Below are 57,671 nucleotides of genomic sequence, written 5' to 3' on the forward strand. Positions count from 1 at the left end.
CTCCCCGAGGAGCGGCAGCGGGTCGCTCGGCCGGTAGCCGGTGGCGTAGACGACCACGTCCGCGTCGATGACCCGGGACGAGTCGCCCGCGAGCGAGTCGACGGTCACGCGCACGCCGCCCGGGTGTTCCTCCACGGCGGTGGCCCGCGCGGTGTTGATCATGTTGAACCGGCGGGTCCCCAGGACCTTCTCCTGGTAGACGCGGCGGTAGAGCTCCTGCGACAGGTCGAGGTCGACCACCGAGTAGTTGGTGTTGCCGTGGTAGTCGATCAGCGTCTGCTTCACGTCCTGGGGCGCGGAGTAGAACTGGCCCACGGCGTCCGGGTCGAAGATGCCGTTCACGAACGGACTGTCGTCGGCGACGCTGTACCCGTAGCGCGAGAGCACGGCGTTGACCTCGGCCTCGGGGAAGGTGCGGTGCAGGTAGTCGGCGGCTTCGGCGGCGCTCTGCCCGGAGCCGACGACCACGAAGGTGCGGGGCGTACGGGTCAGGGCGGCCGCGCGGTGCAGCAGTCGGGAGCTGTGCCAGATGCGGTCGCTCTCCACGACTCCTGCCGGCATCCTGGGCGAGAGCCCGGCACCGATCACCACGTTGCGGGCGCGGCTCACGACGGTCGGAGCGGCGTCGGGCGACGTACGGGCGAGGATGTCGAGGTATTCCACCGCACCGTTCTCGACCACCGGGCGGATGCCGGTGATGTCGGATGCGTACGACACCACCGAGGTGAACTGTTCGGCGACCCATTCCAGATAGTCGTGGAACTCGACGCGGAGCGGGAACAGCGTCTTGCCGTTGATGAATTCGGCCATCCGGCCCTTCGCCTTGAGGTAGGAGACGAAGGTGTAGGCGCTGACGGGATTGCGCATCGTCGCAAGGTCCTTCAGGAAGGAGACCTGCATGGTCGCACCTTCCATCAGCATGCCACGGTGCCAGCCGAACTCCTGCTGCCGCTCGAAGAAGCGCATACCGATGCCGGGGTTTCCCGAACCCGAGCCGGCCGATTCCTCCAGGGCGATCGCGAGGGCGAGGTTCGAAGGGCCGAAGCCGACCCCGACCACATCCTCCGTGCGCGGTCCTGACCGTGCAGTCATGCTGTGGACTTCCTTCCAGTGTTCATATCGCCCGATCGGCGAAGTAGGTGTACCGGCGCCATATCTTCCCGCCGCGGAAGAGGTGGAAGTCCGCCCAGTTGACGGACACTTCCTCGGAACTCTTCAGCTGACCGGTGAACACTCCGCGGGCGGCCACCCAGTCCCCGCTCTCCACGATCGAGGCCACCTCGTGCCGACCGGAATCGATGATCCTGTCGGCCAGGTAGAAGCGTTTGAATTCGTCCATTCCGACGATCGCTTCGGTGCCGCCGCGCTCGTAGACCAGGTCTTCGCAGAACATGTCGAATACCGCTTCGTAGTCGGCCGCGTCCACACGTTCGTAGTAGGCGCGGACCGCACTCTCACGACTCGTTGCCATGTTCCCGCTACTTCTCGTGGAGGGCCATCGCGTGGATCAGCGACGTGGGGCGCAGATCGGTCCAGTGTTCGTTGACGTAGTCGAGGCACGCCGCCCGGTCGGCCTCGCCGAAGACGGTCGTCCAGCCGGGCGGGATGTCCGCGAAGGCCGGCCAGAGGGAGTGCTGGCCCTCGTCGTTGGTCAGCACGACGTACACGCCGTCTTCCTTCTCGAACGGGTTGCTCATGGTGTTCTCGCCTTCCGGTCGTTCTTGTCAGTTCGTTTCGCCGCGCAGGGTGGCGGCGACGATTTTTCCGATGCGCGCGATCATGCGCGGCTGGGTCATTCCACCGTGATCGCAGTCGAGATCGTGATTGATGATGCGGCCGTCGACGTGCGGGCCCCAGGCGTCGTATCCGAATGACTTCTCGGTTCGCCCTTGCAGTGCGGTGAAGAAGAGCAGGTCACCACGGAACCGGTCGGGTTCGAAGATGCGGAGCTGCCTCATGCTGTTCAGGCAGATTTCCTTTACCGCTTCCAGGTGGGATTCTTGCAGCTCACCCAGGACGCCACCTTCCCGGCGGATCGTCTCCATCAGCAGATTACCCTGGAGCAATTCACCCTTGGTGTGGTCGAGCTCCCGCAACACGACCTGAAACAATGCCGGGAGCACTTCGTCCTCGGGGACCTGGAACATCGCCTCGTCCTGGACCGGGAATGCGTCCATGAGGGCCAGGAGTGCGACTTCTTCGCCCTGTCGCTGCAATTCGGTGGCCATGGCGTAGGCCAGATGCCCGCCGAATGACCAGCCCAGCAGATGATAGGGGCCGTTCGGCTGGACCTTTCGGATCCTATCCACGTACTCGGCGGCGGATTCCGCTATGTCCTCGGGAAGCCGGCCGTCATCGGTCAGCCGCGGGGACTGGAGACCGTATATCGGTCGATCCTTTCCCACATGCGGAACGAGCCCAGAATAGCACCAGCTCAAACCACCGGCCGGATGCATGCAGAAAAGGGGCGGGAGTTCGCCGCTGTTGCGCAAAGGAAGAAGGACGTCAAAGGCATCGTGATGCGCGACCTCGTCCAGCTGTCCGGCCAGAGCGGCGACCGTGGGGTTCTCGAAGAGGTGGCGCAGCGAGAGGTCCACACCGAGCGCCACACGCACCTTGCCCATGAGGCGGGTCGCGGCGAACGAGTGGCCTCCGAGTTCGAAGAAGTCGTCCTCCAGACCAACTCGGTCCACTCCGAGCACCTCGGCGAACAGCTCGCACAGGATCTGCTCCCGCGCCGTTCGGGGCGTGCGGTCGCTTCGGCCGCTGCCGGAGTCGGGTACCGGCAACACCGCCCGGTCCAGGGCGCCTTCCTCGTCGAGGGGAAGGCGGTCCACGACCATGAGGAGCTCCGGCACGAGGTACTCCGGCAGGAGGCCGCGCGCCGTCTCCCGGACGGTGCTCACGAGACCGTCCGCTCCGCCCGCGCCGTCCTCCGGGACCACGTACCCGACGAGTCGCCGGACTCCGGCCGCGTCCGTCCGTGCGGCCACTGCCGCACCGGCGACCCCCGGGGTGCGGGCGAGCACCGATTCGACCTCGGCGGGCTCGACCCGCAAGCCCCGGACGCGCGTCCGGTCGTCCGTACGCCCGATGAACTCGAGCACGTTCCCGCTCCCCCAGCGGACCAGGTCACCGGTGCGGTGCATCCGCGCGCCCGGAGGGCCCGAGGGATCGGCCACGAAGCGCTCGGCGGTCTCGCCCGGCAAGCCGTGATAGCCGCGGGCCACTCCGGGGCCCGCCACGTAGAGCTCTCCGGGAACGCCCCGCGGGACGGGGCGCAGCCGCGCATCCAGCACGTGCACCCGACGCCCGGCGATCGGACGGCCCATCGGCACCGACGGGCCGGACCCCGGGCCGTCGACCGACACCGGGCCGTCGTTCGGCACGTGGTGCGTGACGGGGCCCGCGGCCTCCGCCAGGCCGTAGCCGTGGGCGACCGTCGTCCCCGGGCAGGCGGCAGCGACCTTCTGCACGGTTTCCGCCGGGAGCACATCGCCGCCCACCGATACGTACGGGACGTCCGCGAGCAGGTCGGGCCGCCGCTCCGCGACGAGCTCGAACTCCTCCACCGACAGCACCAGCCGCTCGACCGGCGCGCCGACCGGCAGGGCCGTCAGCGACTCGACGGCCGTGTCACCGGCGGGCGCCACCGTCAGCCGTCCGCCGGAGAGCAGGGGTGCCCACCATTGCGCCGTCGGTCCCGCTTGCACGTGCGCGGGGAGGAGGACCGTCCGGCCCCCGTGCGTCACCGGGCCCCCGTCCGTGACGGGGCCCGCCATGTCGCGGTGGGTGAGGGCGATGCCCTTGGGCCCCGCCGTCCCCGACACGTATCGCAGGCAGGCGAGCCGGTCCGGCTCGACCACGAGCCCGAGGTCGTCCGTACGGCCGCCGTCCGCCTCGTCGTCGATGAGCAGCTCCGGCGCGTTCGTCGTGCCTTCCGCGCCGGTCCCGGCCCGGTCGGCGAGTACCAGCCGGGCGTCCGCCGCCGTGACGACGGCCTGCCATCGGGGCGTCGGTGCGCCCAAGGCCAGGGTCACGTACGCGCCCCCCGCCTTGGCCACCGCCACCGCGGCCGCCATCAGGTCCAGGGGCCGCTCCAGGCGCAGGGCGACCCGGGCTTCCGCCGTCACGCCGGCCTCGACGAGCCTGTGGGCCAGGCGATTGGCCCGTGCGTTCAGCTCCGCGTACGTCAGGGTCGCGCCGTCGGTCTCCACGGCCACCGCCGAGGGGGTCAGCGACACCTGTCGCTCGAAGAGCGCGGCCAGGCCGTCGGCCGGGGCCGTCGCCTGCGTGCCGCTGCCGCTGGCCGTGCCGCTGCCCGTGCCGGCCGCGAGGAGTTCCTCGCGCTCGCCCGGTACCAGCACCTCGTACCGGCCGATCGGCAGCGTCGGGTCCGCCACCGCCGCCCCCAGCAGCCGCTCCAGGCGCGTGGCCAGCGTGGCCACGTCCTCGCGGTCGAAGAGGTCCGTGGCGAACTCGACGAATCCGGCCACTCCTTCGAGGGTTCCGTCGGCGGAGAGCTGCTCCCGGAAGAAGAAGGAGAGGTCGAACTTGGCGGTGTGCGTCCCCATGGGCTCCACCGCCATGCCCAGGCCGCCGAGCGCGAAGTCGGGGGTGACCATGTTCTGCAGTACCAACAGCACCTGGAACAGCGGCTGATGGGCCTGCGAGCGGGTGGGATTGAGCGCTTCCACGAGCCGCTCGAAGGGCACGTCCTGATGTGCGTGCGCGGCCAGATCCGTGTCGCGGACCCGCTCCAGCAGCTCCAGGAAGCCGGGATCACCCGAGGTGTCCGTGCGCAGCACCAGAGTGTTCGCGAAGAACCCCACCAGGTCGTGCAGCGCCTCGTCGGTCCGGCCGGCGACGGGGGTGCCGATCGGGATGTCGGTTCCGGCCCCCATCCGGGTCAGCAGTGCGGCGAGTGCGGCCTGCAGGATCATGAACAGGCTGGTGCCGGTCTCCCGCGCCAGCCCGAGCAGCCCCGCGTGCAGTTCGGGCGACAGGCTCAGGTCCAGCATGTCGCCCCGGTAGCTCGCCACGGGGGGCCTGGGGCGTGTAGCCGGCAGCCGCAGGCTCTCGGGCACACCGGCCAGCGCATCCCTCCAGTACGCGAGTTGGCGCGCGGCACGGCTGCCGGGGTCGCTCTCATCGCCGAGGAACTCGTCCTGCCAGAGGGTGTAGTCCGCGTACTGCACGGGGAGCGGGTCCCAGTGCGGCGCCTCGCCGGCCGTCCGGGCCCGGTAGGCCTCGGCCAGGTCGCGGGCCAGCGGCGCGAGGGAGGATCCGTCGCCGGCGATGTGATGGATGAGGATGGTCAGGACGTGGTCGTCCGGCGCGAGTGCGAACAGGCTGGTCCGCACGGGCGGGGTGGAGGCGAGGTCGAAGGAGTGGGACACCGCGTCCGCGAGCAGGCCCGGCAGGGCGTCGGCGGTCGTGTGCACCGTGTGCAGCCCGCCCCAGGCGTCGGAGGCGTCCAGGACCTGCTGGAAGGGGACGCCGTCGATCTCGGGGAAGACGGTGCGCAGGCTCTCGTGCCTCTCGGTCACGGCGCGCAGGGCGGCTGCCAGGGCCTCGCGGTCCAGTGCCCCGGACAGCCGCAGCACCAGCGGGATGTTGTAGGTGGGGCTGGGGCCTTCGATCCGGTGCAGCAGCCACATGCGGCGCTGCGCGAAGGAGAGCGGGACGGTCTCCGGGCGCCGTACGGGACGCAGCGCGGGCGGTGCTTCGTCCGCCTCGTCCAGCCGCGCCACCAGTCCGGCGACGGTGGGGGCGTCGAAGAGGAGCCGGATCGCCAGGTCCACACCGAAGGTGGCGCGGATCCGTGCCATCAGACGGGTCGCGAGCAGCGAGTGCCCGCCCAGGAGGAAGAAGTCGTCGTCGATGCCGACGCCCTCCCGGCCGAGGACCTCGGCGAACAGGGCGCAGAGGACCTCCTCGCGGGGTGTGCGGGCCTGGCGGCCGGCCGGCCGCTCCTGCGGGGCGGGGACCGGAAGGGCCTTGCGGTCGAGTTTGCCGCTGGCGGTCGACGGGAGCGCGTCCAGGACGACGAACGCGGCCGGCACCATGTGGCCGGGAAGGCCGTCGGCCGCCCGGGCGCGCAGTTCCGCCGGGTCGGGCGCCTGCGACGCGGAGCGGCGGGCCACGTACGCCACGAGACGCTGGTCGCCCGGCTGGTCCTCGCGGAGGACCACCACGGCTTGGGCGACCCGCGGGTCCTCCTCCAGCACGGCTTCGATCTCGCCGGGCTCGATGCGGAATCCCCTGAGCTTCAGCTGGTGGTCGGCGCGCCCGGCGAACTCCAGCTGTCCGTCGGCCGTCCAGCGCGCCATGTCTCCCGTGCGGTACATGCGGGAGCCGGCCGGGCCGAAGGGGTCGGCGACGAAGCGTTCGGCGGTCAGTGCGGGGCGGTGCAGGTAGCCGCGGGCGAGACCGGCGCCGGCGATGTACAGCTCGCCCACCACGTTGGCGGGCACCGGCCGGAGTGCGGAGTCCAGGACGTAGACGCGGCTGCCCGGAACGGGGCGGCCGATCGGGGGCGCTCCGGCGCCGTCCAGCGGCTCGCTCATCGTGGCGGCCACGGTGGACTCGGTGGGTCCGTAGGCGTTGATCATCCTGCGGCCCCGCGACCACCTCGCCACGAGGGCCGGGGAGCACGCGTCACCGCCGACCACGAGGGTGGCGAGCGACGGCAGTTCGTACTCCGGCATGCTCGCCAGCGCGGCCGGGGAGATGAACGCGTGACTGACGGCCTGTTCGGCCAGCAGTTCGGCCAGTTCGCGGCCCGCCAGCGGACCGTGCGGCGCCACGACGAGGGTCGCCCCCGCGGCGAAGGCCATGCAGATCTCCAGGACCGACGCGTCGAAACTGGGCGACGCGAGCTGGAGGACCCGGCTCGCCGGCTCGACGCGGAATCGTTCCACCTCGGCGGCGGCGAAGGCGGCGATGCCCGAGTGGGTGACCAGGACTCCCTTCGGCCGGCCCGTGGAGCCCGAGGTGTAGATCACGTAGGCCGGGGCGCCCGGCCCGGTCTCCACGGCCGGGTCCTGCCCGGGGTACCCGGCCAGGGCCTGACGGCACTCGGCGAGGTCGAGCAGCCCCGGGAACCCGAGCACGGCGGGGGGCACGTCACCGGTGCCGGTGTCCGCGACGACGTGGGCGGGAGCGGCGTCGGACAGCATGAAGGCGATCCGGTCGTCCGGGTAGTCGGGGTCGACGGGCAGGTAGGACGCTCCGGTCTTGAGCACGGCCAGTACGGCCACGATGAGCTCGGCGGAGCGGGGCAGCGCGAGGGCGACGATCCGCTCCGGACCCACGCCCCGTGCGAGCAGCAGGTGCGCCATGCGGTTGGCGGCGGCGTTCAGTTCCGCGTACGAGTAGGCGTCCTCGCCGCACACCAGGGCGGTCGCGGTGGGCGTCGCGGCGACGTGCCGTTCGAAGATCGTGTGCAGGCGGGTGACCGGCACCGGCTCGCCGGTTTCGTTCCACTCCCCCAGGATCTGCAGGCGTTCGGCCGGGGCGATCACCTCGACCTGGCTGATGGGCAGGTCCGGCTCGTCCGTGACGGCGGTGAGCAGCCGCACGAAACGCTCGCCGATGCGCCGCGCGGTCTCCTCGTCGAACAGGTCGGTGCTGTACTGGATCCAGCCCTCGACGCCTGCGGCCTTGCCCTCCTCGGTCCGGTTCTCGCTGAGGTGCACCGAGAGTTCGAACTGGGAGAGTCCCAGGTCGACCGGTTCCAGGCGGGCGTCGGCACCGGGCAGCCGGAAGACCGGCCGGGTGTTGTTCTGGAAGGCCAGCATGACCTGGACGAGGGGCTGGTACGAGGACGTGCGCGCCGGGTTGAGCGCTTCCACGAGCCGCTCGAAGGGCAGGTCCTGGTGCGCGTAGGCGGCCAGATCGGCAGCCCGTACACGCTTGATCAACTCACGGAAGCCGGGGTCGCCGGAGGTGTCCGTACGCAGGACGAGCGTGTTGACGAAGAGCCCCACCAGGTCGTCCAGGGCGTCGTCGGTGCGGCCGGCGATCGGGCTGCCGACGGGGATGTCCGTACCCGCTCCCAGTCGGGTCAGCAGCGCCGCCAGACCGGCCTGGACCACCATGAACAGGCTGGCCCGGTTGCTGCGCGCCAGGTCCCACAGCTTCTGGTGGAGTCCGGCGTCGACCCGGAAGGGCACCGCGTCCGCCCGGAAGCTCGCGACGGCGGGGCGCGGCCGGTCGGCGGGCAGGTTCAGGTTCTCCGGGAGGCCGGCCAGGGCCGTGGTCCAGAAGTCCAGTTGGCGGGCGAGCGGGCTGTCCGGGTCCGCCTCGTCCCCGAGCGTCCGGCGCTGCCACAGGGCGTAGTCGGCGTACTGCACCGGCAGGGGCGACCAGGACGGCGCGCGGCCGTCGCACCGGGCGGCGTACGCCTCGGCGAGGTCGTGCGCGAGGGGCGCGAGGGACCATCCGTCACCTGCGATGTGGTGCAGGAGGAAGAGCAGGACGTGCTCCTGCGGGCCGGTCCGGAAGAGCGTGGGCAGCACCGGGGGCTCGGTGGCGAGGTCAAAGGTGTGCCGTGCGGCCTCGGCGAGGGCCCGCGGCAGTTCGGCTTCCGGGACGTCGGTGACGCGCAGGCGCGCGGGCAGGGCCTCGCGGCCCAGGACGACCTGATGGGGTCCGTCGGCCGTCTCGGGGAAGACCGTGCGCAGGCTCTCGTGGCGCTCCATGACGTCGAGGAGCGCCAGTTGCAGCGCCTCCGGGTCCAGGTGCCCGGACACCCTGAGGGCCGGCGCGATGTTGAGGGCGGGGTTGGCCCCGTCGAAGTGGTTGAGGAACCACAGGCGGCGCTGGGCGAAGGACAGCGGTACGCGTTCGGGCCTCGTCGACGCCGTGAGGGGGTCGGCGGCCGACGGGCCGCTGCGGAGCACGTGCGCGAGGGCCGCCACCGTCGGTGCGTCGAACAGCGCCCGGACGTTGAGGTCCACGCCGAGGGTGGAACGGATGCGGCTGGTGAGCCGGGTGGCCAGGAGGGAGTGGCCGCCGAGGTCGAAGAAGTCCTCGTCGACACCGACCCGCGGCAGGCCGAGCACCTCGGCGAACAGGCCGCACAGGACCTCCTCCTGGGGGGTCCGCGGCGCGCGGCCCTCCCGGGGGACGACGGGCTCCGGCGCTGCGGGCGCCGTCGTGTCCGTCGTGTCCGTCGTGGGTGCGGCCGCCGGACCGCCGGAGCGGCGTACGGGCTCCAGGGCTCCCGCGGACGTGCGGCGAACGAGCTCGCCGGTCCGGTACATCCGCCCGCCGGGGGCTCCGAAGGGGTCGCAGACGAAGCGTTCGGCCGTCAGACCGGCCCGGTGCGCGTAGCCCCGTGCCAGTCGGGTTCCGCTCAGGTACACCTCGCCCACCGCACCGGGCGGCACCGGCTGGAGGGCGTGGTCCAGCACGTGCGTCCGGATGTTCGGTGTGCGCCGTGCGGTCGGGGCGGCCCCGGTGGCCTCCGGCCGTCCCGCGGTATCCGGTGCCGGCAGGCCGGGCCGGGCCTCGATCGTTCCGCCGCTCAGCAGCGCGGGGAAGAGCGCCAGCGGCGAGACGCCGGAGGTGAAGAGGTCGGGGACGCCGACGCTGGACCGGCGGGGTGCGTCCTGTACGAGGTCCACGACGTTGGTGTGGGGCAGCAGGACGCAGGAGCCGTCGGCGGAGGGCAGGATGCAGGCGGTGTTCGACGGCAGGAGGGGCCGCCGGCGATCGGCGTCCGCGAGGTCCGTTTCCGGGCCGGTCCGCAGCGCCGCGGCATTCTCCGGGGAGTCCAGCACCACGGTCGGCAGCTCCGCGGGGAGCGTCAGCGCGGTGGTGGAGTCGACGAGGGCGCAGACGGGCCGGGCCTCGGCGAGGATCCGGGCGAGCCGGTCCTGCGGGGTGTCCGCCGCCAGGGGAAGGCAGGCCGCTCCCGCCTTCAGCACGGCCAGCAGGGCCACGACGGTGTCGGCGGTCTTCGGCAGGGCGAGGGCCACGACGTCCTCCGGGCCGGCGCCGCGCCGGACGAGGAGGCGGGCGAGCCGGTTGGCCCGTACGTTCAGCTCGTCGAAGTCGATCCGTGCGTCATCGCATGCGAGGGCCACCGCCTCCGACGTGAGCCCGGCCTGCGTCTCGAACATCGTGGGAAGGGTGACCGGCTCGGTCTCGCGCGCCGTGTCCTCGTCCCCGCCGGGCTCCGCGGCGATTTCCCGGGGAGCGGGCAGGCCGACCCGCCCGATCGCCTGGTGCGGGTCGCGGGCCATGCGTTCCAGCATCGCCAGGAGACGGTGGGCGAGTTGCTCGGCCGTGTCCCGGTCGATGAGGTGGGGCTGGAAGTCCAGGCGTATGAGGAGGCTCTCGGCCGGGACCACGAGAAGGGTGAGCGGGTAGTGGGTCCCGTCGTGGGTCTCCACGCCCGCGATGCGCACCCCGCCGGTGTCGGCCTGGAGCGCGTCGGGGTCGCTGGGGTAGCTCTCGAAGGCGACGAGCGTGTCGAAGAGCTCCCCGTGGCCCGCGAGCTGCTGGATCTCCGCGAGCCCGACGTGCTGGTGGTCCATGAGGGCGCTCTGCCGCTCCTGGAGGCGGGACAGCGCGCTCAGCACCGTCTCGTGCGCGCTGAAACCGACGCGCACCGGCAGGGTGTTGACGAAGAGGCCGATCATGCTCTCGACGTCGGGGACCTCCGGCGGACGGCCCGAGACGGTGGCTCCGAAGACCACGTCCTCCCGGCCGGTCATGCGGCCGATCAGGAGGCCCCAGGCACCCTGGAAGACCGTGTTCAGCGTCAGGCCGTTCCCCCGCGTCATGGCCGTCAGGGCGGAGGCGAGCGCCGTCGGCACCTCCAGCGTGACGCGCTCCGCGGCCACGGGCACCGCGTCCCGGGCCTGGGGGGCGACCAGCGTCGGCCCCGTGAGCCCGCGGAAGGCCTCGCGCCAGGCGGTCGCGGCGCCGTCCCGGTCCCGCGCGGCCAGCCAGCTCACGAAGTCCCGGTAGGGGGCTGCCGGGCGCAGGGCCTTCTCGTCGCCGCCGTTGCCGTACAGGGCCAGCAGGTCGGCCATGAGCAGCGGCACCGACCAGCCGTCGATGAGGATGTGGTGGACGCTCAGGACGAGGCTGTACTTCTCCTCGTCGAGGCGGACCAGGGTGCAGCGCATCAGCGGCGGACGGGCGAGGTCGAACCGGCGGGCCCGGTCGGCCGCCCGTACGGCCGCGAGGGCCTCGGGGCGAGCGTCTTCGGGCGTGTCGCGCAGGTCGACCTCGGCCCACGGCAGCTCGCACCGGCGGGGGATCACCTGGACGGCCTGGCCGCGGCCGGTGATCCGGAAGCCGGCGCTCAGGTTGGGGTGCCGGCGCAGGAGCGCCTCGGCCGAGGTCCGCAGCGTGGACGCGTCGAGCGGCCCGTGCAGTTCGAAGGCGAACTGCACGAGGTAGAGGTCCGCGGCCTGGTCGTCGTAGAGGGCGTGGAAGAGGAAGCCCTCCTGCATGGGTGACAGCGGGAGAACGTCCTTCAGCCCTGACTGCTTCACGTTAAAGCTCCCACTCGGAGTCGAGATCGTCGAGGTCGTCTAGGTCGTCGATGTCTTCCTGGCTCAGCGAGACCAGGGGCAGGTCGGACGGGGTGTGGCCGCCCGCCCGGTAGGTGTCGATGCGCCCGGGCAGGGCCCGGAGCGTGGCCACGAGGGTGTCGGCCAGGTCGTGCACGGCGCTCTCCGCGAGGAGGGCCTCGGGCCACATGAGGCTGATGTCGAGCCGGGGGCCGTCCGCCTCGTCGCGGGTGAGCATGGCGACTTCCAGCGCGTGGGCCACCGGCATGTCCGCGTCCGAGCCGCTGCCGAGCAAGTCCTCGGCCGGGGCGGGGGCCCAGTCGCCGGCGGTCGGGGCCGAGAAGCGCCCCAGGTAGTTGAAGCCGATCTGCGGCGCGGCCGGCTTCTCGAGCTCCTGCGCCGACCGCGGGTTGAGGTAGCGCAGCAGTCCGTATCCGATGCCGTGGTCGGGCAGGGCCCGGCGCTGCTCCTTGACCCGCTTGAGGCCTTCGACGAGGGAAGGGCTCGTGCGCCAGTTCGCCACCTTGGGGTCCACGCGCACCGGGTGCATGCTGGTGAACCAGCCGACGGTCCGGGAGAGGTCGACGCCCTCGCCCAGCTCCTCCCGCCCGTGCCCCTCGACGTCGACGAGCACGGCGGTGCCGTCGCCCGCGCCCCGGCGCCGGCGCCAGTCGGCGGTCGCGAGCGCGAGGCCCGTGAGCAGGACGTCGTCGACGCCGCCGTTGACGGCCGCGGGCACCTTGGTCAGAAGGCTCTCGGTGACGTCGGCCGGCAGCTCGCGGCGGACGTAGCGCACGGTGTGCGCGAGGTCCCGGGCCGGGTCGAGCGGGCGGTCCGTCAGCAGCGGTTCGGGGGCTCCGAGTACGCGCCGCCAGACGGGCAGTTCCGCCTCCCGGGTCGGTGCCTGTGCCTGCACGTGGAGCAGCTGCGACCAGCGGCGGACGGAGGTGGCTCCGACGGCGGGCTCGGGCTGCCGTCCGGCCGCGAGGGCCTGCGCGGCTGCCGCCAGGTCGGGCAGCAGGATCCGCCAGGACACGCCGTCCACGGCGAGGTGGTGGATGACCAGCAGCAGGCGCCCCGGCCGGTCCGGTCCGGCGTCGAACCAGACGGCCTGCAGGATCTTGCCGTCCTCCGGAGCGAGCCGGGCCCGGGCGGCCTCGGCGTGCCGGCCGGGCCAGGAATCGCCTTCGGCGGCGAGGTCGACGCGGCGCAGGCAGTCGGCGGCCCGGACGGCGCCCTTCGGCGGGATCTCCAGCGTCCAGCGCTCGGGGGTGCGGCGCAGGATCGTGCGCAGCGCGTCGTGACGGTCGAGGAGGACCTGCAGTGCGTCGTGCAGCAGCTCTCCGTCGAGCCCGGCGGGCACCTGGACGGTCATCGACTGGTGGAACCCGTCGATCGGCCCGCCGAGCCCGCGCAGCCATTCCATGACCGGTGTGGGCCTCAGTTCACCGACGGGCTCGTCGGCTACGGCGTCCGGGGCCGCGTCCACGCTGCGGGCGGCGGCGGCCAGGGCCTCGACGGTCTTGAGCTCGAACACCTGGCGCGGGCTGAGGACGAGTCCGGCCTTGCGGGCCCGCCCGACGAGCTGGATGGACATGATGCTGTCCCCGCCGAGGTCGAAGAAGCTGTCGCCGACCCCGACCCCCGGCACTCCGAGCACGTCCGTGAAGAGGGCGCACAGCGCCTCCTCGCGGGGCGTGCGGTGCAGTCGGCCGACCGGGGCGTGCTCGATCGCCGGCCGCGGCAGGGCGGCGCGGTCCACCTTGCCGTTGCGGGTCAGCGGCAGTTCGTCGAGGAGGACGAACGCCACCGGGACCATGTACGCGGGAAGGGCGTCGGCCGCGTGCCGGCGCAGTTCCTCGGCGTCGACGGCCGTTCCCTCGACGGGTACCAGGTAGGCGGTGAGCCGCTTGTCGCCGGGCCGGTCCTCGCGGACGACGACGGCGGCGCGGGCGACGGCGGGGTGGCGGCCGAGGACGGCACCGACCTCGCCCGGCTCGATGCGGAAGCCGCGGATCTTGACCTGGTCGTCGGCGCGGCCGACGAACTCCAGCGCCCCCGCCGTGCCCCAGCGCACGAGGTCGCCCGTACGGTACATCCGCGAGCCCGGCGCCCCGAAGGGGTTGGCGACGAACCGCTCGGAGGTGGCCGCGGCCCGCCCCAGGTAGCCCCGGGCCAGGCCCGTTCCCGCGACGTGCAGTTCACCGACGGTTCCGGGCGGTACGGGGCGCAGCCGCTCGTCCAGGACGTGGACCTGGTGGTTGTCGAGCGGACGGCCGATCGGGACCGACGCCGCGGGCGCCGCGCCGGCCACCATCCGGTGGTGGGTGGCGAACGTCGTCGTCTCGGTCGGCCCGTAGCCGTTGACCACGGCGGTGCCCGGGCAGTGTTCGAGGACCCGGCGGACGGCCTCTGCGGGTACGACGTCACCGCCGGTCCAGACCTCCCGCACACCGGCGAAGAGCTGCGGTCGCTGCTCGGCGGCCAGGTCGAAGAGGCCGGCGGTCAGCCACAGGCGTTCCACGCGCTCGTCGGCGACGACCCGGGCCAGGGCGTCGATGTCCAGGTCGCCCGCCGGGGCCACCACGAGCCGGCCGCCGAAGAGCAGCGGCACCCACAGCTCGGCCGTGGAGGCGTCGAAGGCGTGCGGTGCGTAGACCAGGGTTCTGGCGGGCCCGGTGGCGTCCCAGGCCCGGTCGTACGCCAGGCTCACCACGTCGCGGTGCGTGGCGGCCACTCCCTTGGGCTCGCCGGTGGAGCCCGAGGTGTACATGACGTACGCCAGCCGGTCGGGGGTGCACGGCAGTCCGAGATCCGCGGACGGCCCCTCGTGCGCCGCGTCGCCGATGACGATCTCGTGGATCCCGGGGCCGCACTCCCGCCCCCGGCCGGCCCGGTCCACCAGGACGACCCGGGCTCCGGTTTCGGCGGCCACGCTCTGCCACCGGCTGCTCGGCGAGTCCGCGTGCAGCGGAACGTACGCGCCGCCGGCCTTGAGGATCGCCAGGATCGCCACGACGAGGTCGGGCGAGCGGTCCGCCAGCAGCAGGACGCAGCTCTCCGGACCGACGCCTTGGGCGACCAGGCGCCGTGCCAGCCGGTTGGCGAGGACGTTCAGCTCCGTGTACATGAGCTGGACCTCGCCGGACACCAGGGCCACGGCGGTGGGCGTCCGCCGGGCCTGCGCCTCGAACAGTGCGGTCAGACCGTGCTCGGGGAGGGCCGTGGAGGCGCCGCTGCCGGGCTGCTGCGCCGCCGTGGCCGGGGACGGGAGGGCCGTGAGCGCTCCGACCTCCCCGACCGGCGTCAGCGGGCTCTCCGTCATCGTGACGAGCAGTCGCTCCAGCCGGGCCGCGATCGCCGTGACGGTCTCCCGGTCGAGCAGATCGGGCCGGTGGTCCAGGCGGAAGCGCAGCCGCGGGCCGGGCATGGCCGCCACGGTGAGCGGGTAGTGAGTGGCGTCGTAGCTCTTGGCCCGGGTCACCCGCAGTCCGCCGGCGGCGGGCAGCGCGTCCGGTTCGAAGGGGTAGTTCTCGAAGACCAGGAGCGTGTCGAACAGGTCCCCGGCGCCGACCTGTCGCTGGATGTCGGCCAGCCCGATGTGCTGGTGCTCCATCAACAGGGCCTGGCGGCCCTGGAGGGCGCGGCAGGCGTCCAGCAGGGAGTCGGTGCGCCGGTAAGGGAAGCGCACCGGGACGGTGTTGATGAAGAGGCCGACCATCGACTCGACGCCGTCGAGCTCGGGCGGTCTTCCCGAGACGGTCGTGCCGAAGACCACGTCGTCACTGCCCGCGAGACCGCCCAGCAGCAGTCCCCAAGCGGACTGGATGAGGGTGTTGAGGGTCAGGCCGTTGCGGCGGGCGGTGGCCTCCAGCTCCGACGAGAGCTCTTCGGACAGCTCCAGTTCGACGGTGTGGGGCATGACGGTGGCCCGCTCGTGCTCGCCCGGGACCAGCAGGGTGGGCGTCTCGAACCCGGCCAGCGCCTCGCGCCAGGCGGCGAGAGCGGGCTCGCGTTCGCGTCCCGCCAGCCAGGCCAGGTAGTTCTTGTACGGGACCGCCCTGGGCAGGGCGCCGCCCTCGTAGAGCCGGAACAGCTCGTCGAGCAGCACCGGCAGGGACCAGCCGTCGAGCAGGATGTGGTGGTTGGTCAGGACCAGGCGGTGGCGCTCGGCCCCCAGCCGCACCAGGGTGCAGCGCAGCAGCGGGGCGTCACCGAGGTCGAACCGCCGGGCCCGGTCCCGCGTGAGCAGGTCCTCGAACGCGCGGTCCTGCTCGCTCTCGGACCGCCCGCCGAGGTCGGTCTCCCGCCAGGGGAGCTCCACCTCGTGCGGGATGACCTGCACGGTGCGGTCCAGGCCCTCGTGCCAGAACATCGCGCGCAGGTTGGGGTGCCTGCGCAGCAGGGCTTCCACCCCGGCCCGCAGGGCAGGGGCGTCCAGCGGGCCCTGGAGGTCCAGGACGAGCTGGGTGTTGTAGAGGTCGGGGGCATCCGTGTCGTACGAGGAGTGGAAGTACATGCCTTCCTGCAACGACGTCAGCGGCAGGATGTCGGCCAGCCCGGAACGCTTCACTTCCTATTCCTCCATACGGCTTCAAGCAGGTCGATGTTGGTCTGGTCGAGGGAGACCAGGGAGAGGTCCGACGTGGTCAGACCGCCCGCTTCGGGGGCCGCTCCGTGGGCGACGAGCCCGTCGAGTGCGGCGGCCCAGAGTTCGGTCAGTTCGTGCACCTCGGCCTCGGTCAGCAGCCCGTCGGGCCACGACCAGGTGCAGATGAGGCGGGGTCCTTGGCCGTCGTCCCGGGTGAGTGCGTTGAGTTCGAGGACGTGGGCCGCCGGGGTGCCGGCGTCCGTGCCGCCGCCGAACGCGCCGTCCTCGGCCACGGGCGCCCAGTCGGTGTCCGCCGCGCCGTTGAAGCGCCCCAGGTAGTTGAAGGCGATCTGCGGGCGCGTGGCCAGGGCCGCCAGGCCCGCGGTGCCGGGGTTGAGGTGACGCAGCAGTCCGTAGCCGATGCCGCGGTCGGGCAGGGCCCTCAGCTGCTCCTTGACCCGCTTGACCGCGCCGCCCACCGCGGGGCCGCCGGCGAGCACCTCGCTCCAGGCCACGGCGCCGGGGTCGAGTCGCGCGGGGTGCATGCTGGTGAACCAGCCGACGGTGCGGGAGAGGTCCGTGCCCTCCGTGAAGGGCTCCCGGCCGTGATCCTCCAGGTCGATCAGGACCGCGCTGTTCCCGCTGCGCCCCGTGGTGCGCCGCCATTCGGCGACGGCGAGGGTGAAGGCGGCGAGCAGGACGTCGTTGACCGTGCCCCGGAAGGTCGACGGCAGGGTCGTCAGCAGCGGTTCGGTGCTCTCCGCGGACAGCACCGAGGTGAGGCTGCGGGTCGTGGCGTGCGTGTCCCGCCGCGCGTCGAGGGGGCGCTCCCCCAGTTCGGGGTCGGGCGTGGCGAGCACCTCGGTCCACAGCGGCAGTTCCGCCAGCCGGTGCGGCGTGCGGGCCTCGTCGAGCAGGGTCCGCGCCCAGGTCCGCAGGGTGGTGGCGACCGGGGGCAGTTCGGCTCCCCGGTCCTGCCCGGCGGTGGCCAGGTCGGGCAGCAGGATGCGCCAGGAGACTCCGTCCACCGCGAGGTGGTGGACCATCAGCAGCAGCCGTCCGGGCCGCTCCGGGCCTGCGTCCAGCCAGACGGCCTGGACCATGACGCCGTCTTCGGGGCTCAGCCGGAGTTGGGCGGCCGCGTTCTCGGCGGCCAGCGTGGCACGCATCCCCTCCTCGGAGAGTCCCGCGACGTCGACCCGTGTCAGGCAGTGGCGCGCGTCCGCGGTTCCCGGCGGCGGCACTTCGAGCGTCCACCGCTCCCCCGAGCGGTCCAGCCGCAGGCGCAGGGCGTCATGGTGGTCGATGAGGGTCTGCAGCGTGCGGCCGAGATGTGCCTCGTCGATGCCCGCGGGGACCTTCACCACCACCGACTGGTGGAAGCCGTCGAGGGGGCCGCCCCGCTCGCGCAGCCAGTGCACGATGGGCAGCAGGTCGACCTCGCCCGTGCCGACGTCGGGGGCCCGCTCGGGTGCGGACTCCAGGGGGCGTACGACGGTGGCCAGTTCGGCGACCGTCGGGTTCTGGAACACGTCCCGCGGGGTGACCTCCAGACCGGCCCTGCGGGCCCGTCCGACGAGCTGGATGGACATGATGCTGTCGCCGCCGAGGTCGAAGAAGCCGTTGTGCACGCCGACCGAGGGCACTCCCAGCACCTCGGCGAACAGCTCGCACAGGCTCTCTTCGAGCGGTGTCCGCGGCGCCTGCCCGGCTGCCTCCGCGCTGTAGTCGGGGGCGGGCAGGGCGCCTCGGTCGATCTTGCCGCTGGAGGCCAGGGGGAAGGCCTCGAGGAGAACGACGGCGGCGGGCACCATGTAGTGCGGAAGCCGGCCCGCGAGGTGGCTCCGCAGGTCTGCCGCGGACGGGGAAGCGCCGTCCACCGGTTCCGCGTACGCCACCAGGCGCCGGTCGCCCGGCCGGTCCTCACGGACCGTGGCGACCGCCCGCGCGACGTCGGGATGGTCCGACAGCGCGGCGGCCACCTCCTCCAGCTCGATGCGGAAGCCCCGGATCTTGACCTGGCCGTCGGCCCGGCCGACGTAGTCCATCCGCCCGTCCGGCCTCCAGCGGACGAGGTCGCCGGTGCGGTACATGCGCTCTCCCGGCGCCCCGAAGGGATCGGGCAGGAAGCGCTCCGCCGTCAGGCCGGGACGGTTCAGGTAGCCGCGGGCGGGGCCCGCGCCGCCGACGTAGAGCTCTCCCGTCACCCCGGCGGGCACCAGGCGCAGGTGCTCGTCGAGCACGTACGCCCGTACGTTGGGCAGGGGCCGGCCGATCGGCGGGGTGCCGTCCTCGGTCAGGGCGGTGCTCACCGTGGCACAGACCGTGGCCTCGGTGGGCCCGTACGCGTTGAGCAGGCGCACCCGGCGGGACCAGCGGCGGACGACGTCCGGCGGGCAGGCCTCGCCGCCGGTGAAGATCGTGGTCCCCGGACCGAAGGCGTCCTCGGGCAGGACGGCGAGCGCCGACGGGGGCAGCAGCGCGTGGGTGATGCCGGCCTCCCGGGCCAGCTCCGCCAGCGGTCGTCCGGGCGCCAGCCTGGCGGCCGGCGCGAGGACCACCGCGCCGCCCGACAGCAGCGGCATGAACAGTTCCATGACCGACGCGTCGAAACTCAGCGAGGCGAACTGGAGGAACCTGCTGCCGGGACCGACGTCCGCCGCCCCGTTCAGGGCGTGGACGAGGTTCGGGATCCCCGAGTGCGGTACGAGGACCGCCTTGGGGCGCCCGGTGGAGCCCGAGGTGTAGATGGCGTAGGCGGTGTTCCGCGTCGTCAGCGGGGCCACCCGGTCGGTCTGGGCCGGGGCGTGATCGGGGCCCGCGGCCAGCTCCGCCGAGACCTCGGGCTCGTCCAGTGCCAGCATCCGTGCCGCGGGGGCCGGCGCGAGCAGCGCGGCGGCCTCCCGCGTGGTCAGGATGGCGGCCGGATCGGCGTCGGACAGCATGAAGGCGATCCGGTCCGCGGGGTGTTCCGGGTCGATCAGCATGTAGGCGGCGCCGGCCTTGAGCACGCCGAGCACGGCGACGGCCAGGTCGGTGCTCCGGGGCAGGGCCAGGGCCACGAGCGCCTCCGGTCCCACCCCGCGCCGGATCAGCGCGTGGGCGATCCGGTTGGCCCGCGCGTCGACCTCGGCGTACGAGAGCTCGGTGCCCTCGAAGACGACGGCCGTGGCCCCGGGGGTCCGTGCGGCCTGGAGCTCGAACAGCTCCCCCACGCAGCCGTGCGTGACCGGCGGTGTGCCGGTGTTCCCGTACCCCAGGAGTTCCTCCTGCTCGGCCGGGGAGAGGACGGGCGCCTGGCTCAGCCGGGCGAGGGGATCGGCCGCCATGGCCGCCAGGACCCGTACCCAGCGCTCCGCGAGCCGCTCGACGCTGGAACGCTCGTAGAGGTCCGTGCTGAATTCGACGAAGCCACTGGCGCCGGCGGGCGCACCGGCGCCGTCCTGGCGCTCGGCCATGCCGAAGGACAGGTCGAACTTGGCGACTTCCAGCTCCACCGGTTCCGGAGTGACCGCGATACCGGGGAGGCCGAGGTCGTACGCGGGCACGTTCTGCAGCGCGAGCATGACCTGGACGAGCGGCTGGACCGAGAGCGAGCGGTCCGGCTTGAGCGCGTCCACCAGGTGCTCGAACGGCAGTTCCTGGTGGGAGAAGGCCGCCAGGTCCGTCGCGCGGACCCGGTCCAGGAGTTCGCCGAAGGTCGGGTCGCCCGAGGTGTCGGTGCGCAGCACCAGCGTGTTGACGAAGAAGCCCACCGCGTCGTCGAGCGCCTCGTCACCGCGTCCGGCGACCGGGGTGCCGATCGGCAGGTCGACACCTGCTCCCAGCCGGGTGAGCAGGGCGGCCAGGCCGGCCTGGAGCACCATGAAGAAGCTGGTCCCCCTGGCCCGTGCCAGCTCGTGCAGCGACCGGTGCAGGGTCTCCGGCAGGTCGAAGGCGACCATCGCTCCGCGGTGGCTCGCCACTGCCGGCCGGGGCCGGTCCGTGGGCAGTTCGAGCCGGTCGGGCAGGTCCTGCAGGGCCTCGCGCCAGTAGGCGAGCTGCCGGGCCGCGAGGCTGGATTCGTCGTCCGCCTCGCCCAGGACCTTGCGCTGCCACAGCGTGTAGTCGGCGTACTGGGCCCCGGGCGGCGTCCAGCCGGGTTCCTGCCCCGCGGTCCGTGCCCGGTAGGCGGCGCCCAGGTCGTCGGCCAGAGGTGCGAGGGACCAGCCGTCGCCCGCGATGTGGTGGAGCACCAGGTGCAGGACGTGGGTGTCGCCGTCCAGGCGGAACGTGTCGACGCGCAGCGGCGGTTCGGTGGCGAGGTCGAAGGCGTGGCCCGCGGACGCGGTCAGGGCCGCGGGCAGGTCGGCCTCCGCGACGTCGGCGAGCCGGAAGACCGACGGCAGGTCCGTCGCCGGCAGCACCTTCTGGTAGGGCACTCCGTCGGGCGCCGGGAAGACGGTGCGCAGGGACTCGTGGCGGCCGATCACGTCCTGGACCGCCGTCCGCAGCGCCGGGACGTCCAGAGCGCCGGACAGCCGGAGCGCGAGGGAGATGTTGTAGGTCGCGCTGGGGCCTTCGAGGTTCTGTACGACCCACAGCCGGCGCTGGGCGTACGAGAGCGGCAGCTCCGCCGGGCGCTCGGCCGGGCGCAGGGCGGGGAGGGCCTGCGGTGTGCCGGCGATGCGGGTGGCCAGTCCGGCCACGGTCGGCGTCTCGAAGAGCGCACGCATCGGCAGCTCCACGCCCAGAGCCGACCGGATGCGGCCGACGAGGCGGGTCACCAGCAAGGAGTGGCCGCCCAGTTCGAAGAAGCTGTCGTGGATGCCGGTCCCGCTGACGCCGAGGACGTCGCGGAAGAGGGCGAGGAGCACCTCCTCCTCGTGGGTGCGGGGGGCCTCGTCCTCGGCTTCGGCGCTGTGTCCGAGGGCGGGGTGGGGCAGCGCCGACTGGTCCAGCTTTCCGTTGGCCGTCATCGGCATGGCGTCCACGGTCACGAAGGCGGCGGGCACCATGTGTTCGGGCAGGTTGCCGGCCAGGTGCCGGCGCAGCTCGGCGGCGCCGGGGGCTTCGTCCCCGTCGGCGACCACGTAGGCGACCAGGCGCCGGTCGCCCTCGCCGAACTCCCGCAGCACGACTGCCGCGCGCAGGACGGCCGGGTGCTCGGTGAGTGCCGTCTCGATCTCACCGGGCTCGATCCGGAAGCCCCGGACCTGGACCTGGTGATCGGCGCGGCCGAGGAATTCGAATCCGCCGCCGGGGAGCAGGCGGGCCAGGTCGCCGGTGCGGTACATCCGGGAGCCTGGCGGGCCGAACGGGTCGGCGACGAAGCGCTCGGAGGTCACGTCCGGCTTGTTGAGGTAGCCACGGGACACGCCCGGGCCGCTGACGTACATCTCGCCGATGACGCCGGTGGGCAGCGGCTGCAGGGCCTCGTCGAGCAGGCGTACCCGGAGGTCGGGCAGGCCTTCGCCGATGAGGCTGCGCTGGGCGGCGGTGGCCTCGTGCCCGAGGGTGAGGTGGCTGACGTGCACGGTGGTCTCGGTGATCCCGTACATGTTGACCAGGACCGGGGCGTCGTCGGCATGGCGTCCGTACCAGTCCGCGAGCTGCCCCAGGTCCAGCTGTTCGCCGCCGAAGACGACGCGGCGCAGGGCGAGTCCGCTGCCCAGCCGGGGGTTCTCGCGATCGCTCCGCATCAGCTCGTAGAACGCCGAAGGGGTCTGGTTGAGGATCGTGACCCCTTCCTCGACCAGCAGGGCGAGGAGGTCCGCGGGCGAACGGACGATCTCGCGTGGGATGACGACGAGGCGTCCGCCGTGCAGGAGCGGTCCCCAGATCTCCCAGACCGAGAAGTCGAACGCGTAGGAGTGGCACAAGGACCAGACGTCCTGCGCGTCGAAACGGAACGAGCTCTCGGTCGTCCCGAACAGGCGGACGACGTTGTGGTGCGGGACCACGACCCCCTTGGGCGTGCCCGTGGAGCCCGAGGTGTAGATGATGTACGCGGCGTTGTCCGGCCGGGCCGGACCGGACGGGTGCGCCGACCCGAGGTCGAGCGGCGCCTGTCCCGCGAGCTCGTCGACCACCGCTGCGTCGTCCAGCAGGATCGTCGCGACTCCGTCCGGCAGGGCGTGCGAGACGGCCGAGGTCGTCACCGCGCACAGCGGCGCGGCGTCGTCCACCATGAGGGCCAGCCTCTGCGCCGGATAGTCGGGGTCCATCGGCAGGTACGCGGCTCCGGACTTCAGCACCGCCAGGATCGCCACGATCATCTCGGGCGAGCGCGGCAGCAGCAGTGCGACGACCCGCTCGGGGCGGGCGCCCCGGGCCACCAGGAGCCGGGCCAGCCGGTTGGCCCGCTCGTTGAGCTCGCGGTAGGTCACGGAGGTCTCGCCGAACGAGACCGCGACGGCCTCCGGGGCCCGGCGGACCTGCGCCTCGAAGAGCTCCGGCAGGGTGGGGCCGGGCACCCGGGACGGGCTGGGCGCCGCCTTCTCCGTCTCCGTACCCGTACCCGTCGCCGTCGCCGTCGCCGTCGCCAGGAGGAGGTGTTCGGTGTCGGTCAGCACGTCGATGGTCGCGACCCGGCGCGCGGGATCGGCCACGGCCGCCTGCAGGAGGCGCGTGAACCGTTCGGCGATGGACCGGGCCGTCGCGCGCTCGAACAGGTCGGTGCTGTACTCCAGGCCGCCGACGAGTCCGCTCGGCGTGCCGTCGCCCTCGTGCTGCTCGGTGAGGTTGACGAGGAGGTCGAACTTCGCGGCCTGGGCCTCGATGGGCTCCAAGCGGCTCGTCGCGCCGGGGAGGCGGAGCGCGCCGTCCTCGCTCCCCTGGAGCGCCAGCATGACCTGGAAGAGCGGGTGGCGGCCCAGTGCGCGCGGCGGCTTGAGGGTCTCCACCAGGTGCTCGAACGGAACGTCCTGGTGGGAATAGGCCGCGAGCGCGCCCTCGCGGACGCGGACGAGCAGGTCCTCGAAGGTCGGGTGTCCGGAGGTGTCGGTGCGCAGCACGAGGGTGTTGACGAAGAACCCGACCAGGTCCTGGAGGTTCTCGTCGCCCCGGCCGGCGACCGGGGTGCCGATCGGTATGTCCGTACCCGCCCCCAGCCTGGTGAGGAGGGCGGACAGCGCGGCCTGGAGCACCATGAAGACACTGGTGTCGGTCCGGGCGGCGAGTGCCACGAGCTCCTGGTGGAGTTCTCCCGGCAGCCGCAGGGGGACGGTTTCCACCCCGTGGGTCGGCCGTGAGGGGCGCCCGCGGTCGCTCGGCAGCACCAGTTCGTGCGGGAGTCCTTCGAGCTCCTTGCGCCAGAAGGCGGTCTGCCGTGCCGCCGTGCTCTCCGGGTCGTCGATGTCGCCGAGGACGGCCCGCTGCCAGAGGGTGTAGTCGGCGTACTGCACGGGCAGTGCCGTCCACTGCGGCGCGCGGCCGGCGGCGCGCGCGGTGTAGGCCTCGGACACGTCGCGCACGATGGGGCCGAGCGACCAGCCGTCGGCGGCGATGTGGTGGAAGAGGAGCAACAGGACGTGCTCGGAGGGACCCTGGCGCGCCACGGTCGCGCGCAACGGGAGATCGCCGGTCAGGTCGAAGGCGGCGCGGGCCGCTTCGGCGAGTACGGCGGTCGTCGCCGCCCCGGCCTCGCCGGTCTCGTCCGTCTCCGCGAGACGCACGTCCACGTGGGCCTCGCCGGGCTCCAGGATCCGCTGGTACGGGTCACCCGCCAGGACCGGGTACACGGTGCGCAGGACCTCGTGGCGGTCCACGAGATCACCGAGGGCCGCGCGCAGGACGGTGAGGTCGAACGCGCCGGAGATCCGGAAGACGAGGGGCACGTTGTAGGCGGGCGCCGCCTCCTGCACCTCGTTGAGGAACCACAGGCGGTGCTGTGCGTAGGACAGCGGAACGAGGCCGGGGCGGGGCCGGGCCACGAGCGCCGGCCGGCCGGCGGTGGCGGCCTCGTGGGGCAGCGCGGCGAGCTGGCCGACGGTGGGCTTGTCGAAGAAGGAGCGCAGCGTGAACTCGAGGCCCAGCTGAGTACGGATCCGGTTGATCAGCCGGATCGCCAGGAGCGAGTGGCCACCCATCTCGAAGAAGTGGTCGTCCACCCCCACGGCCGGCAGGCCCAGCTCCTCCGCGAAGAGCGCGCACAGCGCCTCCTCGCGGGGATTCGACGGCACGCGCGAGACGCTCTTCGCCCCGAACTCCGGGGTCGGCAGCGCGGCACGGTCGAGTTTGCCGTGGCTCGTGAGCGGCAGGCCGTCGAGCAGTACGAAGGCGGCCGGGACCATGTACGCGGGCAGGATGCCGGCGGCGTGGTCACGCAGCCGCTCCTCGTCGGGCGCTTCGGGACCCGCCGCCGGTACCACGTACGCGATCAGCCGGTCGTCCCCCGCCCGGTAGCGCCGTACGAGGACGGCGGCCCGGATCACTCCGGGGTGCCGGGTCAGGGCCTCCTCGATCTCGGCCAGCTCGATGCGGAATCCGCGCAGCTTGACCTGGTCGTCGGAGCGGCCGACGAACTCCAGCTCCCCGTCGTCGCAGCGGCGGACGAGGTCGCCCGTGCGGTACATCCGGGAGCCCGCCGGGCCGAAGGGGTCGGCGACGAACCGCTCGGCGGTCAGCCCGGCCCGCCCGGCGTAGCCGCGCGCCAGTCCGGCCCCGGCCACGTAGAGCTCACCGGTGGTTCCCGGAGGGACGGGCAGCATCGCGCCGTCGAGGACGTAGAGCCGCATGTTGTCCAGCGGCCGGCCGATGGGAACCGCCGCGCCCAGCGCCTCGCCCGCCGAGATCGGGTTGCGGGTGGCGAAGACCGTGGTCTCGGTGGGGCCGTAGCCGTTGACGACCGTCAGCTCCGGGTTCTCGCCCAGGGCGGCCCGTACCGCCGCCGGCGAGACCACGTCTCCGCCGGTCCACACCTCCCGGACGTTGCGGAAGCATTCCGGGCTCTGCTCGACCAGCAGGTGGAACAGACCTGCCGTGAGCCAGAGCGCGGTGATGCGCTCGTCGACGATGAGCGTGCGCAGGGTGGGCAGGTCCAGGTCTCCGGCAGGCGCCAGGACGACCTCGCCGCCCGTGAGCAGCGGCACCCAGGCTTCGAGGGTGTAGGCGTCCCAGGCGTGCGGTGAGTGCAGCAGGACGCGCGCGGTGGCACCCGTCTCCCACCAGCTGTCGTGGGAGAGCTGCGCGATGTCGAGGTGGGTGATCGCCGCGCCCTTGGGCCGGCCGGTGGAGCCGGACGTGTACATCACGCAGGCCAGTTGGTCGGGGTGGACCACGACGCCGGGGTCGGTCGCGTCCGCGCCGTCCCAGGGGTGGTCCTCGTCCACGACGAGGACGGTCGCTTCGTGCGTGAAGCGGTCCTCGCGCAGGGCGCGGTCGGTGAGCAGGACCGGGGCCGCGGTCTCCTCCATGATCACTTCCCGGCGGGCGGCCGGGTAGCTCGGATGGATGGGTACGTACGTCCCGCCGGCCTTGAGGACGGCGAGCGTGGCGACGACCAGGTCGGCCGAGCGCTCCATGAACACCGCTACGGGTGTCTCGGCGCGTACTCCCATGATCAGGAGCTGCCGTGCCAGACGGTTGGCGCGCGCGTCCAGCTCCCGGTAGCTGAGCCGCTCCTCCCGGGAGCGCAGCGCCGGCGCGTCCGGACGTGCGGCCACGAACTCGGCGAACCGGTCGACGACGGTCCGGGCGCGGCCCGTCGTCTCGCGGCCCGTCGCGTTGTCGGCGACCAGGACCTGCTCGCGTTCCCGTTCGTCGAGCAGGTCGATGCGGCCGACGCGGCCGCTCGGGTCGGCCGCCATGGCGTGCAGTACGGCGAGGAAGCGGCGGCGGTGGGTCTCGACCTCTTCGGCCGTGTACATCTCCGGGTTGGCATCGAAGTCGATCCGTATGCCCCGGCCGTCCATGCGGTCGTGCACGACCACGGAGAGGTCGGGAACGGGCCCGGTGGAGAGGTTGTGCGCGACCGACGTGCAGTCGCCGAAGCGGAGGTCGTAGCCGAACCGCATCACGTTGATGATCGTGCCGAACAGCCGACGGCCGTCACCGACCTGCTTGAGGTCGCGCCGGAGGTCCTCGTAGCGGTAGCGCTGATGGGCCATCACCTGACGGACTTCCCCGGACACCGCCGCGACCAGCTCGGCGACCGTGTCCTGCGGCCGTACCGTCAAACGGAACGGCATGATGTTCGAGGCCATGCCGGGAACGGCGCGCGCGGTATCGCTCACCCGCCCGGTCACGGGGAGCCCCAGGACGACGTCGGTCGCCCCGGTCACCCGGTGCATGTAAGCCGCCGTCGCGGCGATCACCAGCCTGGGCCAGCTCGCCCCGATCCCGCGTGCCGCGTCGCCCAGGGCCTCTACGGCCGCCGCGTCGAGGTGCGCGCTGCGCCTGATGAACGTGGACGCCGTGACCGCCGGCCCCTCGGCCAGCACCGGCACCTCGGGCAGGTCGCCGACGCGGTCGAGCCAGAACTCCCGGTCCGCCTCGTGCTCCCCGGAGCCGCGGTAGTCCCGGTCCTCGTCGAGCAGCAGCCGGAGCGGGCGGAGCGCCCCGTTCTCGTAGGGGGTTCCGGCGGCCAGCGCCGTGTACACCTCGGCTACGCGGCGCACGATCAGGGAGAGACCGAAGCCGTCGATCATCACGTGGTGGATGCGCTGGTACCACAGGACCCGGTCCGGTGCCGCCCTGAACAGGACCTGCGTGAAGGCGGCTTCACGTTCGAGGTCCATGGGGCGGGAGAGGTCCGCGCGCATCCACTGCTCCGCGGCGAGCGCGGGGTCGGGCTCCTCGCTGACGTCGATGTGCCGGAGCGTCAGGCCCGTGTCGGGCCGAACCGCCTGCCCCACCGCACCGGAGCCGGTGACCACGCGCGCCCGCATCGTCTCCGCCTCCCCGATGACGGCCCGCAGCGCCGTTTCGAAGAGTTCCGTGTCGAATTCACCCCGGATCTCGAGGTACTCGCCCCACGTGAAGATGGGGTTGTCGGGATCCAGCTGCTGGGCGAACCACATGCCGGACTGGGCAGCGGACAACGGCCAGTGGCCGTCCACGGGGGCAGACACGGTAGATCGCCTTCCGGTCGTACGTGAGATCAACTGAGGGACGGAGAAGTGGAATCGCGGAACTGCGAGGGGTTCGGAAGGGGGTCAGTCGACGAGGTGCAGCCACCGGTGGGAATCCGGCCGGCGGCCGTACTGAATTCCCTGGAGCGCCTCGGACAGTGCGGCGGTGACCGGACCGACGGACCCGTCCCCGATCTGCCAGGAGGCGCCGGCCGAGCGGACCTGCCCGACGGCCCTGACGCCTGCGGCGGTGCCGGAGGCGAAGACTTCGGTGATCCGCCCGCTCAGGCAGTCGTCCTGCCACTCGCCGACCGACACCCGGTCTTCCAGGACGTTCAATCCCATGTCCCGGGCCAGGACGGTCAGGGAATCCCGGGTCACTCCGGGCAGCAGGCTTCCCGACAGCGGCGGGGTGACGAGCTCGTGGGACTGCCCCGACTTCCGGACGAAGAAGAGGTTCGTGGCACCGAGCTCCTCGACCCACCGCAGCTCGGCGGGGTCCAGCCACACCACCTGATCGCATCCGTTTTCCTGGGCCAGGGACTGGGCGCGAAGGGCCCCGGCGTAATTGCCGGCGCACTTGACGTTTCCGGTTCCCCCGACGGCGGCACGGGGGTGGTCCTCGTTCACCCACACCTTCAGGGGCCGGGGCTCGGAGCCGAACAGCCCGTCGGTGACGAAGGCTATGAGGAGGAACTGGTACTCGCGGGCCGGACGTACGGCCAGGTCCGGCTCGCTGGCGAACATGAGCGGACGCAGATAGAGACTGGCCGACGATTCAGCGGGAACGAAATCCCGGTCCTGACGCACCAGCTCGTCGAGCGCGTCGCGGAAAACCTCATCGGGGATCTCCGGCATCATCATGCGGCGCGCCGACGCACGGAAACGGCGTGCGTGATCCTCGGGACGGAACACGGCCAGTCGGCCGTCGGTTCGACGGAATGCCTTGAGCCCTTCGAAGATGACCTGACCATAGTGCAGGCCGACCATCGCCGGACTCATGGGTATGGCCGCGTGAGGCAACAGCTTCGGGGCTCCCCAACCGCTCCCCTCGCGCCAGTTCGCCATGACCATGTGATCCGTGAACGCCGAACCGAACGGATAGCCGACAGGAGACGGCAATGCCCCAACCCCTTACTGGACGGATGATTGACCTATTGGCCGAGAACAGGCCGACGGGTGGGGTACCGAATCATCGGGAAAGCACCCACCGGGCAAGATCGTCCAGAATCTAACCCGGCACACACAATCAGGCCAGCAAGGCCGGATACTCTGTCACTAAACTTTCGGACAATGCGGACATTCGAATTGTTTCGGGCGTCAACTACGGTGGATAAGGCGCAAATCGACCAGCCATCGGCACCGGAAGCGGTCGACGAATGAAATTGACAGGAGCCGCCGAACAGGCTTCTCTATATCCCCGTCGGCAGGTCCGGCTCCCGCAACAGCGGGTCGGGGGAGGCGCGTCACGGCCGCCGGCACCGGGCCGGGACTCGACAAGCACCCCACCGGAGCACACGAGGATCGAATGGCTGTAATATCCGCCAACGGAATTGATCTCAGCTACACGGAATCCGGATCCGGGGATCCCGTCCTGTTGGTGATGGGCACGGGTGCCCGCGGGCACGTATGGAACCTCCACCAGGTTCCGGCACTGCACGCGGCCGGATATCGGACCATCACCTTCGACAACCGCGGAATATCCCCCTCTTCGACACCGGATCGATTCACTCTCGACGATATGGTCGGGGATACCGTGGCGCTCATCGAAAAGCTGGGTCTGGCACCTTGCCGTATGGTCGGTGTATCGCTCGGGGCGTTCATCACCCAGGAACTCCTCACCACCCACTCGGAATGGGTCGAGCAGGCCGTCCTGATCGCCACGCGCGGTCGCACCGATGCGCTGCGAGCGGCGATGTCGGAGGCGGATCTCGCCGCGTGCGAAGCGAACGCCCTCCCATCGAAACAAGATGCAGTCAGCCGGGTCCTCCAGAACCTCTCGCCTCGCACACAGAACGACGACGTTCTGGTCAAGGACTGGCTGGACCTCTTCGAGATGTCACCGCAGTACCACCCGGACGCACGGGCCCAACTGGCCTTGGACAGGATCCCGGACCGTCGTTCCGCATACGCGGGCATACGGACCCCCACCCTCGTGATGTCCTTCCGCGATGACGTCATCTGCCCGCCCCACCTCGGGCGAGAGGTGGCTGACGCCATTCCCGGAAGCCAGTACGTGGAGGTGGCGGACAGCGGACATCTGGGCTACCTGGAGCAACCCGGGCCGGTCAATTCCCAGATGGTGAAGTTCTTTTCCGACCATCGACGACGATGACTTTCAGTTCTGCCACCTTCGGCACCGCGCGCTTAGGGGAACGAGTGAACATTTACATATCAGGACGCGGATTCTTCGCGGTGGAGGTGGCGGAGGCTCTGGTGGACGCCGGCCACGAGGTGGTCGGCGTGGCCTCTCCGGCGCTCCGCGACGGGCACTCCGACGAGAGCAGCGCCCTGTCATGGGACCGACTCCGCTCGTGGGCCTTTCCACGGGACGTTCCCTGGACGGATTCCAAGGCCCTGCGGGCCCGTCACGTGCCCGAATCGGTCGACGTCATTCTCGCCGCCCATTCCCACGCGTTCATCGGCCGCGAGACGCGCGCCCGGGCCAAGGTGGCCGCCATCGGATACCACCCCAGCCTGCTGCCCCTGCACCGCGGCCGGGACGCGATCCGCTGGACCATCCGCGACGGCGACAAAGCAGCCGGCGGAACCGTCTATCACCTCACGGAACGCACCGACGGCGGCCCGATCGCGGCCCAGGAACACATTCTCGTTCCTCGCGGGTCGACGCCTCGGAGCCTGTGGCGCGAACAACTGGCCCCGCTCGGCGTGCACTTGCTCCTGCGCGTGGTGAACGACCTCGCACAGGGCCATCGGGTCGAAGTACCGCAGGACGACGAACTCGCCACCTGGGAACCCGCCATGGACTCCGCCCCGCTGTTCAAGCCCGAACTCATCGCGCTGCCCGGCAGCACGCCGGACACCGTCGTCAGTGACAGCTGGGCCCTGCGCACGGGGTGATCCCGCTTCCCCCCTCAGGAGCACGAAACCGGACGACGAGATCTGGCTGAATTCCATCGCTGGTCGGCGCCCTCGTAGAACCGGCCGAACTCACCCAATAGGCTTGCACCATGGCAGAGTTGATTTACGCAATGCGCAACGTCCGTAAGGCGCACGGCGACAAGGTAATTCTCGACAACGCGACGCTTTCCTTTCTTCCGGGAGCGAAAATCGGTGTCGTCGGCCCCAACGGCGCCGGCAAGTCCACCGTCCTCAAGATCATGGCCGGCCTGGAGCAGCCGTCCAACGGCGACGCCTTCCTCACCTCCGGCTACACCGTCGGCATCCTCATGCAGGAGCCCAAGCTCGACGAGTCCAAGACGGTCCTGGAGAACGTCCAGGACGGCGCCGCCGAAACCATGAAGATGGTCCGGCGGTACAACGAGGTCGCCGAGGAAATGGCGACCGATTACACCGACGCGCTCATGGACGAGATGGGCAAGCTCCAGGAGATCCTGGACCACGCCAACGCCTGGGACCTCGACGCCCAGCTGGAGCAGGCCATGGACGCCCTGGGCTGCCCGCCCGGCGACTGGCCCGTCACCAACCTCTCCGGTGGCGAGAAGCGCCGCGTCGCGCTCTGCAAGCTGCTGATCGAGGCCCCGGACCTGCTCCTCCTCGACGAGCCCACCAACCACCTCGACGCCGAGTCGGTGAACTGGCTGGAGCAGCACCTCTCCAAGTACGCGGGCTGCGTGGTCGCGGTGACCCACGACCGGTACTTCCTGAACAACGTCGCCGAGTGGATCCTGGAACTCGACCGCGGCCGCGCGATCTCCTACGAGGGCAACTACTCCACGTATCTGGAGAAGAAGCAGGCGCGCCTGAAGGTCGAGGGCCGCAAGGACGAGAAGCGCCAGAAGCGCCTCAAGGAAGAGCTGGAGTGGGTGCGGTCGAACGCCAAGGGGCGTCAGACCAAGTCCAAGGCCCGCCTCGCCCGCTACGAGGAGATGGCCGCCGAGGCGGACAAGATGCGGAAGCTGGACTTCGAGGAGATCCAGATCCCGCCGGGCCCGCGTCTGGGCTCGATCGTGGTCGAGGTCAACAACCTCAACAAGGCGTTCGGTGACAAGGTCCTGGTGGACGACCTGTCCTTCACGCTGCCGCGCAACGGCATCGTGGGCATCATCGGCCCCAACGGCGCCGGCAAGACCACGCTCTTCAAGATGCTCCTGGGTCTGGAGGCGCCGGACTCCGGTTCCGTCAAGGTCGGCGAGACCGTCAAGGTCTCGTACGTCGACCAGTCCCGCGCCAACATCGACCCCAAGAAGACCCTCTGGGCCGTCGTGTCGGACGAGCTGGACTACATCAACGTCGGCCAGGTCGAGATGCCGTCCCGCGCGTACGTCAGCGCCTTCGGCTTCAAGGGCCCGGACCAGCAGAAGCCGGCCGGCGTCCTGTCCGGTGGTGAGCGCAACCGCCTCAACCTGGCGCTGACGCTCAAGGAGGGCGGCAACCTGCTGCTCCTCGACGAGCCCACCAACGACCTCGACGTCGAGACCCTGTCCTCGCTCGAGAACGCGCTCCTCGAATTCCCGGGTGCGGCCGTGGTCATCTCCCACGACCGCTGGTTCCTGGACCGGGTCGCCACGCACATCCTGGCGCACGAGGGCGACTCCAAGTGGTACTGGTTCGAAGGCAACTTCGAGTCCTACGAGAAGAACAAGATCGAGCGCCTCGGTGCGGAAACCGCCCGGCCGCGCCGCGCCACCTACAAGAAGCTCACCCGCGACTAGGCGCTGAAATGTCCACCTGAGACGAAGAATCCGAGCCCCGCATCACCTCTGCGGGGCTCGGTTCGTCCGGTGCCGCGCTGGTGGGTCTGTCGCAGAAAGGACCCCTGGTTGTCCAGGATCATCGAATCGGCCGAGCGGATCGTCTACCGGGCGAAGCTCAAGTTCTTGGAAGAAACCGCCCTGGCCGGCCTCGCCCATGTCGAAGGTCTTGCCCTCGCACCCCTTTGTCCGCCCTCTCAGGTGATACAAGTCGTCTCCTACGGCGGGCGGCACCTCGGAAGAGTGCGCCACCAGCAGGAAGAGGGCTGGCTCGCCCTCGTGAAGGGCACAGCTCACGCGACGGGTCCCTACGAGGACGCCCGATCGGCCGCGGAATCCCTCTACGTGCAGTGCATCCTGGCTTATCCGCACGAGATGCCGCGGGAGGGCTGAGACCCGTCCGCTCCCGGGGTTCTCAGACGTCCCCGAGCATCAGCGCCGCGTACGCCGCCGAGGCGAGCGTCATGTGGCGGTGCCAGCCGTCGTAGGACCGTCCTTCGAAATCGCGCAGCCCGACCTTGGCGCCGGTACGTACGCTGTCGTGGTCGACCGACTGGGCGAGGACGGTGAGCCGGTGCAGGTCGGCGGGGACCGCCCACTGCGTCGTAGTGACCCAGAACTCCACCGCGTCGGGCTGTCGCTTCGGCCATTGCGCGAAGAGAGTCAGCCCCTGCCCCTCAGCGCCTGCGCCAGGCCGAACCGGTGACCCGTCCGGCGCCCGGCCCGCCGGCGGCAGCGCCACGCGCGCGGTGGCCGTCCGCATGCCGGGAGCGGGTTCCGCGTCGGACAGCCAAGGAGCCTGACGGGCGGCCAGGATGCGTTCGGCCGGCAGCGTGGCGGCCTCGCTGAACCGCCCCGAAGGCGTGAACGGCCGGAACGCCGCGTCGGGCGTGAGCCGCACCATGGCCGGCATCCGGTCCACGGGCAGCAGTCGCAGCAGACCCGCCACGTCGCGCACGGGGCTGTCCCACACCAGGGGCGCCGCGGGCAGCGCCGGAAGGGGCGCGTCTTCGTCCAGCTGTTCCGTGATGGGGTGCCGGCCGGCCCGGGAACTCGGGGCGGACCTGACGGTGCCCGGGCTCAGGCTCCAGTCGACCGGGGTGTTCAGCTCCCGCCCGGCGTACCAGAGGCCGTGCGCCCGCTGACCGCTCTCCACCCGGCCGCTCTCGGGCACGAAGCGCCGGTGCACCCCGACGGAGCTGGTACCCGTCTTGGGGATGAGCATGCGGCGCACCACCCACGCCTCGGGCTGCGCACGGTCCGTCAGATGCCGTGCCAGGGACCGCCTGACGAGCTTCCAGCTCCACGGCGCGTTGCAGATGAAGTGGTGCAGCCTCTGGGCGGCGCTCTCGTCACCGAGGGAACGCGCGATGTTCTGGATGGACTTGCGTCCGGAAGCGGTGAGCAGGCCGCGCAGGTACTGCTGACCCTTCACGTGGTGGTCGGCTCTACGGAAGGAGGAGAACAGCTCCGCACAGAGAGCCTCGATCGCTTCTTCCGACGGGGTGGCCGCTCGGATGTGCCGGGCTTCGGTGTGGAGCGCGGACATGGTTCCCCCTGTGAGCTGGTCGTAGCTGACTCGCCAATAATACAGAACGTTCTCTATGTTCTGCGGTGAGGGAGCCCCGGGGAAGGAGACCAGCGGGTGGCGAGCCCCCTCGGGGCTCGCCTCAGGCAGTGCCGGCGGGCAGGAGCTCCGGTCCGTCCGGCCTGGCGACCCCGTACATGCCGGCCAACACCTGCCATGCCAGGGTGAGCTGCTGCCGCAGGCCGTGACCGAGGGGCGTCTCACCGACCAACGGGTACGCGTGAGCCGCCGCCTCCACTCCCGCGACGAGCAGGGCGACCAGGACCTCGAAGTCCTTCGGGTCGGCCCCGAGCGCCCCCTCGGCCGCGGCCCGGGAGAGGATCTCCCGGAGGGTGGGGATCCACACCGCGTTCCAGTCCTCGGAGGTGCTCGCACCGTCCCGGGCGAGGCGGGCTGCCGCCCGGACGCCGACTTCCTCCTCCAGCAGTTTCGCCAGCGTGTGCGTCAGGTCGATCGCCGCCTGCAGCGGAGGAACGCGTTCCTTGTGCAGATCCCGTAGCGCCGCGTTCGTCTTGGCCCTGCCCCAGGCCTGCACCACGGCCGCGAGTTCGTCCTTGGCCGCGAAGTGAAATGTCAGCGCGCCCATGGAGACCCCGGCCGCACGGCTGACACGGGACAGCGAGGTGCCCGCATAGCCGTGCTTGTCGAATTCCGCCGAGGCTGCGGCAATGAGGGCACGCCGCGTCAGCTCAGCCCTGTCTTGCCTTGCCACAAACCGGAAGTTACCCACGGGGCGGTCCGGGTGGAAGGAAAACCGGGATTTCGTGAAGACTTTGGCAGTATCTCGGGTCCCACGGACCCGATTCCGGTCCGGAGCCGCCGCCGCCCTCGGTGCTAAGCGTCCGCGAAGGCGTCGAGATGAGCCCGGTACCAGGGGGCCGAGTCGGCCAGCCGGGCCAGCGGACCGGGCCCGGCAGGGCACTCCGCGAGCCGCCAGATCTCTTCGCTGCGGCACCAGTGGTCGGTGGCGAGCAGGGCGAACTGACGCTCGCTCATCCTTCCCGGCGTCTCGCGCAGTCGACGCAGACACTGCTCCCACGTCCACTCCTGGGACACGGGCGGCAGTACGCCCAACGCCGTCAGCTCCGCCAGCAGTTCCGCACTGTGCACCGGTACCGGGTGGCTCGCGTGGTAGACGCCGGAGGCGACGGCTCGGGGCGCGCGCGCCAGCGCGGCGATCAGCCGGGCCAGGTCGGAGACGTCCACGACGGACAACCGAGCGGGCCCGTCACCCCACCGGGCCGGTACCCGTTGCCGGAGTTCGGCCAGCGCCGGCACCACCCACCGGTCGCCGGCCCCCTGGATCAGCCCGGGGCGCAGGACCACGCCGTCGGCCGCGAGGGCGTACGCCTCTCCGGCGAGCCGGGTCCGACTGGCCTGTGACACGGGCGCGGGGACGATCTCGTTCTCGCGGATTCCGTCGTGCGGCCCGGGACCGTAGACGGCCGAGGTGGACAGGTGGACGATGCGCCCGACGCCCGCCCGCCGCGCCTCCCGCACCAGGGCCCGTGTGCCGTGGACGTTGACGGCTTCGCATTGGGCCTCGCTTCCGTCGATGCGCGACGCGAGGTGGACCACGGCGTCCACGTCCTCGGCCAGCCCGTCCAGGGAAGCCGGGTCCGTGAGATCCGCGGAGACCCACTCCGTGCCCGACGGCTCCGGGCCCCCGGGCGACGGGGCGCGAGTCGGAGCCCGCACGACCACGGCGCGCCCGTCCGCGGCCACGGAGCCGTGCAGCGCGCGGCGCACCGCCGTACCGACGAAGCCGGTCGCCCCGGTCAGCAGGATGCGGTACGGCATCACTCCGGCTCCACCGCCCCGCCACGTACGGCCCCGCCGCCCCCGTCACCCGTCGCGCCGACGCCCTCCCGGACGATGACCAGCTCGCCGAGCGCCTCAGGCGTGGCGACGGCCCGCAGCAGGTAGCGCCACATCAGAGCGATCTGCTCCGGCAGGTCCGCGTGCCCCGTGGAGATCTTGGACATGACCTGGGTACCGGTGAACGAGGCCACGAGGACCCGGGCGAACTGCCCCTCCTCGACTTCCGGAAGCAGCTGGCCCATCTCGCGCGCAGTGCGGAGTTCCGCGGCGAACTGGTCGACCCAGTACTCGTAGACGGCGAACTCCCGCAGCCCCGACTCGCCCTGCTCGACCGCGAGCTTGACCCCGGCGCGCAGCAGCACGTTGTTCTGCAGCTCGGTGGCCAGGTACATGGTCATGTCCAGCAGCTGCTGGAGTCCGGCCTCGCCGTCGGGGAAGGCGAGGTCGGCCGCCTGCTCCAGGACCACCGCGCGGGCCAGGCCCTCCTTGGACTTGAAGTGGAAGTAGAGCGCTCCCGCGGTGGTGCCCGCGCGCTCGAGGATGCTGTTGATCCCCGCGCCGGAGTATCCACACTCATCGAACACCTGTGCGGCAGCACGCAAGATCGTCTCACGTGTACTTACTGCCCGATCCTGCTGCGGACGCGCCATGGAAGTGTGATCCTCAACTCGGTCGACAAATAAACAGAACGCCCTTTATGTTAGCCATGCCGCCTCAAGTTTGCGGCCTGACCAGGGAAGATCTCATATGCTGTCGCACCTGACTGCCACACTCGACCGTCCGCTGCCCCTCGCAGTGCCCCAGGCGTACACGCACAAATCGAACCCCGGAGAAGTGCTCCTCGCCACCTGGTGGCAGACGGGCGTCGATGCCTACACGATAACCGCGCGCTGGCCCGCCTCCCACGGCTTCTACCGCGACCGGCACGGGCTGCACGACCCTCTTCTGTTGAGCGAAACGATTCGCCAGACGCTGCCGTTCCTGTCCCACGCCGCCTACGAGGTGCCCCTCGGCCACCAGTTGCTCTGGCAGTCCTTCGCCTGGGAACTCACCCCCACGGCACTGCGGGCCGAGGGATCGGACGCCGAGATCGAACTGCGGATCGTCTGCCCCGAGGTCACGTACCGCAAGAACCGCGCCGCCTCGATCGCCATGGAGGTGGAAGCCCTGCGCGACGGCACCTTGCTGGGCACCGCACGGACCCGCTTCACCATCCAGGACCCCGCCGTCTACCGGCGCCTGCGCGGCCCGTACGCCGACATGGTCGCGGCCAACGCCCGCGCCCTCCTCCCGGCACGCCCGATGGCCCCGCACCGGGTCGGCCGCGAGAGCGGCCGGGACGTGGTGCTCTCCCCCACCGACAGCACCGGTTGCTGGGAACTGCGCGCCGACACCGGCCACCCCATCCTGTTCGACCACGCCGTGGACCACGCCCCCGGCATGCTGCTGATCGAAGCCGTACGGCAGGCCGCGCAGGCGGTGAACTCCCCACGCCCCGTCGTGCCCGTCGCCATGGACTTGGACTTCGCCCGCTACGCCGAGCTCGATGCGCCCTGCCGTTTCCACGCCGAGCCGCTCGCCGCCAACGTCCTGCGCATCCGCGCGGAGCAGAACGGCGCCCTCATCTTCACCGCCGACGTGACCGTCGCGGACGCCCCCCGGCACTGACCCGCCGGCCGAGGCCGGACCTGAGCGGACACCCGGGCCCGGCGGGGCCCCCGGCAGCCGTCAGATCGGCGTCGAGACATCGCGCGTAACGCGCACACCGCACTCGGCCACCGAGGAACCCCCAGGTCAGGCGTCCTTCGCCACCCGCTCCAGGATCGCCACGCACTCCACGTGGTGGGTCATCGGGAAGAGGTCGAAGGCGCGGAGGGTGCGGGGCTTGTAGCCCACCTCCTGGAAGTAGCCCAGGTCTCGGGCCAGGGCCGCCGGGTCGCAGGCCACGTAGGCGATGCGGCGCGGGGTGAGGCCGGCCACCTGGCGGACCGTCTGCTTGCCCGCGCCCGCGCGGGGCGGGTCCAGGACGACCAGGTCGCATTCCGTGATGCCGGTCTTCGGCAGGATCGCCTCGACCTTGCCCTGCTCGATGCGGACGCGGGGGAAGTCGGCGAGGTTGTGGCGGGCGTCCTCGACCGCGCGCTTCGTGGACTCGATGCCCAGCACCGCGCCGGTTTCGCCGAGGCGTTCCGCGAGGGCGCCCGCGAAGATGCCGACGCCGCAGTAGAGGTCGAGGGCCATCTCGCCCTTGCGCGGCATCAGGCCCTGCATGACCGCCTTGATCAGGGTGTCGGCGGCCTGGGGGTGGACCTGCCAGAAGCCGCCCATGCCGACGCGGTACGTACGGCCGTCCGCGCGCTCGCGCACGAAGGGGCGGCCGTGGACGCGGTGGACTCCGCCGTCCTTCTCCTCGACACGGAGGACGGAGACCGGCTTGTCGAGCTCGACGAGCGGGAGACGGCCACCGGGGCGCGGGGTCAGGACCACCTGGCGGTCGCCCGAGCCCGTGGCGGCGATGGCCTCGACCGTGGCCATCTGGGGCCAGTCCTGCTGCTCGATGCCGAGCTCGGTGACGCCCGGCGCCGCGATCATGCAGTGGTCGACCGGCTGGATCTCGTGCGAGCGGTGCTTGCGCAGGCCCGCGACGCCGTCCGCGTCGATCGCGTACTGGACGCGGGTGCGCCACTGCGGGACCTGCCCGGCGGGCACCTTGTCGCCCTCGGCCGGCATGACCGTACCGTCCCAGCCTGCCTGCTCCGGGGTGAGCCCGGCGAGGCGCAGCAGCTGCTCGGCGATGACCTCGCCCTTGAGCCGGCGCTGGGCGCCCGGCTTGGCGTGCTGCCAGTCGCAGCCGCCGCACTTGTCGGGGCCGGCGTACGGGCAGGGGGCCTCGACGCGGTCCTTGGAGGGGTCGAGGACGGTGATGGCGTCGGCGCGCAGGAAGCGGGAGTCGACGTCGCCCTCGGTGACCTTGGCGATGACCTTCTCGCCCGGCAGGGTGTGCCGGACGAACAGGACGCGGCCCTCGGCGGTCCGGGCGATGCAGTGCCCGCCGTGCGCGACGGGGCCGACCTCGACCTCGTACTCCTCCCCGACCAGTGACTGCTTCTCGTTCTGCTCGCTCGTCATGGTGGGGAGACTCCAAGGAGATGTGGATCAGAAGATCGGAATCGAAAAGGAACGGCCGGACGACCGACCCACCAGTTTACGTGGATCTCGTCCGGCCGTTCGCCACCCTGGAGCGCGGGGCTCGGTCAGCCCTTGGCCGCCGGGTCCTTCGGCCGCGGGGCGTCCACCGGCCCGCGGCGCACCGCGCCCGGGGCGTTCCACTCCGCGCGCTTCTTCGCCCGCCGCTTGGCCAGCTCCGAGGACTCCAGCTGGTAGGGCACCGAGGTGACCATCACGCCGGGCGTGAAGAGCAGGCGGCCCTTGAGGCGCAGCGCGCTCTGGTTGTGGAGGAGGTGTTCGTACCAGCGGCCGACGACGTACTCGGGGATGTACACGCTGACGGCGTCGCGCGGGTTCTCGCTGCGCAGGCCCTTCACGTACTCGACGACCGGGCGGGTGATCTCGCGGTACGGGGAGTCGAGGATCTTGAGCGGGACGTTGATGCCGCGCCGCTCCCACTCCTCGCGCAGGGCCTTGGTCTCGACCGGGTCGACGCTGATGCTGAGCGCCTCCAGCCGGTCCGAGCGGGTCAGCTTGGCGAAGGCCAGGGCGCGCAGGGTGGGCTTGTGGACCTTGGAGACCAGGACGATGGAGTGGACCCGGGAGGGGCGCACGCTGTCGTCGCTCGGACCCTCGGCGGCGGCGATCTCCTCGGAGACCCGGTCGTAGTGCTTGCGGATCGCGGACATCGTTCCGTAGAAGATGACCATGCCGAGCAGGGCGACCCAGGCGCCGTGGGTGAACTTGGTGGCCAGGACGACCACGAGCACCATGCCGGTGAAGAAGGCGCCGAAGGTGTTGATCGCCCGGGACCGGTGCATCCGGCGGCGCGCCGCCGGATCGCGCTCGGCGCGCAGGTGGCGGTTCCAGTGCCGGACCATGCCGATCTGGCTCAGCGTGAAGGAGACGAACACGCCGACGATGTAGAGCTGGATCAGCTTCGTCGAGTCGGCGTCGTAGATCCACACGAGCAGCATCGCGGCGCCCGCGAGCAGCACGATGCCGTTCGAGAAGGCGAGGCGGTCGCCGCGGGTGTGCAGCTGGCGCGGCAGGTAGCGGTCCTGGGCGAGGATCGAGCCGAGCAGCGGGAAGCCGTTGTACGCGGTGTTCGCGGCGAGGAAGAGGACCAGCGCGGTGGCCGCGGCGAGCACGATGAAGAGGAAGCTGCCGTTGCCGAAGACGGCCTCGGCGACCTGGGAGATGACCGGGTGCTGGACGTACTCGCTGCCGACCGGGACGCCGTTCTCCAGCAGGTCGGTGGCGGGCTTCTCCGCCATCTTGACGTCGGTGGCCATGGCCAGGCCGATGATCCCGCAGAACATGGTGACGGCCAGGGCGCCCATGAGGGCGAGGGTGGTGGCCGCGTTCTTGCTCTTGGGCTTGCGGAAGGCGGGTACGCCGTTGCTGATGGCCTCGACGCCCGTGAGGGCCGCACAGCCGGAGGAGAAAGCGCGCAGCAGCAGGAAGACCAGCGCGAAGCCGGCGATCCCCTGGTGTTCGGCCTTGATCTCCAGACCGGCCGTCGGGGCCTCCATGGTGTCGCCCATGACCAGACCGCGCCAGGCGCCCCAGGCGATCATCACGAAGACGGCGCCGACGAACACGTAGGTCGGGATCGCGAAGAGATTCCCGGATTCCTTCACACCGCGCAGATTCATCAGCGTGAGCAGCAGAATCATGATCATCGCGGAGAGCACTTTGTGCTCGATGACGAAATCGACGGCGGAGCCGAGATTCTCGACCCCGGAGGAGATCGATACGGCGACCGTGAGGACGTAGTCGACGAGCAGGGCGCTCGCGACGGTGAGACCGGCCCGGGGTCCGAGATTGGTGTTGGCGACCTCGTAGTCACCGCCGCCGCTCGGGTAGGCGTGGACGTTCTGCCTGTAGGAGGCGACCACGGTGAACATCAGCACCACGACCGCGACGGCGATCCATGGGCTGAAGTGATACGCCGACACGCCTGCGATCGACAGGACCAGCAGGACCTCGCCGGGGGCATATGCCACCGAGGAGAGCGGGTCGGACGCGAAGACAGGGAGGGCGATCCGCTTGGGAAGGAGTGTTTCCCCGAGGCGGTCGCTGCGTAGCGCCCGGCCGATCAGGATCCGTTTGGGCACGTCGGTCAGTTTGGACACGCAGAGGATCGTAAGCGTTCGAAATCGGCCTGACGAACCCCCCACCCGTATACGGCGTGAAGTCCCACCGCATCCAGGGCAAAGGAACGCAGTCGACCGCCCAAATGGTCACACTGGTGACCGCCCGTGTGTAGCTTGGGCCATGGTCTGAGACCCTGTTAAGCCAGAGCAGCAATGAGGCTGGAACCCAGCGAGCCGCTGACAGCCGGAAGGACGGCCGTGCACATCGTCATTATGGGCTGCGGAAGAGTGGGCTCCGCCCTCGCGCAGACCCTGGAACAGCAGGGGCATACGGTCGCGGTCATCGACCAGGACCCCACCTCATTCCGTCGGCTGGGAGCCGGATTCGGCGGCCGTCGCGTCACCGGAGTCGGCTTCGACCAGGACACGCTGCGCGAGGCCGGCATCGAGGACGCGGGCGCCTTCGCCGCGGTCAGCAGTGGTGACAATTCCAACATCATCGCCGCCCGGGTGGCTCGCGAGATGTTCGGCGTCGAGAACGTCGCCGCCCGCATCTACGACCCGAAGCGCGCCGAGGTCTACCAGCGCCTGGGCATCCCCACCGTCGCCACCGTCCGCTGGACGGCCGACCAGATGCTCCGCCGGCTGCTGCCTTCGGGCGCCGAGCCGCTGTGGCGCGACCCGAGCGGCGGTGTCCAGCTCGCGGAGGTGCACACCTCCACCGCCTGGATCGGCCAGAAGGTCAGTCGGCTGCAGGAGGAGACCGGCGTCCGCGTCGCCTTCCTCACCCGGCTGGGCGAGGCCATGCTGCCGACGTCGGCGACCGTCCTCCAGGAGGGCGACCTCGTCCACGTGATGATGCGCACGGACGAGATCGACAAGGTGGAGGCCGCCTTCGCCGAGGGGCCTGAGGAGGCACACGCATGAGGGTCGCGATCGCCGGAGCCGGCGCGGTGGGGCGTTCCATCGCGGGCGAGCTCCTGGAGAACGGTCACGAGGTGCTCCTCGTCGACAAGGCCCCGACCGCCATCTCGGTGGAGCGGGTCCCGCAGGCCGAGTGGCTGCTGGCCGACGCCTGTGAGATCACCTCGCTCGACGAGGCGGCGCTCCAGCGCTGCAACGTGGTCATCGCCGCGACCGGCGACGACAAGGTGAACCTGGTCGTCTCCCTCCTCGCCAAGACCGAGTACGGGGTCCCCCGGGTCGTGGCGCGGGTGAACAACCCGAAGAACGAGTGGCTCTTCAACGAGTCCTGGGGCGTCGACGTGGCCGTGTCCACGCCGCGCCTGATGTCGGCGCTGGTCGAGGAGGCCGTCAGCGTCGGCGACCTGGTCCGGCTGCTGCGCTTCAGCCACGGCGACGCCAACCTCGTCGAGCTGACCCTGCCCGCCGACTCCCAGGTCGCGGGCAAGCAGATCAGCGAGATCACCTGGCCCGAGGACACCTCGCTGGTCACGATCATCCGCGGCAACCGGGTGCTCACGCCGCACGGCGAGGAGACCCTGGAGCCGGGCGACGAGCTCCTCTTCGTGGCCGCCCAGGCCCGCGAGGAGCAGCTGGAGGACCTCCTCCAGGCCGCGGACTGACCTGCGGTCCCGCTGAACGTCCGAAGGGGCGGCTGACCATCACGGTCAGCCGCCCCTTCGTGCATCGCCGGGGGTACGGGCCTGCGTGCGCGGCCGGGCCGGTCGGCGCGGCGGCGCCCTGCGGGGCCATCCCCTACCCGCCCTTCCGCCGTTCCCCGGGCTCCGCCCGGACCCGCACGGGCCGCGCCCGGACTCCCGGTGCTCCGCGCCTCAGGCGCCGACAGGGCTGGATCGGCCCGCGCAGCAGCGGCGTACGGTTCAGGCTCCCCGGCCCCCCGCGGCCTTCGCGGCCTTCTCCGCCGCCTCCTCGGCCTCCCACTCCGCGATCACGTTGATCGGCGGCGGTGCCTGCGCCAGGAAGAGCCAGGTGAAGTACACGGCGAGCACCATCGGCGGCAGCTTCAGCGCGATCAGCACCCAGCCGAGCTGCGTCGCGTCGCCCCACCAGTACAGCGGGAAGAGGATCGCGTACTTCGCGAGGAAGATCAGGCCCCAGGCCAGGCTGGCCTTGACGTACGCCTTCTTGCGGCCGGGGTTGCGCGTGCGCCAGGAGAGGTTCTCCTTGAAGACCGGTCCCAGGATCACGCCCAGCAGCGGGAAGCCGACCAGCGCGGAGAGCGTGAAGGCCACGCCGAGACCGGCGCCGTAGATCATGCCGGGCAGGTAGAAGCCCTTCGCGCTGCCCGTGAACAGGGCGAAGGCCACGCCCACGCCCACGCCGAAGACCCCGCTGAAGGCGTGCTTGACGGTGTCCTTGCGCGCCAGCCGCACGATCACCAGCAGGACCGCGACCGCGCCCGCCGCGATGGCGGACAGCTTCACGTCCTTGTTGATCGTGTAGATCATGACGAAGAGCAGGCCGGGGAGCATCGTCTCCACGGTGCCCCGGATGCCGCCGAAGGCGTCGAAGAGGGCGGCCTGCGTGACGGCCTTCTGGTCCGCGGTCGGTTCCGCGGCGGGATCCGTCCCGGGCGTGGTCGGTTTGTCGAGTGACGTCACCGTCAGTGCTCCTGTCCGAGCGGTCGGAGTTCGTACTTCGGGTTGAAGAGCACCCGACGGCCGTGGCTCATCGAGATCCGCCCGGAGGCGATCATGCGACGGCCGGGTTCGATTCCCACGATCGAGCGACGTCCGAGCCAGACGACGTCCAGCGCGGCCGAGCCGTCGAACAGCTCGGCCTCCAGGGCGGGGACGCCCGCGCGCGGCCGCAGGGTGACGGTTCGCAGGGTCCCGGTCACCTTCACTATCTGACGGTCGTGGCAGTCGCAGATCCGCGTGCACCCCGCGGCTTCTGCGTCCTCCTGCAGCTCCGCCGAATGCAGCTCCTCCTGCGAGGTGGACAGCCGCTCTATCATCCGGCGGAACCGGCCCGCCGGCCTGGCGGGCTTCGCCGGCTTCGCGGGCTTCTCGGGACGCGGTTCAGCACTCATACAGGAAGCGTACCGGCGCCCCCACTACCTCTCGAAGCGGTATCCCATGCCCGGTTCGGTGATGAAGTGCCTCGGGTGCGAGGGGTCGGCCTCCAGCTTGCGCCGCAACTGGGCCATGTAGACCCGCAGGTAGTTGGTCTCGGTCCCGTACGAGGGCCCCCAGACCTCCTGGAGGAGCTGCTTCTGGCTGACCAGTTTGCCGCCGTTGCGCACCAGCACCTCCAGCAGGTGCCACTCGGTGGGCGTGAGGCGTACGTCGCGTCCGTCGCGCACCGCCTTCTTCGCCGCGAGGTCCACCGTGAAGGTCTCGGTCTCGACGACCACCTCGTCCTCGCCGGCCCCGGCGCCCGGTTCCGCCCGCCGGACGGCGGCGCGCAGCCTGGCGAGCAGTTCGTCCATGCCGAAGGGCTTGGTGACGTAGTCGTCGGCGCCCGCGTCCAGCGCCTCGACCTTCTCGTCGGAGCTGTGCCGGGCGGAGAGGACCAGGATCGGGACCCGGGTCCAGCCGCGCAGCCCCTTGATCACCTCGACCCCGTCCATATCGGGCAGGCCGAGGTCGAGGACGACCACGTCGGGGTGGCGGGCGGCCGCCAGTTCCAGGGCGCTCGCCCCGTCGGCGGCCGCGTCGACCTCGTACTTGCGTGCCTTCAGGTTGATCACGAGGGCCCGGACGATCTGAGGTTCGTCGTCCACCACGAGCACCCGGGTCATCGAGGTCCTGCCTTCTGTCGTATCGAATCGAGATCAAAATCCGCCGGGTGCTCCCCGGCCCCGCCGGGCTCCGGCCCGCCGGGCCCGCCGGGCGCGCTGCGCCCCTCGCCGTCCACGCTCACGGGGACCTGCGGCCGCCCGCCGGTCACGGCCCGGAGCGTGAGCACCATCGTGAGCCCGCCCCCGGGCGTGTCCTCGGCCTCCAGGGTGCCGTCCATGGCCTCGGCGAAGCCGCGCGCGACGGCCAGCCCGAGCCCGACCCCGGCGCCGCGCGGCGCGTCACCGTGCCGCTGGAAGGGGGCGAAGATCCGGTCCTTGGCCTCGTCGGGCACGCCCGGCCCGCGGTCCACGACCCGTACCTCGACCCGGTCGCCGAGGAAGCTGGCCGCCACGAGCACCTGCTCCTGCGGCGGGCTGTACTTCACCGCGTTCTCCACCACGTTGGCCACGGTCCGCTCCAGCAGCCCGGGATCCACGGCCACCATGGGCAGGGTCTCCGGGACGTCGAGCAGCACGCTGCCCTCGGGTACGCCGCCCAGCGCCATCGGGACCACCTCGTCGAGGTCGATCTCGCGGATCAGCGGGGTGACGGTGCCGGTCTGGAGCCGCGACATGTCGAGCAGGTTCCCCACCAGGTGGTCGAGCCGGTCGGCGCCGTCCTCGATGCCCTCCAGGAGCTCGGCCCGGTCCTCCTCGGACCATTCCACGTCGTCGGAGCGCAGGGAGCTCACGGAGGCCTTGATGGAGGCCAGGGGCGTACGGAGGTCATGGCTGACGGCGGCCAGCAGCGCGGTCCGGATCCGGTTGCCCTCCGCCATCCGCCGGGCCTCCTCCGCCTCCCCGACCAGCCGCTGCCGGTCCAGCACGACGGCGGCCTGGGCGGCGAAGGCGCCGAGCACGCGCCGGTCCTCGGCGGGCAGCACCCGTCCGGACAGGGCCAGCGCCATGTGGTCGCCGATCGGCATGTCCACGTCGGCGTCCTCGGGGCGGGTGACCGGGTTCGGGCCGACGCTGCCGGCCGGCTGCCAGGGCTCGACGTCGCTCTCGCGCTCCAGCAGGGCCACCGACTCCATGGCGAAGGTCTCGCGGACCCGCTCCAGCAGCGCGTCCAGGGTGGTCTCGCCGCGCAGCACGCTGCCGGCGAGGAAGGAGAGGATCTCGGACTCGGCGCGCAGCCGGGCGGCCTGGTGGGTGCGGCGGGCGGCGGCGTCGACGACGGAGGCCACGGAGCCGGCGACGCCGAAGAAGACCGCGATGGCCACGATGTTCTTCGGGTCCGAGACGGTGAAGCGGTGGATGGGCGGGGCGAAGTAGTAGTTCAGGAGCAGGGAGCCGACGGCGGCGGAGGCCAGCGCCGGCCAGAGCCCGCCGAGCAGGGCGGCGGCCACGGTCAGCGCGAGGAACAGCAGCATCTCGTTGGCGAGGCCGGGGTCGGTGTCGACGTGCGTCAGCAGGGTCGCCAGGGCCAGCGGCAGGGCCACCCCGACCACCCAGCCGGCCAGCAGCCGGGTCCGGCCGAGCCGGGCCGCCGAGCGGGTCACGGGCCGCAGGCCGCGGCCCTTGGCGACCTCCTCGTGCGTGACGATGTGCACGTCGAGGTCGGGCCCCGAGTCACGGGCGACGGTGGCGCCGACCCCGGGGCCGAACACGTACCGCCAGGAGCGGTGGCGGCTGGAGCCGAGCACGATCTGGGTGGCGTTGACCCCGCGGGCGAATTCGAGGAGCGCCTCGGGGACGTTGTCGCCGATCACATGGTGAAACGTTCCGCCGAGGTCCTCGACCAGCGTCCGCTGGACCGCGAGCTCCTTGGGCGAGGCAGCGGTCAGCCCGTCGCTGCGGGCGATGTAGACGGCCAGGATCTCGCTGCCGGAGCCCTTGGCCGCCACCCTGGAGGCGCGCCGGATGAGGGTGCGCCCCTCGGGTCCGCCGGTGAGGCCCACGACGATCCGCTCGCGCGCCTGCCAGGTGGAGCGGATGTTGTGCTCGCCCCGGTACTGCTGGAGGTACTCGTCGGCCCGGTCGGCGACCCAGAGCAGCGCGAGCTCGCGCAGCGCGGTCAGGTTCCCGGGGCGGAAGTAGTTGGACAGGGCCGCGTCGACCTTGTCGGACTTGTAGATGTTGCCGTGCGCCATCCGGCGGCGCAGGGCCTGCGGGGACATGTCGACCAGCTCGATCTGGTCGGCGCGCCGCACCACCTCGTCGGGGACGGTCTCCCGCTGCCGCACGCCGGTGATCGACTCCACCACGTCGCCCAGGGACTCCAGGTGCTGGATGTTGACCGTCGAGATCACGTCGATCCCGGCCCGCAGCAGCTCCTCCACGTCCTGCCAGCGCTTGGCGTTGCGCGAGCCCGGCACGTTGGTGTGCGCCAGTTCGTCCACCAGGGCTATCGCGGGCTTGCGGGCCAGCAGGGAGTCCACGTCCATCTCGGTGAAGGCGGCGCCCCGGTAGACGAGCTCCTTGCGCTCCACCTGCTCCAGGCCGTGCAGCATGACCTCGGTGCGCGGCCGCCCGTGGTGCTCGACGAAGCCCACGACGCAGTCGGCGCCGCGCTCGACCCGGCGGTGGCCCTCCGAGAGCATGGCGTACGTCTTGCCCACGCCGGGGGCCGAGCCGAGATAGATCCTGAGCTTGCCGCGTCCCATGGCGCCATTCTCCGGGACGTCCGCCCCGTTCACGCGCCGATGACCTGCTGCGGACCGATCCCTGACGGTTCCCTGACGCCCCCGCCGGGGTGTACCGCCGCCGGGTACGGCCGGGGCCGCGGGTACCGCCGCCGGATACGGCCGTGGGCCGCACCCCCGGAGGAGTGCGGCCCACGGCCGTACGGGATCGTGCCGGGGTCAGCGGACCTCGGTGATCTCCGGGCCGCGCTCCAGCTGGCCCATGCCCCCGCCGAAGCGGGAGCCTTCCTGGTCCGCGGCGTCGTCGGTCTGCACGCCGTCCGGCACCATCTGCGCGTCGTTCGGCAGCTTCAGGACGATCGGGTCGCGCGGGGCCATCGGGCCCTCGCCGCGGACCACGACGGTGTCCAGGAAGATCCGCTCCAGCACCCCGGCCGACTCGGGACGCACCGCGCCCTGGCCGGAGATGACACCGCGCAGGAACCAGCGCGGGCCGTCCACCCCGACGAAGCGGACCAGCTGGGCGCCGGTCTGCCCGTCCGGGAGCGGTACGGGGACCTGCGCGCGCAGCTCCCAGCCCAGCGGACCCTCGACCTCGTCGATGATGCCGCCCTGCTTGGTGATGCCCTCGGCGATCTCCTCGCGGACCTCGCCCCAGATGCCCTCCTTGCGGGGGGCGGCGAAGGCCTGCAGCTGTACGGCACTGTCGCCGAGCACCACGGTCGCGGCGACGATCGCGTCTCCGGCGACCTCGACCCGCAGCTCCATGCCCTCGACACCCGGTACGAGGATGCCGCCGAGGTCGACCCGGCCTTCCTCGGGGTTGCCGGGGACCTCCGAGATGTCCCACGGGCCGTCGGGACGCGGGGCCGGCGGCAGGTTCACCCTGCGCGGCTGGACCGCGTCTGTCTCCTCCGTGCCGTCCTGCTCATCGGCACCGACGCCGTCGACGACCTGCTCGGCCGCGCCGCCGTCCTTGACGGAGTCGTTCTTCTTGCGACGTCCGAACACGTCACTGTCCTTCCCGGTCGGATACGACCGAAGCGTAGCCATTCCCACCCTGCTGACCAGCGCCGGATCCGGCCACGGCCGCATGACCACCGGTGGAGCCGAAACCCCCCTCGGCCCGCGCCGAGTCGGGAAGCTGCGCCACCTCGCGGAAGCGCACCTGCTCGACTCGCTGGACAACCAGCTGGGCAATGCGGTCGAAACGCTCGAACCTGACGCTCTCGCGCGGGTCGAGATTGACCACGATCACCTTGATCTCCCCACGGTACCCGGCATCCACCGTCCCGGGGGCATTCACGAGTGCGATCCCGCAGCGGGCGGCCAGGCCCGAGCGCGGGTGCACGAACGCCGCGTACCCCTCGGGCAGCGCGATGGAGATCCCCGTGGGCAGGACCGCCCGCTCCCCCGGCTCCAGCTCCGCGGCCACGGTGGTGACCAGATCGCAGCCGGCGTCGCCGGGGTGACCGTAGGCCGGAATCGGCACCTCCGGGTCGACGCGCCGGATGGCCACGTCCACGCCGGTGTTGTTCTCAGACATCAGGGGTTCACCTCGAAGGCGCGTGCGCGCCTGACCTGGTCCGGGTCGGCCATCGCCGCCCGGATCTCCTCGGGCCGTCCGTTGTCGATGAAGTGGTCGACCTTCACCTCGATGAAGAGGGCGTCGGCGCGCAGCGCGACCGGGCCCTGCGGTCCGCCTATTCGGCCGACCGCGCTGGAGTAGATCTTCCGGCCGGCGACGGCGGTGACCTCTGCCTCCAGGTACAGCACGGTGTCCACGGGCACGGGCCGGACGAAGTCCGTCTCCAGCCGGCCGGTGACGGCGATGACGCGCAGCAGCCAGTTCAGGGAGCCCAGGGTCTCGTCGAGCGCCGTGGCGAGGACGCCGCCGTGCGCGAGGCCGGGCGCGCCCTGATGGGCGGGCTTGACGGTGAACTCCGCGGTGACGCGCACGCCCTCGCCCGCGCGGGCCTCCAGGTGGAGTCCGTGCGGCTGGCCGTCGCCACAGCCGAAGCAGTGCTCGTAGTGCGCGCCGAGGAGTTCGCCGGGGGCCGGGGCATCGGGGTGCCGCACCGGCGCCGTGGCATCGGCGGGGGGCGTCAACGCTGTGTTTCGTCCACTCACAGCCGCAGACCTTACCCGCGCGGCTACCCGCCGGTCGCCTCGTGGCAGGCTTGGCCGCATGCAGCTCTCCCCCGCGCACCACGACGAACGCCTGACAGCCCCCCGTTCCTGGTGGGCCATCACCGCCCTCACCGGCCTGGCCTGCGCACTGATGCTGTTCCCGCTGGGCACCCTGCCGATGCTGGCCGGGCTGGTCGGGGGCACCGCGCTCACGGGGCTGCTGGTGAGTTCGTACGGTTCCCAGCGGGTGCGCGTGGTGGGCGGCGCGCTGGCTGCCGGAGAGGCCCGGATCCCGGTGGCGGCGCTCGGCGACCCGGAGGTGCTGGACGCCGAGGAGGCCATGGCCTGGCGCACGTACAAGGCCGACACCCGCGCCTTCATGCTGATGCGCGGCTACGTGCCGACGGCGGTGCGCGTCGAAATCACCGACCCGGCCGACCCGACCCCGTACGTCTACGTCTCCACCCGCGAGCCGCAGGCCCTGGCGGCGGCCATCCGCGCGGCGCAGGGCCGGGACTGACCCCGGCCGGGGTCAGTCGCGCGGATCGATGGCCCGCGGATCTATGGCCCGCGGATCGGCGACGCTCGGATCGATGGCGCGCGGGTCGAACACCCGGCCCTCGACGGCGGCCCTGGCCGCCTCGGGAAGGGGCTCGGCGGGCCGCTCCAGGGGCGGGAGCTGCGGCAGCGCGTTCCACGGCACGGCGCGGGCCCGCAGGTCCGCACGCACCTTCTCGGCGAGTTTGCGGGTGTCCCGGCGGTTCATGACCGCTCCGACCGCGGCGCCGACCATGAAGGGCATCAGGTTGGGCAGGTTGCGGAACATCCGCTTCATGATCTGCTGGCGAAGCTCGCGCTTCATCTGGCCGCCGAGCGCCGCGTTCAGCGTGGTCGGCTTGGTGAGGTCGACCCCGCGCTCCTCCGTCCAGGACGTGAGGTAGGCGACGCTGCGTTCCTTGAGGTTGCCGTGCGGTCGCAGGCCGTAGACCTCGTGGAGTTCGGCGATGAGCTTCAGCTCGATCGCGGCGACCCCGGTGATCTCGGCGGCGAGTTCGGCCGGCATGGCGGGAGGCACCGGCAGCATGGCGGCCGCGCCGATCCCGGCGCCGACCGTGGAAGTGGCGTTGGCGGCGCCCGAAATCAGCTTGTCGGCCAGCTGATCGGGCCCGAGGCCCGGGAACTGCGCGCGCAGGGTCGCGAGGTCCCGAACCGGAACGCGCGGTGCGTTCTCGATGACTCGGTCGGTGAGGTAGAGGGCGGCGGCCCTGGCACTTTCGCCGCCCTTGCGCACACCGTTCTTGACGGCTTGCAGCCGACGGACCCCGGAGTTCTTCCGGGGCCCCTCGCCGGCCTCGGAGGCCGACGGCACCGCCTCGGCGGTGCCGGGGTGCACGGCGGGTACGCCGGGGGCTCCAGGGCCTGTTTCCAGGCCCTCGGTTCCCTCGTGCGTCACCGCCGGATCACCAGCCTTTCGGAAGCGCCGCTTCCGAAATGGTGTCGAGCCGGTCACGGCCGACGCCTCTCAGTCGCATTCGCGGCAGATCGGCTGACCGTTCTTCTCACGTGCCAGCTGGCTGCGGTGGTGCACCAGGAAGCAGCTCGTGCAGGTGAACTCGTCGGCCTGCTTCGGCAGGACCCGTACGGCCAGTTCCTCGTTCGAGAGGTCTGCACCGGGCAGGTCGAGGCCCTCGGCGTTGTCGATTTCGTCCAGGTCGACGTTCGAGGACGACTTCTCGTTGCGCCGGGCCTTCAGCTCTTCGATGCTGTCGTTGTCTACGTCGTCGTCGGTCTTGCGCGGAGTGTCGTAGTCCGTTGCCATAGTTCGCTCTCCCCCTCTGGGATTTAGCGGGTGTCTCAGCGCACGTAACGCGCGAGAGGCCGGACTTGTGCCCGACCTGAGGCGGAGATTTTGCCTCACATCAAGGTCTGTTACTCAATCGACACCCAGCCGCACATTCAGAAGAGCGATTGGCTGGGATGACGACCGGGACCGTACACGGTCCGGGGGCCGTCTTGCACAAACGCCACCCCATGTATTTCCCGCCGCTAGGGGGGCCGGAAACCCGGACTTCCCGGGCTTTCCGGCCCCGCCAAGGTCACTGAGCGCATAGGGACGGACACTCGACACTGTGATCGATCGCACAGAAGTCACTGTCTTCATGACCCAAGCATTCAGCCAACAGCGAACAAGGGGTGGTCGCCCTCACAAGGGCAGAGTGACACGCATCACGAGGCCACCGCCCTCGCGCGGGACCGCCTGGATCCTCCCGCCGTGTGCGCGCGCCACGGAGCGCGCGATGGAGAGGCCGAGCCCGACACCCTTGTCGCTGCCCGTGCGCTCCGTACGCAGCCGTCTGAAGGGCTCGAAGAGGTTGTCCACCTCGTACGCGGGAACCACGGGACCCGTGTTCGATACCAGCAGGACCGCCTGCCCGTGCACGGCCTCGGTGGTGACCTCCACCCAGCCGCCCTCGGGCACGTTGTAGCGGACGGCGTTCTGCACCAGGTTGAGCGCGATCCGCTCCAGCAGCACACCGTTGCCCTGGACCACGGCCAGCGCGCGCTCTCCGCGGATCTCCACGCCCTTTGCCTGTGCCTCCCCGCGCGCCTGGTCGAGCGCGCGCGAGGCCACCTCGGCCAGGTCCACGGGCTTGCGCTCGATGATCTGGTTGTCGCTGCGGGCCAGCAGCAGCAGGCCCTCGACCAGCTGCTCGCTGCGTTCGTTGGTGGCGAGCAGGGTCTTGCCGAGCTGCTGGAGCTCCACCGGCGCCCCGGGATCGGACAGGTGCACCTCCAGCAGCGTCCGGTTGATGGCCAGCGGGGTCCTCAGCTCGTGCGAGGCGTTGGCCACGAACCGCTGCTGGGCCGTGAAGGCCCGCTCCAGCCGGTCGAGCATCTCGTCGAAGGTGTCGGCGAGCTCCTTGAGCTCGTCGTCCGGACCGTCCAGCTCGATCCGCCGGGTGAGGTCGGAGCCGACCACCCGGCGGGCGGTCCGGGTGATCTTGCCGAGCGGCGAGAGCACCCGGCCGGCCATCGCGTAGCCGAAGGCGAAGGCGATGATGCTCAGCCCCATCAGCGCCATCAGGGACCGGCTCAGCAGGTCGTCCAGCGCGTGCCGGCGCTGTTCGAGGATGCAGGTGTTGATCGCGGCGTTGAACTGGTCGGGCATCTGGCCCGTCCCGCTCACGCCGGGGCAGCTGCTCGTGACCTGGATCGGGCCGCCGCCCACGATCGTGAACGGCAGCGCGTTGCCCTGCCGCAGCGCCTGGGCCGCCAGCAGGTAGATGATCGACAGCAGCAGGATGCCGGCGATCAGGAACATCCCGCCGTAGAGCAGCGTGAGACGTATGCGGATGGTCGGCCGCAGCCAAGGGAAAGGACCCTCGGGCTGGCCGGGGTCCCAGGTCGGTTTCGGTGGCGCGGAGGGTGGCGCCGGGGTCGCTGCCACCCGCGTCAGATCCGGTAGCCGGAACCGGGGACGGTCACGATGACCGGCGGCTCCCCCAGCTTGCGGCGCAGCGTCATCACCGTCACGCGCACCACGTTGGTGAAGGGGTCCGTGTTCTCGTCCCACGCCTTCTCCAGGAGCTGCTCGGCGGACACGACCGTGCCCTCGCTGCGCATGAGGACCTCCAGCACCGCGAACTCCTTCGGCGCCAGCTGCACCTCCTTGCCCTCGCGGAACACCTCGCGCCGGTTCGGGTCCAGCTTGATCCCGGCGCGCTCCAGTACGGGGGGCAGCGCGACCGTGGTGCGCCGGCCGAGGGCCCGTACCCGGGCGGTCAGCTCGGTGAACGCGAAGGGCTTGGGCAGGTAGTCGTCCGCCCCGATCTCCAGGCCCTCGACCCGGTCGCTCACGTCGCCGGAGGCCGTGAGCATGAGCACGCGGGTGGGCATGCCGAGCTCGACGATCTTCCGGCACACGTCGTCGCCGTGCACGAGCGGGAGGTCCCGGTCGAGCACGACCACGTCGTAGTCGTTCACTCCGACGCGCTCCAGGGCCGCGGCACCGTCGTACACGACGTCCACGGCCATGGCCTCCCGGCGCAGTCCGGTGGCCACCGCATCGGCGAGCAGCTGCTCGTCCTCGACGACGAGTACGCGCACGTCGTTTCCTTCCTCAGAGCCCGTCAGGGCAGGTGTGTCATGTGGCCTCCATCCTGCCCCTTTCGCCGGTAAACCGGCTGTAAGACGCCGCATGCGGGTGCTCGGGCGGTGACTCCGGGGACGGAAGTGAGGATTCCCTCGCCTCACGAGGTTTCTGGGTCCACCGCGGCGGGGAGGACGACTTCACACCCCGAACACCTCCCTGACGGCGCACTGCCACGTGCCGCCGCCGACCCACGAAGAGGGGGCGAACCCACCATGGACGCATTCACCGCGGGTCTCCTGCAGCGCATCAGGAGCACGCAGTCGGACCTCAGGCAGGCTCGCGAGACCGGCGACGACTTCCTCGTGGAAGTGGAACAGGCGGAGCTGGAAGACCTCCAGCGCATCGCAGCCGATCACGGCGTTCCGGTCACCGTCTCCGCCTGCTGAATCCAGCCGCCGGTGGCCGGCCACCGGCATGCGCACACACCCAGGACCCCGGAGGCCGCCACGCGGCCGCCGGGGTTCCTTCACGTCCGGGAGCACCCCCGGGGCCCGCCCGGAGCACACCCGGGCCCCGCGGGCGCGCCCGCTCAGTCGTGCCAGGCCCCGGCTTCCTCCAGCAGCGGCCGCAGCGAGGCGAACACCGCGGGGGTCGCGGCGATCGCGAGCTCGCCCGAGGCGGGCTCCCCGGGACGGCCGCCCGTGAGCGCGCCCGCCTCCCGCGCGATCAGCTCGCCCGCCGCCAGGTCCCAGGGGTTCAGCCCGCGCTCCCAGTACCCGTCCAGCCGTCCGGCGGCCACGTCGCACAGGTCGATCGCCGCCGACCCGCCGCGCCGGACGTCCCGCACCAGCGGGATGATCCGCTGCGCGACGTCCGCCTGGTGCGCCCGCCGGCTCTGGACGTACGCGAACCCGGTGCCGATCAGCGCCTGGTCCAGCGGAGCGGCCGGCCGGCAGGCGAGGCGGGCCCCGCCCAGCCAGGCACCGCGCCCCAGCACCGCGTGGTACGTCTCCCCGCGCATCGGCGCCGCCACGACCCCGGCCACCGTCTCCCCGCGGTACTCGGCCGCGATGGACACGCCCCAGGTCGGTAGCCCGTAGAGGTAGTTCACCGTGCCGTCCAGCGGATCGATGACCCACCGCACGCCACTGGTGCCGGCCGACTCCGAGCCCTCCTCGCCCAGCAGCCCGTCCTCGGGCCGCCGCTCCCCGAGGATGCCGGTGATCAGCTTCTCGGCCGCGATGTCCATCTCGGTCACCACGTCGATCGGGCTCGTCTTGGTCGAGGCGACCGCCAGATCGGCGGGCCGCCCGTCCCGCAGCAGCGCGCCCGCCCGGCCGGCCGCCTCCAGGGCCACGTCCAGCAGTTCGGTCTTCAGCTCTTCGGAGATCACGCCGGGCTCCCGTTCGTCGACTTCTGCGGACTTCACTGCACACACCGGACCGGGCACACCGGACCGGGCAACGCCGGCGGCTACGCGTACGGGCTGTCCGCGCCCGCCGCCGCCGGCCGGGGCCCGCGCGCCGGGCAGCAGCCCACGGCGCACAGGTCGTGGCTCGCTCCGAGCAGGCCCAGCGCGCAGCGCTCCACGGCCTCCCCGCGTTCCGCCGCGGCCCGCTCCAGCACGAGGTCCCGTACCGCCGCCGCGAACCGGGGGTCGGCGCCGACCGTGGCCGAGCGGGCGATGGGCAGCCCCAGCTCGGCGGCCTTCGCCCTCGCCTCCGTGTCGAGGTCGTACAGCACCTCCATGTGGTCCGAGACGAAGCCGATGGGCACCATGACCACCGCGGGGGCGCCCGCGGTGTGCAGGGCCTCCAGGTGGTCGCAGATGTCCGGCTCCAGCCACGGGATGTGCGGGGCGCCGCTGCGCGACTGGTAGACGAGCTCCCAGGGCAGCTCGGTGCCCGTCTCGGCGCGGACCGCGTCGGCGATCAGCCGCGCGACGTCCAGGTGCTGCTTGACGTAGGCCCCGCCCTCGCCGCCCGCCGTGTGCTCCTCCACCGGGCCGGAGGTGTCCGCGGCCGCGTTCGGGATGGAGTGCGTGGTGAAGGCCAGGTGCGCCCCGGCGCGGACCTCCTCGGGCAGCGATGCCAGCGAGGCGAGCACCCCGTCGATCATGGGCTGCACGAAGCCGGGGTGGTTGAAGTAGTGCCGCAGCTTGTCGACCTCGGGCAGGTCGGCCTCGGCCACGCCCTCCTCCACGAGCAGGGCGAGCGCGTCGGCGAGGTTCTCGCGGTACTGCCGGCAGCCCGAGTACGAGGCGTACGCGCTGGTCGCGAGCACCGCGATGCGGCGGCGCCCGTCGGCGGCCATCTCGCGCATCACGTCGTTCAGGTACGGGGCCCAGTTGCGGTTGCCCCAGTAGACCGGCAGGTCCAGCCCGTGCCCGGCGAAGTCCTTGCGCAGGGCGTCCAGCAGCTCGCGGTTCTGACCGTTGATCGGGCTGATGCCGCCGAAGCCGAAGTAGTGCTGCCCGACCTCCTTGAGCCGCTCGCGCGGGATGCCGCGGCCGCGCGTGACGTTCTCCAGGAACGGCACGACGTCGTCGGGCCCCTCGGGGCCGCCGAAGGACAGCAGCAGGAGGGCGTCGTAGGGGGCGGCGGGGCCTTCGGCCGAGCCGGCGGCGGAGGCGCGGAGCTGGTCAGACATGCTTCGAATCCTGCCACCCGCCGCCGCCCCGCGGAAAACAGGCCCGTCCTGCGGGACCGCTCCACCGGGGGGCGGGCCCCCTCTCCGCCCCCTCCCCGCCCCCCGCGGCTTCATCAGGCGGGCGGCCCGTGTGCGGCCGTAACCTGTATGGGCCAATGACGTCCCTTACGGAGGGCACCTTGCCCAGTCCCTACCGCGCGATCTTCGCCGCCCCCGGGAGCCGGGGGTTCAGCGCGGCCGGCCTCATAGGCCGGCTGCCGCTCTCCATGGTCGGCATCGGCATCCTGACGATGATCTCCGAGCTCACCGGCCGGTACTCGCTGGCCGGCGCCCTCACCGCCACCCTCGCGCTCTCCGCCGCCGGGATCGGCCCGCAGGTCTCCCGCCTGGTCGACCAGTACGGCCAGCGCCGCGTCCTGCGCCCGGCGAGCCTGCTCGCGGTCCTCGCCATCTCCGGGCTGCTGCTGTGCGCGGCCAACCACGCGCCCGACTGGACCCTGTTCGTCTTCGCCGCGCTCGCGGGCTGCGTACCCAGCGTGGGCGCGATGATCCGGGCCCGGTGGACGGCCATCTACCGGGACTCGCCGCGCGAACTGCACACGGCGTACTCCCTGGAATCCGTCCTGGACGAGGTCTGCTTCATCTTCGGGCCGATCCTCGCCATCGGGCTCTCCACCACCTGGTTCCCCGAGGCGGGCCCGCTGGTCGCCGGGGTCTGCCTGCTCGTGGGCGTGTGGTGGCTGACCGCGCAGCGCGCCACCGAGCCCGCCCCGCACCCGCGCGGCGAGGACTCCGACCGGACCTCGGCGCTGCGCTCCCCCGGACTCCAGGTGCTGGTGGCCACCTTCGTGGCCACCGGGGCCATCTTCGGCTCCATCGACGTGGTCACGCTGGCCTTCGCCGAGGAGCAGGGGCACAAGGCGTGGGCCAGCTTCATCCTGGCCATCTGGGCGGTCGGGTCCTGCCTCGCCGGCATCGTCTTCGGCCTGCTCCACCTCAAGGGCAAGGCCGAACGCAGGTGGGTGCTGGGCATCTGTGCGATGGCCGTGAGTATGATCCCCCTCCTACTGGCCGGGAACCTTCCGTTTCTGGCCGTGGCGCTCTTCGTTTCGGGCCTCGCCATCGCTCCCACGATGATCACCACGATGGCCCTGATCGAGGCGCACGTACCACGCGCGAAGCTGACCGAGGGGATGACCTGGACGGGCACCGGGCTCGCGGTCGGGGTCGCGCTCGGGTCCTCCGTGGCCGGCTGGGTCATCGACGCCGCCGGCGCGAGGACCGGGTACGTCGTCTCCATCTCGGCGGGGGCCGCCGCGGCGGCGGTTGCGTTCGCGGGTTACCGCCGGCTGACGAGGCCGGCGCAAGGGGAGGAGCCTTCCAACGATGGCGACGACGGGGACAGCAGGCAGCAGCGGGACACGGACCGCCGCGTGGCATAACTGGGCGGGCAACATCAGCGCAACGCCCGCGCGCGTGGTCACCCCGGCATCGGTCGGGGAGCTTCAGGAGGCGGTCCGCCGGGCCGCCGGGGACGGGCTGAAGGTGAAGGCGGTCGGCACCGGCCACTCCTTCACCGCGGCCGCCGCGACCGACGGCGTGCTGATCCGCCCGCAGGCGCTGGCCGGGATACGGGCGATCGACCGGACCGCGGGCACCGTCACGGTGGCGGCGGGCACGGTCCTCAAGGACCTCAACCTG

General features: G+C 71.6%; 37 protein-coding genes (2 of these 37 cut by a window edge). 11 read left to right on the forward strand and 26 right to left on the reverse strand.

Annotation, left to right across the window (positions count from 1 at the left end; translation table 11 throughout):
• The 7 genes from ACE1OC_RS10695 to ACE1OC_RS10725 all read right to left on the reverse strand — a co-directional run.
• Window positions 1-1,092, reverse strand: the 5' portion of a protein-coding gene (locus tag ACE1OC_RS10695) for a lysine N(6)-hydroxylase/L-ornithine N(5)-oxygenase family protein (protein WP_407836834.1). 201 nt of this gene lie to the left of the window's left edge; the window shows 1,092 of its 1,293 coding nt (coding positions 1-1,092); the start codon lies at window positions 1,090-1,092; its stop codon lies off the left edge, out of view.
• A 22-nt stretch (window positions 1,093-1,114) separates the two neighbouring features.
• Entirely contained in the window at window positions 1,115-1,471 is a 357-nt protein-coding gene (locus ACE1OC_RS10700; protein WP_407836835.1) for a nuclear transport factor 2 family protein, read from the reverse strand.
• Between the two features lie 7 nt (window positions 1,472-1,478).
• Window positions 1,479-1,697 (reverse strand): MbtH family protein, encoded by a 219-nt coding sequence (locus ACE1OC_RS10705; RefSeq protein WP_407836836.1) that lies wholly within the window; start codon window positions 1,695-1,697, stop codon window positions 1,479-1,481.
• 27 nt (window positions 1,698-1,724) lie between these two features.
• Window positions 1,725-11,516, reverse strand: a complete 9,792-nt coding sequence (locus ACE1OC_RS10710) for an amino acid adenylation domain-containing protein (protein WP_407836837.1) — start codon at window positions 11,514-11,516, stop codon at window positions 1,725-1,727.
• Window position 11,517: 1 nt separating this feature from the next.
• Window positions 11,518-16,107 carry an amino acid adenylation domain-containing protein gene (locus ACE1OC_RS10715; RefSeq protein ID WP_407836838.1) on the reverse strand — a complete coding sequence of 1,530 codons (4,590 nt, stop codon included), beginning with the start codon at window positions 16,105-16,107 and terminating at the stop codon, window positions 11,518-11,520.
• Window positions 16,104-27,176 carry an amino acid adenylation domain-containing protein gene (locus tag ACE1OC_RS10720; RefSeq protein WP_407836839.1) on the reverse strand — a complete coding sequence of 3,691 codons (11,073 nt, stop codon included), beginning with the start codon at window positions 27,174-27,176 and terminating at the stop codon, window positions 16,104-16,106. The genes ACE1OC_RS10715 and ACE1OC_RS10720 overlap by 4 nt, the downstream gene beginning before the upstream one ends.
• Window positions 27,177-27,260: 84 nt before the next feature.
• Window positions 27,261-28,298: a branched-chain amino acid aminotransferase gene (locus ACE1OC_RS10725; RefSeq protein ID WP_407836840.1), complete on the reverse strand. Its 1,038-nt coding sequence runs from the start codon at window positions 28,296-28,298 to the stop codon at window positions 27,261-27,263.
• A gap of 406 nt (window positions 28,299-28,704) precedes the next feature.
• Here ACE1OC_RS10725 and ACE1OC_RS10730 point away from each other — a divergent pair, with 406 nt between their 5' ends.
• From ACE1OC_RS10730 to ACE1OC_RS10745, 4 genes are all read left to right on the forward strand, one after another.
• Window positions 28,705-29,511, forward strand: a complete 807-nt coding sequence (locus tag ACE1OC_RS10730) for an alpha/beta fold hydrolase (RefSeq protein ID WP_407836841.1) — start codon at window positions 28,705-28,707, stop codon at window positions 29,509-29,511.
• 44 nt (window positions 29,512-29,555) lie between these two features.
• Window positions 29,556-30,257 (forward strand): formyltransferase family protein, encoded by a 702-nt coding sequence (locus ACE1OC_RS10735; RefSeq protein WP_407836842.1) that lies wholly within the window; start codon window positions 29,556-29,558, stop codon window positions 30,255-30,257.
• Window positions 30,258-30,367: 110 nt separating this feature from the next.
• The gene (ettA, locus tag ACE1OC_RS10740) at window positions 30,368-32,032 is read left to right on the forward strand and encodes an energy-dependent translational throttle protein EttA (RefSeq protein WP_407836843.1); all 1,665 of its coding nucleotides are present in this window, start codon (window positions 30,368-30,370) and stop codon (window positions 32,030-32,032) included.
• Between the two features lie 108 nt (window positions 32,033-32,140).
• The gene (locus ACE1OC_RS10745; RefSeq protein WP_407836844.1) at window positions 32,141-32,464 is read left to right on the forward strand and encodes a hypothetical protein; all 324 of its coding nucleotides are present in this window, start codon (window positions 32,141-32,143) and stop codon (window positions 32,462-32,464) included.
• 22 nt (window positions 32,465-32,486) lie between these two features.
• Here the strand turns inward: ACE1OC_RS10745 and ACE1OC_RS10750 are convergent, their stop codons facing one another.
• The 4 genes from ACE1OC_RS10750 to ACE1OC_RS10765 all read right to left on the reverse strand — a co-directional run bounded on the left by ACE1OC_RS10750 (window position 32,487) and on the right by ACE1OC_RS10765 (window position 36,130).
• On the reverse strand, window positions 32,487-33,620 hold the full coding sequence (locus tag ACE1OC_RS10750; RefSeq protein ID WP_407836845.1) for a transposase: 1,134 nt from the start codon (window positions 33,618-33,620) through the stop codon (window positions 32,487-32,489).
• Window positions 33,621-33,741: 121 nt separating this feature from the next.
• A complete protein-coding gene (locus ACE1OC_RS10755; RefSeq protein WP_407836846.1) occupies window positions 33,742-34,371 on the reverse strand; it encodes a TetR family transcriptional regulator in 630 nt (209 codons plus the stop codon).
• Window positions 34,372-34,493: 122 nt separating this feature from the next.
• A complete protein-coding gene (locus tag ACE1OC_RS10760; protein WP_407836847.1) occupies window positions 34,494-35,459 on the reverse strand; it encodes an NAD-dependent epimerase/dehydratase family protein in 966 nt (321 codons plus the stop codon).
• Complete coding sequence (locus ACE1OC_RS10765; protein ID WP_407836848.1) at window positions 35,459-36,130, reverse strand: ScbR family autoregulator-binding transcription factor; 672 nt, start codon at window positions 36,128-36,130, stop codon at window positions 35,459-35,461. The genes ACE1OC_RS10760 and ACE1OC_RS10765 overlap by 1 nt, the downstream gene beginning before the upstream one ends.
• A 97-nt stretch (window positions 36,131-36,227) precedes the next feature.
• Between ACE1OC_RS10765 and ACE1OC_RS10770 the strand changes: the two genes are divergently transcribed.
• Window positions 36,228-37,148, forward strand: a complete 921-nt coding sequence (locus ACE1OC_RS10770) for a ScbA/BarX family gamma-butyrolactone biosynthesis protein (protein ID WP_407836849.1) — start codon at window positions 36,228-36,230, stop codon at window positions 37,146-37,148.
• A 126-nt stretch (window positions 37,149-37,274) separates the two neighbouring features.
• Here ACE1OC_RS10770 and ACE1OC_RS10775 read toward each other — a convergent pair whose 3' ends face one another.
• Together ACE1OC_RS10775 and ACE1OC_RS10780 are read right to left on the reverse strand one after the other, a co-directional pair.
• The gene (locus ACE1OC_RS10775) at window positions 37,275-38,609 is read right to left on the reverse strand and encodes a class I SAM-dependent RNA methyltransferase (RefSeq protein WP_407836850.1); all 1,335 of its coding nucleotides are present in this window, start codon (window positions 38,607-38,609) and stop codon (window positions 37,275-37,277) included.
• A 125-nt stretch (window positions 38,610-38,734) separates the two neighbouring features.
• Window positions 38,735-40,786, reverse strand: coding sequence for an APC family permease (locus ACE1OC_RS10780; protein WP_407836851.1), 2,052 nt, complete (start codon window positions 40,784-40,786; stop codon window positions 38,735-38,737).
• A 219-nt stretch (window positions 40,787-41,005) separates the two neighbouring features.
• On the opposite strand from ACE1OC_RS10780, the gene ACE1OC_RS10785 reads away from it, so the two are divergent.
• Both ACE1OC_RS10785 and ACE1OC_RS10790 read left to right on the forward strand, forming a co-directional pair.
• On the forward strand, window positions 41,006-41,674 hold the full coding sequence (locus tag ACE1OC_RS10785; protein ID WP_407836852.1) for a potassium channel family protein: 669 nt from the start codon (window positions 41,006-41,008) through the stop codon (window positions 41,672-41,674).
• Window positions 41,671-42,333, forward strand: a complete 663-nt coding sequence (locus tag ACE1OC_RS10790; RefSeq protein WP_214953432.1) for a potassium channel family protein — start codon at window positions 41,671-41,673, stop codon at window positions 42,331-42,333. Before ACE1OC_RS10785 ends, ACE1OC_RS10790 begins: the two co-directional genes overlap by 4 nt.
• Window positions 42,334-42,591: 258 nt before the next feature.
• Here the strand turns inward: ACE1OC_RS10790 and ACE1OC_RS10795 are convergent, their stop codons facing one another.
• The 7 genes from ACE1OC_RS10795 to ACE1OC_RS10825 all read right to left on the reverse strand — a co-directional run bounded on the left by ACE1OC_RS10795 (window position 42,592) and on the right by ACE1OC_RS10825 (window position 49,228).
• Window positions 42,592-43,332, reverse strand: coding sequence for a DUF3159 domain-containing protein (locus ACE1OC_RS10795; RefSeq protein ID WP_407836853.1), 741 nt, complete (start codon window positions 43,330-43,332; stop codon window positions 42,592-42,594).
• 2 nt (window positions 43,333-43,334) lie between these two features.
• Window positions 43,335-43,763 (reverse strand): OB-fold nucleic acid binding domain-containing protein, encoded by a 429-nt coding sequence (locus ACE1OC_RS10800; protein WP_112451269.1) that lies wholly within the window; start codon window positions 43,761-43,763, stop codon window positions 43,335-43,337.
• Between the two features lie 24 nt (window positions 43,764-43,787).
• On the reverse strand, window positions 43,788-44,474 hold the full coding sequence (locus tag ACE1OC_RS10805) for a response regulator (protein ID WP_407836854.1): 687 nt from the start codon (window positions 44,472-44,474) through the stop codon (window positions 43,788-43,790).
• The gene (locus ACE1OC_RS10810) at window positions 44,471-47,119 is read right to left on the reverse strand and encodes a DUF4118 domain-containing protein (RefSeq protein ID WP_407836855.1); all 2,649 of its coding nucleotides are present in this window, start codon (window positions 47,117-47,119) and stop codon (window positions 44,471-44,473) included. Before ACE1OC_RS10810 ends, ACE1OC_RS10805 begins: the two co-directional genes overlap by 4 nt.
• A gap of 198 nt (window positions 47,120-47,317) precedes the next feature.
• On the reverse strand, window positions 47,318-48,109 hold the full coding sequence (locus tag ACE1OC_RS10815) for a DUF3710 domain-containing protein (protein WP_250742931.1): 792 nt from the start codon (window positions 48,107-48,109) through the stop codon (window positions 47,318-47,320).
• A 1-nt stretch (window position 48,110) separates the two neighbouring features.
• Window positions 48,111-48,644: a dUTP diphosphatase gene (dut, locus tag ACE1OC_RS10820; RefSeq protein WP_250742932.1), complete on the reverse strand. Its 534-nt coding sequence runs from the start codon at window positions 48,642-48,644 to the stop codon at window positions 48,111-48,113.
• Complete coding sequence (locus tag ACE1OC_RS10825; RefSeq protein ID WP_274549941.1) at window positions 48,644-49,228, reverse strand: PaaI family thioesterase; 585 nt, start codon at window positions 49,226-49,228, stop codon at window positions 48,644-48,646. The genes dut and ACE1OC_RS10825 overlap by 1 nt, the downstream gene beginning before the upstream one ends.
• Before the next feature lie 58 nt (window positions 49,229-49,286).
• Between ACE1OC_RS10825 and ACE1OC_RS10830 the strand changes: the two genes are divergently transcribed.
• Entirely contained in the window at window positions 49,287-49,748 is a 462-nt protein-coding gene (locus ACE1OC_RS10830) for a DUF3093 domain-containing protein (protein WP_407836856.1), read from the forward strand.
• Between the two features lie 12 nt (window positions 49,749-49,760).
• Here ACE1OC_RS10830 and ACE1OC_RS10835 read toward each other — a convergent pair whose 3' ends face one another.
• From ACE1OC_RS10835 to ACE1OC_RS10850, 4 genes are all read right to left on the reverse strand, one after another.
• Complete coding sequence (locus ACE1OC_RS10835; protein WP_407836857.1) at window positions 49,761-50,738, reverse strand: hypothetical protein; 978 nt, start codon at window positions 50,736-50,738, stop codon at window positions 49,761-49,763.
• A 12-nt stretch (window positions 50,739-50,750) separates the two neighbouring features.
• Window positions 50,751-51,047: a DUF4193 domain-containing protein gene (locus tag ACE1OC_RS10840; protein ID WP_112451146.1), complete on the reverse strand. Its 297-nt coding sequence runs from the start codon at window positions 51,045-51,047 to the stop codon at window positions 50,751-50,753.
• A gap of 384 nt (window positions 51,048-51,431) precedes the next feature.
• On the reverse strand, window positions 51,432-52,676 hold the full coding sequence (locus ACE1OC_RS10845; protein WP_389439217.1) for a sensor histidine kinase: 1,245 nt from the start codon (window positions 52,674-52,676) through the stop codon (window positions 51,432-51,434).
• Between the two features lie 5 nt (window positions 52,677-52,681).
• The gene (locus ACE1OC_RS10850; RefSeq protein WP_112451148.1) at window positions 52,682-53,335 is read right to left on the reverse strand and encodes a response regulator transcription factor; all 654 of its coding nucleotides are present in this window, start codon (window positions 53,333-53,335) and stop codon (window positions 52,682-52,684) included.
• Between the two features lie 258 nt (window positions 53,336-53,593).
• On the opposite strand from ACE1OC_RS10850, the gene ACE1OC_RS10855 reads away from it, so the two are divergent.
• The gene (locus ACE1OC_RS10855; protein WP_204357838.1) at window positions 53,594-53,767 is read left to right on the forward strand and encodes a hypothetical protein; all 174 of its coding nucleotides are present in this window, start codon (window positions 53,594-53,596) and stop codon (window positions 53,765-53,767) included.
• Window positions 53,768-53,910: 143 nt separating this feature from the next.
• Here ACE1OC_RS10855 and ACE1OC_RS10860 read toward each other — a convergent pair whose 3' ends face one another.
• Both ACE1OC_RS10860 and ACE1OC_RS10865 read right to left on the reverse strand, forming a co-directional pair.
• Window positions 53,911-54,714, reverse strand: a complete 804-nt coding sequence (locus ACE1OC_RS10860; protein ID WP_407841527.1) for an inositol monophosphatase family protein — start codon at window positions 54,712-54,714, stop codon at window positions 53,911-53,913.
• 80 nt (window positions 54,715-54,794) lie between these two features.
• Window positions 54,795-55,970, reverse strand: a complete 1,176-nt coding sequence (locus ACE1OC_RS10865) for a ferrochelatase (protein WP_407836858.1) — start codon at window positions 55,968-55,970, stop codon at window positions 54,795-54,797.
• Window positions 55,971-56,149: 179 nt separating this feature from the next.
• Here ACE1OC_RS10865 and ACE1OC_RS10870 point away from each other — a divergent pair, with 179 nt between their 5' ends.
• Together ACE1OC_RS10870 and ACE1OC_RS10875 are read left to right on the forward strand one after the other, a co-directional pair.
• Window positions 56,150-57,412, forward strand: coding sequence for an MFS transporter (locus tag ACE1OC_RS10870; RefSeq protein WP_407841528.1), 1,263 nt, complete (start codon window positions 56,150-56,152; stop codon window positions 57,410-57,412).
• Window positions 57,357-57,671, forward strand: the 5' end (the start) of a protein-coding gene (locus tag ACE1OC_RS10875) for a D-arabinono-1,4-lactone oxidase (RefSeq protein ID WP_407836859.1). 1,020 nt of this gene lie beyond the right edge of the window; only the first 315 of its 1,335 coding nucleotides appear in the window; it begins with the start codon at window positions 57,357-57,359; its stop codon lies off the right edge, out of view. The genes ACE1OC_RS10870 and ACE1OC_RS10875 overlap by 56 nt, the downstream gene beginning before the upstream one ends.

It is taken from the genome of Streptomyces stoeckheimensis (assembly GCF_045822005.1).
Taxonomy (GTDB): domain Bacteria; phylum Actinomycetota; class Actinomycetes; order Streptomycetales; family Streptomycetaceae; genus Streptomyces; species Streptomyces stoeckheimensis.

What these genes read in the sequence shown, in the direction of transcription:
- ACE1OC_RS10700 (WP_407836835.1), bottom strand. Translation starts at nt 1,471, where the DNA reads ATGGCAACGAGTCGTGAGAGTGCGGTCCGCGCCTACTACGAACGTGTG.
- ACE1OC_RS10705 (WP_407836836.1), bottom strand. Translation starts at nt 1,697, where the DNA reads ATGAGCAACCCGTTCGAGAAGGAAGACGGCGTGTACGTCGTGCTGACC.
- ACE1OC_RS10730 (WP_407836841.1), top strand. Translation starts at nt 28,705, where the DNA reads ATGGCTGTAATATCCGCCAACGGAATTGATCTCAGCTACACGGAATCC.
- ettA (WP_407836843.1), top strand. Translation starts at nt 30,368, where the DNA reads ATGGCAGAGTTGATTTACGCAATGCGCAACGTCCGTAAGGCGCACGGC.
- ACE1OC_RS10750 (WP_407836845.1), bottom strand. Translation starts at nt 33,620, where the DNA reads ATGTCCGCGCTCCACACCGAAGCCCGGCACATCCGAGCGGCCACCCCG.
- ACE1OC_RS10760 (WP_407836847.1), bottom strand. Translation starts at nt 35,459, where the DNA reads ATGCCGTACCGCATCCTGCTGACCGGGGCGACCGGCTTCGTCGGTACG.
- ACE1OC_RS10765 (WP_407836848.1), bottom strand. Translation starts at nt 36,130, where the DNA reads ATGGCGCGTCCGCAGCAGGATCGGGCAGTAAGTACACGTGAGACGATC.
- ACE1OC_RS10770 (WP_407836849.1), top strand. Translation starts at nt 36,228, where the DNA reads ATGCTGTCGCACCTGACTGCCACACTCGACCGTCCGCTGCCCCTCGCA.
- ACE1OC_RS10775 (WP_407836850.1), bottom strand. Translation starts at nt 38,609, where the DNA reads ATGACGAGCGAGCAGAACGAGAAGCAGTCACTGGTCGGGGAGGAGTAC.
- ACE1OC_RS10790 (WP_214953432.1), top strand. Translation starts at nt 41,671, where the DNA reads ATGAGGGTCGCGATCGCCGGAGCCGGCGCGGTGGGGCGTTCCATCGCG.
- ACE1OC_RS10800 (WP_112451269.1), bottom strand. Translation starts at nt 43,763, where the DNA reads ATGAGTGCTGAACCGCGTCCCGAGAAGCCCGCGAAGCCGGCGAAGCCC.
- ACE1OC_RS10805 (WP_407836854.1), bottom strand. Translation starts at nt 44,474, where the DNA reads ATGACCCGGGTGCTCGTGGTGGACGACGAACCTCAGATCGTCCGGGCC.
- ACE1OC_RS10810 (WP_407836855.1), bottom strand. Translation starts at nt 47,119, where the DNA reads ATGGGACGCGGCAAGCTCAGGATCTATCTCGGCTCGGCCCCCGGCGTG.
- dut (WP_250742932.1), bottom strand. Translation starts at nt 48,644, where the DNA reads ATGTCTGAGAACAACACCGGCGTGGACGTGGCCATCCGGCGCGTCGAC.
- ACE1OC_RS10830 (WP_407836856.1), top strand. Translation starts at nt 49,287, where the DNA reads ATGCAGCTCTCCCCCGCGCACCACGACGAACGCCTGACAGCCCCCCGT.
- ACE1OC_RS10840 (WP_112451146.1), bottom strand. Translation starts at nt 51,047, where the DNA reads ATGGCAACGGACTACGACACTCCGCGCAAGACCGACGACGACGTAGAC.
- ACE1OC_RS10855 (WP_204357838.1), top strand. Translation starts at nt 53,594, where the DNA reads ATGGACGCATTCACCGCGGGTCTCCTGCAGCGCATCAGGAGCACGCAG.
- ACE1OC_RS10865 (WP_407836858.1), bottom strand. Translation starts at nt 55,970, where the DNA reads ATGTCTGACCAGCTCCGCGCCTCCGCCGCCGGCTCGGCCGAAGGCCCC.